This window comes from Microbacterium sp. 2216-1 (assembly GCF_046507855.1).
Taxonomy (GTDB): domain Bacteria; phylum Actinomycetota; class Actinomycetes; order Actinomycetales; family Microbacteriaceae; genus Microbacterium; species Microbacterium esteraromaticum_C.
Map to the genome: position 1 here is coordinate 391,373 of NZ_JBKFTM010000002.1, position 55,570 is coordinate 446,942.

The window sequence follows — 55,570 nt, forward strand, 5'->3', positions numbered from 1 at the left end:
CGAGCTCCTGTTTGCCTCACCCGGATCATGAAAGCAGTGACATGTTCGGCTACGTGATCCGCCGCCTGTTCCAGGTCATTCCGGTCTTTTTCGGAACGACGTTCCTGATCTTCGTTGTCGTGTTCGCGTTGCCCGGTGACCCCATCGCCGCACTCGGCGGCGGGGTGCACCACATCTCTGAATCTGCGCAGAACGCTTTGCGCGAGCGCTACAACCTCAATGACCCGCTGCCCGTGCAGTACGCGAAGTACATGCTGAACCTCCTTCAGGGGAACATGGGGACGGACTTTCTCGGGCGCGATGTCTCGGACATCATCGCTCGCAACTGGCCTACGAGCATCATGCTCGGCGTGACCGCCTGGGTGCTGCAGATCATCGTTGGCATTCCGCTCGGGATCTGGGCGGCGCTGAACCGCGGTGGATGGCAGGACAAGCTGGTCGGCGTCCTGACGACGCTCGCCTTCGCGGTGCCGTTGTTCGTCGTTGCCTACGTGTCACAGATCCTGTTCGGTGTCGAGCTCGGATGGTTCCCGGTTGCCGGCGCCAGCGCCGGATGGCCCGTCGCGTTCATCCTGCCTGCGGCAGTGCTCGCCCTGCTCGGTCTCGCCGCCGTCGCCCGCCTCACCAGGACAAGCTTGATCGAGAACCTCTCCACCGACTACGTGCGAACCGCGATCGCTAAAGGGATGCCGCGCAGGCGGGTCATCGTGCACCACGCGCTGCGCAACTCGCTCATCCCCGTGATCACCTTTCTGGGGATCGAGTTCGGCGCGTTGCTCGGCGGCGCCGTGATCATCGAGGGCATTTTCAATCTCCCCGGTCTGGGCAACGAGGTCTTCAAGGCCATTGGACAGCAGAACGGACCTGCAGTCGTGGGCATATCGACGCTGCTCGTGCTGGTGTTCCTTGTTGTCAACCTGATCGTCGACATCACCTACGCATATCTCGACCCAAGGATTCGACGTGCTTGAGACCAACGTCACCACCGTGCATGACTCATCTCCGTCGCCGGCCTCCCCGAAGCGGACGAATGAGACGAAACGGCTCTCCGCCGTGCGCAGAGCCTGGCGGGCGCTGCTGATTCCCCGGTTCGCAATTCCCGGTTCGGTCATCGGTCTGCTGGTCGTGATCTCGCTGTTCCCTGCCCCGTTCGCAGGGTTGTTCGGGCACGGCGACCCCCGGCAGTGCGACCTGACACGAAGCGGAGCTGAACCCGAGCCGGGACACCCCTTTGGGTTCGATGTGCAGGGCTGCGATCTCTATGCCAACGTGATCTACGGTGCCAACCCCTCTATCACCATCGGCATCGTGGTCACGGTGTCGGCCATGGCCATCGCCGTGGTTCTCGGACTGCTCTCTGGGTTCTACGGCGGCTGGTTCGACAACGTGCTGGGACGCATCACCGACGTCTTCTACGGCTTCCCGTTTATGGTCGCCGCGATCGTCATTCTGACGGCGATCGGCACGCGGAACGTGGCGACCGTGTGCATCACACTGGCGATCTTCTCATGGCCGACGATGACCCGTTTGATGCGTTCGAGCGTGATGAGCGCGAAGAACATGGAGTATGTCCGCGCGGCTCGTGCCCTCGGCGCATCCAGCGGCCGGCTGATGCTGCGTCACATCCTGCCGAACTCGATCGCACCGGTGATCGTGCTGAGCAGCCTCAGCATCGGAGGGATCATCGCCGGAGAAGCCGGACTCACTTATCTCGGGGTGGGTCTGCAGCCCCCGGCGATCTCCTGGGGACTGCAGCTGAACACCGCGCAGAACTACTTCAACTCGCATCCGCATCTCCTTCTCTTCCCGTCTCTGTTCCTGAGCGTCACTGTCCTGGCGTTCGTGCTGCTCGGCGATGCCGTGCGCGATGCACTCGACCCGAAAGTGCGCTAATGATGAACCCCAGCAACGCCAGCCCGACCGAGCCGCTGCTCGCGGTCGAGAATCTGCGCGTCGATTTTGTCAAGTCGAAGGAGCGTCCAGTTCACGCAGTGCACTCGATGAGCTTCAGCGTGCAGCCGGGGGAGTGCGTCGTGATACTCGGGGAATCCGGTTCGGGCAAGTCGGTGACGGCGCAGGCCCTGCTCGGCTTGCATCCCACCGATACGACGGATGTGAGTGCGGAGTTGATGCGCTTCAGCGGTGAATCGCTCATCGGTTCAGACAGCACGCTGAAGAGCATCCGCGGGCAGCGGATGAGCATGGTTTTCCAGGATGCGCTGTCGGCATTGAACCCGGTGCAGCGGGTCGGGCGGCAGATCGCTGAGATGTTCACCGTGCACCGCAAGATGGGAAGCCGGGAGGCCGAAAGAAGAGCCGTCGAGCTGATGAAGGCGGTGCAGATTCCGGACGCGGAGCGTCGTGCACGCGACTATCCGCACGAAATGTCGGGCGGCATGCGCCAGCGCATCGTCATCGCCATGGCCCTTGCGCTTGACCCCCAGCTGCTCATCGCCGACGAGCCGACGACTGCGCTCGATGTGACCGTGCAGGCACAGATTCTGACGCTTCTCACGGAGTTGCGGCGAGAGAAGGGCATGGCACTACTACTGATCACCCATGATGTCGGAGTCGCAGCTGAGATCGCCGACCGAATCATCGTGATGTACGCAGGTGTCTTGCTCGAGCAGGGCACGGCGGAGCAGATTCTGCTCGACCCGCTGCACCCGTACACCAGCGGGTTGCTCGAGTCGGTGCCGCGCCCCGATCAGGATGTGCTGCCCACGCCGATCGGCGGTGGACTTCCCGATCCGTGCGATGAGCTCACCGGGTGTCCGTTCGCTCCTCGGTGTCCGCTCGCCGAACAGAGATGCCGCACGACGGTTCCCGAGCTGAGGCATGCGGAAGACGGTCGTACCGTCGCATGTCACCTCGTCGGGTCCGCGCAGCAGACCAAGGAGGTCAGTCATGCCTGAGCCGCTCATTGTCGCCCGTAGCCTGACCAAACACTATCCGGTTCGCCGAACAGGACTACGCGGGCCACGAGCAACGGTCAAAGCCGTCGACGGCATTGACCTCGACCTCGCTGCTAGCGAGTGCCTTGCGCTGGTCGGAGAATCCGGATGTGGCAAGAGCACGCTCGCGTCGTTGATCACTCGCCTGGAAGACCCAAGTGGAGGGAGCATCAAGGTCGACGGAGAGCCCATTGCTGGCGGTCGACGGGATGCGCTGCAGTTTCGTCGCGATGTGCAGATCGTGTTGCAAGATCCGTTCTCCTCACTCAACCCCCGACTCACGATTGAGTCGGTGCTACGGGAGCCGTTTGAGATCCATCGGGCGCTCGTGCCCCGGTCACGGTGGCGTGAGCGCAGTATTGAGCTGCTCGAGATGGTGGGCTTGACCGAAGAGCACCTCGACCGCTACCCCCACGAGTTCTCCGGCGGTCAGCGGCAGCGCATCAGCATCGCCCGTGCTCTCGCCGTCGAACCGAGGGTGCTGGTGCTCGACGAGCCACTGTCGGCACTTGATGTGTCGGTGCAGGCGCAGATCGTGGCGTTGTTGAAGGAACTGCAATCAACGCTGGGGCTGGCTTACCTGTTCATCTCGCACGATCTAGCCGTCGTCCGCAGTATGGCCGACCGAGTCGCGGTGATGTACCTCGGTCGGATCGTCGAACAGGGGGCTACGCGTGATGTCTACGAGAACCCCCAGCATCCCTACACACAGGCACTGCTCTCGTCATCGCCGATTCCCGATCCCCGCATGCGTGACCAACCAGGGCGGATCGTATTGCACGGCGACGCGCCGAGCCCGATCGACCCGCCCAGTGGCTGCACGTTCCGCACCCGGTGCTGGCGTGCAGTCAGCGCTTGCGCGGGGAGCCCGCCCGAACTGTCGGGCGAGGACCAACTCGTCGCCTGCTTCCGGCCCGGGCCCGAGACCGGCACTCGGATTGTCGAGGCCATGAGCAGCCCCTGATTTGCCTAGGAACATCCGCGGGCGCCCGGATGAGTTCCTCCAGATGATTCGCCGTGCACCAGCGCAACTCTGCGTGTTCTGACGCGACTGGTGTGCCGCTCGCAAGCTCGGCGAAGTACGTGTCGAGGGTCACTCGGGCAAACGGATACGAGTGGATCGTCGTATCGAAATGAGAGTCGACGCGGACGTCCATGTTGAGTTCCTCGCGGATTTCACGAGCAAGCGCGGTGGCTGGCGCTTCACCCGTTTCGACTTTGCCCCCAGGGAACTCCCACATCCCGGCCAGCTGTCGACCGACGCCGCGCTGTGCAGCCAAGACGAGGCCGTCACGAACGATGATTGCGCCGACGACATGAACCATGTGGGTCAGCTTCTCACGGGCACGAGATCGCCGGTTGCATCCGCGTTCTTGAGCACTGAGCCCATAGGATCAGAAACTGACGGCGTCTGCGGTTCGGACGCCCGATCGCGGCAACGCATAGAAGGGGAGCGCGCCGATGCCACTACCGCTCATACCGCTGGCAGTCGTCGGCGTTGTCGCCGCTGCCGGTGCGATTGCCACCGCCGTTGGTGTGAGAGCGGCCGCATCGCCCGCGGACAAGTCGGTGGCAGTGCTCGGCGCCAAGGGCGTTGGAAAGACGACTCTCTTGGAGGGCTTGTGTGATCGGCGTGCCGGGGCAGGTGCCGAAGACAACGACAATCCCGCGAAAGAGTTCACCTTTGATGCCAATGGGACGGCAACGAAGTTTGCGATCGTGGACGACGTGTCGGGCGACCCGCAGGCCAAGTATGCCGCGTGGAAAGACGCCTACCACCAGTCCGATCTGGTTCTGTATCTCTTCCGGGCTGACCTCATCGAAGTGCGCGACGCTGCTCACATCGACCTTGTGCGCAATCACCTTGCACTGCTGAAGCAGTGGTCGGATGCGATGGGCAAGAAAGCTCCGAGACTCGTGCTTGTCGGAACTTGGGCTGATCGCAGCCCTGCCTTTCTAGAAGACGCGGAGCGGTATGCGAAGCGTGTTCGTGCGTCTGACCCGATCAAGCTCGGGCGCAAGAAATTCAAGACGTCAGTGACGGTAGTGACGGGCAGCCTCGGCAGCGAACACGTCGAGAAGCTGCTGACAGATCTTGAACAAGCAGTTGTCGGTTCCCGAAAGGCAAGCGAGCAGCAATGACGAGCTCCGAGATCACAGCGTTTCGCCCGCGTTCCGTTCTGGTCGCGACGGACGCGACATACCGGAAGATGGCCGATACGAGAGATTCGATCGCGCTTCTGGAAGACACAGAGGCCATGATCGTGCCGTTTTCAGAGGAGCCTCAAGCGAACGAAGCGAGGGTGCTGGCGGTGCGGGAGCTTCTGCGCCGCGATGGAAAGCTCGCGTCGGGCGTGCTGTTGATCAAGAACCCGTACGACGCCGATGGCTATGAGCTGGCAGAGCACGCCGTTGAGACGTTTGCCAGCGAGAAGTATCACCACCTCGCGAACGTCGCGCGCATCCTCGGGGCAACAGAGGTGCAGTTCGTCGAAGCCAAGATCGAACGGGCTGAGTCCAATACGCAGGGCGGGGTAAAGGTCAAGCTCCCGATCGGCGGTGGAGATGCGAGTGCAGGGCGTGACGTGTCGAAGAAGCTGGAACAGCGGCTCGCGGGTCAGATGACCTTTCCGGGTGCTGAGTCTGCTCCGGAGGTGGCCGCCGCGTACGTAGAGAAGCACAACCTAGGCAACGACCACCAGCTGATCGCGTTGGTTGAGATGCGTTCAGGGCTGAATCAGATCAATCGATACAAGATGACGCTCAGCGGAACTCGCGAAGCCGAAGCTAACCTCAAGAGCGCGCTGCGCATTGCGGCCGCAGGCACTGGCGAGGTTGCCAAGATCGGCGCGAACTTTGCGCGCACGACGGGTGCGATCAACAGCGTCGAGATTACGACGGAGATCACTTTCTAGTCGGACTGTCAAAGGCGCACTTCGGTCGCACGTGGCTGGACTCCGTGTGCGCTTGCGTGAGTCAGCGTGTTGCGATGAGTTGGTGTGCGCGTTGATGCGAGATGCCGAGGATTGCGCCGATGTCGCGCACCGGAACGTTCACCGCGGCGAGATCGCGTGCAAGCTCCGTTGACTGGGTAGACGCAGCCCGCTCTAGTTCAGCCGCGCGATTGCGTTCGTCGACGATGGTGGCGACCCGGTCTTCGATGTTGCGCAATCCGCCGATGGGTCCGAAGTGGAGCGTGACAGATACGTTCTCGATCGCGATGTCTTGAGAGGCGGCGATGTACTCGCGTGCCATATCGGTAGCTTCGCTGAGTCGGCGGGCTTGAGTCAGGCCGTCGATGGCAGGGATGCTGACCATCCACCATTTGCCATCGCGAATCACGGTCGCTTCGTAGGTAGTCATTGCTCGTCCTGGTGCAGAGCCTTCAGTAGATTTCGATATACGCCGGGGCTGATCGTGGTGTGGCCGTCGGGGAGCGTGAACGTTGTGCCGTTCGGCCCTTGCCACGTGGTGTGGCTTCCCGCAGTTCGTAGCGGTCGCCAGTTGCGGCGCTTGAGTAGCTTGATCACCTTGCGTGTCGGTTGTTCAGAAACCAAAGTCTACCTCGCTAGACGTTTTCTCGGAAGGGGTCGGCGAACAGGATTCGCCGACCCCTCGTCACGTCACATGCCGCGACAATGTGTGCACAGCCGCCAGTTATTGGTTCCCGACCGGCGGTTGCGCTCGGGGATCTGCCGCCCGCTGGGGCAGTCGCTGTGCACGTGGTGCACGTCAGGGTCGCTGGCGTTGATCGAGTGGTAGGCGGGTACTCGCATGGTGGACTCCTTCGTCGCAGTCGTTCTGTGCCTTCTGCACAAGGCTGAGCGTAGGAGAGGCCGCCGACATGAGCGGTCGTGGGAGACACTCGTGCTCACTTGGTAAGGCAGTTGTCCGGGATGCGAGAGCATAGACCCATGTCTGTCTCATTCACGTCGATGTCGGATGCTGCTTCGTCAGATGGCGCCGAGGCCACGGGACTGTTGCGTCGGTCGCTGAGGCCGACAAATCCGCAGGTGACGCTGTGGCATCTGCTGGATGACATGTATTTCTCGGCGACGAACGAGCGAGATAAGGGCTCAAAGTTCGAGCGGTTCCTTAAGAGCTACCTGCAGACCGAGCCGAAGTATGTGGACTTGTTCTCGGATGTGTGGATGTGGCAAGAGTGGCCGGGGCGTGCGGGCCGACCCGATACGGGCATCGATCTGGTGGCGCAGGATCGCTACACGGGTGAGCTCACCGCTATCCAGGCGAAGTTCTACGACCCGGCCCGGTCGTTGCCGAAGCAAGAGATCGATTCGTTCTTCACTGAGCTCGGTAAGGATCCGTTCACCAGCGGGATGATCGTCACGACGGCGCGAAACTGGTCGAAGCACGCTGAGGCGGCGCTGAACGACCAGTCAAAGCCCGTGCAGCGCGTCGACTTGAACAATCTTGCCGACTCGCGGATCGACTGGTCGCTGTTTGACCCGCGCACCCCCGAGGTTCTCTACAAGGGCGCAGGCAAGGCTCCACGTAAGTACCAGCGCGAGGCGATCGACGATGTGATCGCCGGGTTCGAGACGCACGGCCGCGGCAAGCTGATCATGGCGTGCGGCACGGGCAAGACCTTCACGTCCCTCAAGCTCGTTGAAGAGTACGTCCCCGTCGGAGGCTCGGTTCTGTTCCTGGTGCCATCGATCGCGCTGCTGCAGCAGACGTTGAACGAATGGACGGCACAGGCCGATGTCCCAATCCGGCCGTTCGCCGTGTGTTCGGATTCGTCGGTGGGGCGCAAGGAGAATGAGGACGTCTCCGCCCACGACCTTGGGTTTCCCGCGACGACCGACCCGGCGAAGCTGTTCCATCGTTTCCAGATCTCCACCGGTGCGGAGACGGTCTCGGTAGTGTTCTCCACTTACCAGTCGATCGATGTGATCCATCAGGCGCAGCAGCTCGGCCTCCCCGAGTTTGACCTGGTCGTCTGTGACGAAGCACACCGCACTACCGGCATCTCCCAGCCCGGCAGTGATGACAGCGCGTTCGTGCGCGTGCACAACACCGAGTTCCTCGCGGCGAAGAAGCGACTGTACATGACGGCTACCCCGCGAGTGTATGTCGAAGACTCGAAGGCGAAGGCCGCGAAAGACGGTATCGTCACCTACTCGATGGATGACGAGCACACGTTCGGTCCCGAGTTCCATCACCTGGGGTTCGGGCGGGCGGTCGAGATGGGGCACCTCTCTGATTACAAGGTGCTCATCCTCGCCGTCGACGAAGAATCGGTCGCGACCAGCTTCCAAGACCTCCTCGCCCGCGAGGGTGACATGAACCTCGATGACGTCGCTCGGATCGTCGGATGCTGGAACGGTCTCTCCAAGCGCGGTGTCAACGGCGAACGCCTCTCGATCACGGATGACGCACCGATGCAGCGGGCGGTCGCGTTCGCGAGGAACATTAAGGAGTCCAAGGCGATCGCGAATCAGATGAACGTCATCGGCCGCGAGTTGCTCATGAACGCTCGCGACGGCGATTCGGCCCTCGAGTTGCAGGCGAAGCACGTCGACGGCACGTTCAACGTTCTGGAACGCTCCGCCCGGCTGGACTGGTTGCAGGGCGGAGAGGCAGCTGATGAGTGCCGCATCCTCACGAATGCGAAGTGCCTCACCGAGGGTGTGGATGTTCCGAGCCTCGACGCGGTGCTGTTTCTGAACCCACGCAACTCGCAGGTGGATGTGGTTCAGGCCGTCGGGCGGGTGATGCGCCGCGCCGAGGGCAAGGAGTACGGGTACATCATCCTGCCCATCGCGGTGCCCGCGTCGCAGGATCCCGAGACGGCACTGAACGACAATAAGAAGTACAAAGTCGTCTGGGACGTGTTGCAGGCACTGCGCGCGCACGATGACCGCTTCGAGGCGATGATCAACAAGATCGACCTCGACAAGAAGGCCAACAACCGTATCGACGTGATCGGCATCGGCGGAGGCGGTAACGACCGCGACGCCGGCACGGCATCATCGGATGCTGACGCGAACGCTGCCCTGTTCTCGATGGCGAACGCCGCCGAGTGGCAGGATGCGATCTTTGCCCGCATGGTGAAGAAGGTCGGCGACCGTCGGTACTGGGAAGACTGGGCCAGCGACGTCAAAGACATCGCCGACCGTCAGGTCACCCGCATCCAGACGATTCTCGATACCGTGCCCGACGCGCAGACCGAGTTCACCCGCTTCCACGAAGCCCTGCAGGCGAACCTGAACGACGGCATCACCAGCCGCGACGCCGTCGACATGCTCGTGCAGCACCTCATCACGAAGCCCGTGTTCGATGCACTGTTCGAGGACTATGCGTTCAGCGAGCACAATCCGGTCTCCCAGGTGATGGACCGCATGCTCAGCGTGCTCGACGGCTACCACCTGGACTCCGAGACGGCGCACCTGGAGAACTTCTACCGTTCCGTACGGGTGCGCGCTGAAGGTATCACCAGTGCGGCGGGCAAGCAGAAGATCATCACCGAACTCTATGAGCGGTTCTTCAAGCTCGCCTTTCCCCGTGTCGCCGAGAGCCTCGGCATCGTCTACACCCCGATGGAAGTCGTTGACTTCATCCTCCGCGCCGTCAACGACGCGCTCGGTGAGCACTTCGGTGCGAGCATCAGCGACGAGGGTGTGCACGTGCTTGACCCGTTCACCGGTACCGGCACGTTCATCGTGCGGCTGCTGCAGTCCGGGCTGATCGACCAGGCGGATCTGCTGCGCAAGTACACGCAGGAGCTGCACGCGAACGAAATCCTGCTCATGGCGTACTACATCGCCGCGATCAACATCGAAGCGACCTTCCACGCCCTCCAGCAAGACCAGGCACGTGAGCGCGGCGACGACGTGGATGCTGTCGGCTACGAGCCGTTCGGGGGGATCGTGCTCACCGATACGTTCCAGATGACCGAAGACGGCGACGCGCTCGACGAGCGCATGTTCACCTCGAACAGCGATCGCGTCGTCGAACAGAACGCCCTCGACATCCGCGTGATCGTCGGCAACCCGCCGTACTCGGTCGGGCAGACCAGCGGCAACGACAACAACGCCAACCTGAAGTATCCGACGCTAGATCGCACAATCGAAGAGACCTACGCGGAGCGGTCACTCGCGTCATTGAAGCGCAATCTCTACGACTCCTACGTCAGGGCTATTCGCTGGGCTTCCAACCGCGTGCTGAGATCCGACCAGGGCGGCATCATCTGTTACGTCTCCAACGGCGGCTACATCGATTCGAATTCGGCGGATGGGCTTCGCAAAACCCTCAGCCGCGAGTTCCACGACATCTACGTCTACAACCTCCGGGGCAACGCCCGTTCGGCCGGCGAGATGCGTCGCAAGGAGAAGGACAACATCTTCGGCGAGGGGTCGAAGACCACCGTCGCGATCCTGCTGCTCATCAAGCGTCCCGGCGCTGTCGCCGATAGCACTCTGCACTATAAGGACATCGGTGACTACCTCACTCGCGACGAGAAGCTCATCACTGTTGATGGAGCACGCCTCCGCACGCTCGATTGGCAGACGATCACCCCGAACGTCGAGGGTGACTGGATCAACCAGCGTGATCCAAACTATGACGCCTATCCGCCCATCGGGAGTCGCGACAAGACTGATGAGAAGCTATTCGACCGCTTCGGCACAGGGGTTGCCACAAGCAGGGATGCTTGGGTGTACGGGGCGGATTCAAGCGAAGTTGCCGCTCGAGCCGATGGACTCATTGGAGTTTTCAACGCTGAACAACGAGCCTGGGTCAATTCCGATAGCGCTGAGCCGCTTGAACGGATGATCACGAGTGACAAGCGCAAGATCAGCTGGTCAGTTGGCCTCAAGAACAGACTCTTGCAGGGGCAGGCGATTGATCCCAGCTCGGGGAGCATCCGGATCGCTGACTATCGCCCTTTCAATCGCCAACACTTGTTCGTGCACTCTCAAATCCTCGAACGGCCCGCAGCGATCGAGCGTTACTTTCCAGAAAGGGCCGGCCTCACTCTCTCGATCTACCTCACTTCCCCCTCTACGCACTTTCCTGACTTTGCTGCGTTGATGAATCGCAACATACCCGACCTTCATCTGCTTGACTCCGGACAGGTATTCGCCCGCTATTCGTACACTCAGCCGGATGCCAATCAGCTCCTCGCTGATCCGGAACGCATCGACAACATCACCGACTGGGCACTCGGCGAGTACCAGCACGAGTACGGTGTTCAGGTCACCAAAGATGGCATCTTCTTCTATGTCTACGGGCTGCTGCACTCACCCGAGTACCGTGAACGCTACGCTGCCGACCTGAAGAAGCAGCTGCCCCGCATCCCGATGGTGCCGGGCCGTGAACGCTTCGAGGCGTTCGCCAACGCCGGGCGGAAGCTGTCGGACATGCACATCGGATACGAAACGGTGGAACCGTATCCGCTCACCGAGACCATCCACATGGGTGCTCCGGAGGATGCGTACGACCGGTTCACAGTGCAGAAGATGAAGTACGCAGGCAAGGCCGGCGCGTGGGACAAGACCCGCATCACTTACAACACGTTCATCGATATCGACGGCATCCCCGAAGATGCCCAGCGCTACATGCTCGGTAGCCGGTCGGCGCTCGACTGGATCATCGAGCGCTACCAGGTCAAGACCGACAAGGCTTCCGGTATCGTCAACGACCCCAACGACTGGTCACGCGAACACAATGAGCCGCGCTACATCATCGACCTCATCGGCCGCATCGTGACGGTCAGCCTCGACACGATGAAGATCGTCGACGCCCTGCCCGACCTCGGAATCTGAGACCGCGCTGTCCCTGAAGGCAAGGAGACACGACATGTCTGAAGCAGAATCACTCGTTCCTATCTGGCCCATGCTCGTCGTGCCGACGCTGCAGGTACTCTCGGACGGTCAGAGCCGCCACCGCCGCGAGGTCTTCGATGCCGTTGCCGACTACGCGAACGTGGGAGACGAGGCTCGCGCCGAGACTCTGAAGTCCGGTGGCACCCGGTTCGAGCAGCGCATGGGCTGGGCGCTGAGCAATCTGAGCAAGGCGCAGTGGGTGGATCGTCCCGAACGCGGACGCTACGTGATCAACGACGCTGGACGCACTGCCCTCGCGCAGTACCCGACCGGGTTCGACTATGCGTTGGCGAAGAGGGTATTCGCTCCGTTCTGGCCCGAGAAGACAGCATCCAACTCACCTTCCTCGACCAGTGACCGTCCGACGGACGAGCTTGCTGACCCCATCGAGGTCATCGAGGATGCGATCTCCCGCATCGAGACCACGGTTGGCGAAGATCTGCTCGAGCGGCTGCGCAACAGCCATCCTGATTTCTTCGAGCAAGCCGTGGTCGACCTGCTGCTGAAGATGGGGTACGGCGGGGCTGCCCAGCGCGGGCGGCGCATCGGCGGGAGCAACGACGAGGGCGTCGACGGATTGATCAACCAAGACGCGCTGGGTCTCGATCAGGTGTACATCCAGGCCAAGCGCTACAAAGAAGGCAACAACGTCGGGCGCGAGGCGATACAGGCGTTCGTCGGAGCGCTGCATGGCTTCGGGGCATCTCGGGGTGTGTTCCTCACGACCAGCGCTTTCACCAGTGGTGCCAGCGAGTACGCGAACAAAGTGCCGTCGCGGATCATCCTGATCGACGGCTCCCGGCTCGTCGAGCTCATGATCGCGTATCGCGTCGGTGTGCAGGAGGAGAAGTACTTCAGCGCGGTCGAGGTCGACGAGGACTACTTCAACTGAGTTGCCGATGAGTCGGGTCGTCCGTACTCGCTAGCTCCGGCGCCTCACCTCACTCAGGCTTGATGCCAGACGTGACAGAGCGGTCTTGATCACTTCGGCCTCGTTGGCATCTAGTTTCGAGAACCACAGGCTTTCACGCGCGTTGTAGTCGCGGTATACCTCGGCCATGAGAGCGGCGCCCTCAGGTGTCGCTTCGATCAGGATGCTGCGCCCATCATTCTCGGAAGGCGTGCGGCTGACCAATCCTTCAGCTTCTAAGCGCTTCAATAGCGCGGAGACGGCGGCGCGGCTCATGCCCGCAAGCTCGGCGACGCGCAACATGGTCATCCGCCCCGCAGTGACGAGAACTATTAGCACGCGCAGGCCGGCTGGAGTCAGCCGTTGCTCGAGTTCGCCCCGGATGTCGTAGACGATCAGCTCGAAGGCGCGGTGCAACGTCATGAAGAACGTCGCAGCCTCGAGATCGAGCCACGGCATCTTGCCGTTCGCCTCATGGCTGAAGCGTTCGACAAATGACCAGTACGTCACGTCGTCGAACGCCATGCCGATGTGAGACGCAGCTTCGTTCTCGGGGTTGCTTTCGTCCACAGGTGGTGCCTCCAACGCAACTGTGAGCCAGGTCGTCCTTGGAGCTTAGCGTGGACCGGCTCAAGATAGTCAATATGTTGACTATCTTGTGAAGCGACGATAGCGTGCTGAACAACCCCCTCCAACGAAAGGAGAAGCAATGAAGCTTCGTACTCCCAGGGCAGTCGCATTGGCAGCGTCGCTCGCGCTCGCCGCGTCACTCGCTGCTTGCTCGTCCGCAACTCAATCTGGATCGTCTGACGTCTCAAGTGCACCCGGTGAGATCGACCTCGCCGGCGCGCTGAGCACGCCTGGCGTTCTCGTTGCCGCAGACAGCGGTAGCGTAAAACCTCTCAAGTACACAGACACTGGTAGCCCCGAGATGAAGGGGCTCATCGTCGACCTGACGAAGGAGTACGCCGAACGGCTGGGTCTCGAAGCCCAGTTCGAGAAGGTCTCCTCGGACGCCGTGATTCCTGGCGTGCTCGCTCAGCGCTACGACGTTGCGCTCGCTGCTGGCGACTTCGCCGAGCGGCGTAAGACGCTCGACTTCGTAGACCTTGTCGAAGGCGGCGTCGTCCTCATCGTGCAGAAAGGCAACCCGGCTGACATTGCAGGCAGGGACGACCTTTGTGGTGCCCGCCTTGCGATCGTCAAAGGCAGTATCCAACAGGGCTATGCCGATGAAGAGCAGCAGAAGTGCCTCGATGCGGGCCTGCCCGCCATTGACATCCAAGGCTACGCTGACGGCCCGACGGCAACTCTCGCTTTGCAGAGCGACCGCGTAGACGTCGAATGGTCCGATCTGGCGGTTGCCAATGAGCTTGTCGCCGACCAGCCGGACCAGTTCGAGCTTGCCGGCGAACCGGAGCACCTCGCCCCGTACGGCGTCGGCATCCCGAAGGCGAACACCGAACTGCGCGACGCCATCTTCGAGGTGCTCACGGCAATGAAGGACGATGGCACCTACGACCGCATCCTTGCGGAGTGGGGTCAGGAAAGCCTTGGGCTGGAAAAGATCGAGATCAATGGCTCAAAGTTCTGAGACTGCGCTGCGGTCGGCGCAGAGCATGGAGCAGACCGACTCAGTTGCGCCAACTTATCGATTCGCCAAGCCACGACGTACCTCGTGGTGGGTCTCCGCCGTCGTCGTTGCCGTCATGGTCTTGGGACTGATCGACTTCTTCATCCGAGGGCAGAACTGGCAGTGGGATGTGGTCTGGGAATACCTGCTCCACCCAGACATCCTGGCCGGACTGCGCAACACCATCGTGCTGACCGTCATCTGTGCGCTCAGCGGCCTGGTGATGGGAGGACTTGTTGCTTACTTGAGGATGTCCGTGAACCCTGTCTTCCAAGCGGTCGGTGCAGTGTACATCTGGTTCATCCGGGCGATTCCAGCGCTGGTGCTGCTGCTGTTCATCTTTTTCCTCTCAGCGTTGTTGCCGCAGATTCCAATCGGGCTACCGTTCCTGCCTCCATTGGCGTCATTTCCTACGAATCAGTTGATCTCGCAATCGACGGCAGCCATTCTGGGGCTCACGCTAATCCAGGGGGCATACATCGGCGAGATCTACCGCGGAGGCATTCTGTCGGTGCCGCGCGGGCAGCTCGAGGCAGCCCGTTCGATGGGGATGACCAGCTGGCAGTCGATGCGTCGGATCATCGCTCCCCAGTCGATTCGCGTGATTATCCCCTCGCTCGGCAACGAGATGATCACGCTCTTCAAGAACACATCACTGGTGTTCGTGATCGGGTACACCGAGTTGCTTACCACCGTGCAGCTGATCTACGGAGTTACGTATCAGACCATTCCCCTGCTCGTCGTTGCCTGCATCTGGTATCTGGTGCTGACCAGTCTCGCGATGGTTGGACAGCGACAACTGGAGCGCAAGTACGGAAAGGGATTCCGAGGTGTCACTGACTGAATCGAATGACCGCCCTCTGATCCGCGCGCGTGATGTCGAGAAGATCTTCGGTGACAACCATGTGCTTAGAGGTATTGATCTCGACCTGCATCACGGCGAGGTGATATCGCTACTCGGCCCATCGGGCTCAGGCAAGAGTACGTTTCTGCGTTGCATCAACATGCTTGAGACGATCGACTCGGGGGCGGTTCACTACCAAGACGAGTTGCTTGGATTCAATCTTCGGGCAGGTGTCTATCACCCGCTACCGGAGAAGAAGCGCGCGCGGCAACGTGAGCACTTCGGAATGGTGTTCCAGCAGTTCAACCTTTTCCCGCACATGACCGCTCTTGAGAACATCTGTGAGGGTCTGCGCGTGGTGCACCGGCAGTCCAGGTCGCAGGCTGAAGAGCGGGCGCGATACTTGCTCGACCGCGTGGGCCTCGCAGACAAGGCTGACCAGTACCCCGGCATGCTGTCGGGCGGTCAGCAACAGCGCGTCGCCATCGCCCGCGCACTTGCACCCCACCCGAGTGTGATGCTCTTCGATGAACCTACGTCCGCCCTCGATCCAGAACTTGTTGGCGAGGTCTTGGATGTCATCCGTGAACTCGTCGGCGAAGGCATGACCATGCTCATCGTCACTCATGAGTTGAACTTTGCGCGTGAGGTCAGCGACAGAGTGGCGCTGCTCGATGAAGGCCGCATCGTTGAGTTCGGCGCTCCGGCCGATGTGCTTACCAACCCCCAATCGACGCGTGCACGCGCGTTCGTCAACGCAATGAAAAGGAAGTAAAAGATGCGCAACATCGGAAAGAGTGACATTGCAGTCAGCGAGCTTTCCCTCGGCTCATGGCACACGTATTCGCGGCTGTCATTCGAAGCCAACGTCAACTTGATCAACCACGCCTACGAGCGCGGCATCCGGTTCTTCGACGTCGCGTACTACCGCGACAAGCCGCACACCGAAGTTCTCTTCGGACGGATGCTTCAGGAGGCGAGCTTCTCGCGGGATGACATTGTTATCGCCGAGAAGGTTTGGTACTTCGACTACCCCGAGCGCTCGTTGACGGCGCAGCTCGATGCGTCCATGCGACGACTTGCCGTGGAACGAGTCGACGTCATCATCGTCGAGCATCCGCGTGCTGAGATGAGCGTTGAGCGGCTTGCCCGGGACGCGGCGGAGCTCGTGACATCCGGGCGGGCCCGCGTCTGGGGTGGCCTCAACTGGCGGCCGGAACTGATTCGTCAGGCGCACGATTTCTGCGTTGCAGAGGGCTTGCCTACCCCGGAGCTGGTGCAACTGAAGTACTCGGTCGTGCGCCAGAATGTCGTCGACGGGCCTGACTATCAGGCGGTGCTCGCGGATACCGGCATGTCGGTGCACGCCTCGGACTCGCTCGAAGGCGGGATTCTCACGGGCAACCTCTCCCCGTCTCGACACATCGGGCTTGACATCGGTGGCATCCGCGATGACATTAAGGCGCGCGTTCCCGCAATCGAGAAGGCCGCCGCATCTCTCGGCGTCACCGCTGCGGAGTTCAGCATCGCTTTTGCTGTTGGCAGCCCGAACGTGTGTTCTCTGCTGTTCGGCGCGACGCGTCCCGAGCAGATTGACTCGAATCTCCGAGGACTGGAGCTCGCTCGCACTCGTGGTGAGGAAGTGCGTGCGCTCGCACGTGAGCTGGGCGTGGACAAGCACGAGATCGATCCGCCCTACGGGCATGACGTGCCTTTGACGGCCGACTTCGTCGCCTGATGGTGATAGCAGGGGCGGCGCTCATAGATGCGCCGCCCCTGCGTCATGAGCCCGTTTCCTCCACTTCGGTGATGCACAACGTCTCAGGCACCGGCTCCCGCAGGGCGCTCCGGCTGCGCCGGCCCATCAACAGCGGATGCCTGTGCCGGAACCCCCGGCCACTCCGTGCGGTCGGCGAGAAAGCCGTTGCCCGCCCACTGCGCCGGTGCCACAGCGGTGTTCCACGTCGACTTGCTCAGCCCGATGACGCCGAACCATGCCGTCGGGATCAACCAGAGTGCGACCAGCGCCGGCTCCTTGCCCGTTTTGAGTCCGACGCGGTACGCGGCCACACCGCCGCCCACGAACAGCGCCAGCGAGAAGATGAACCCGATGCCCACCCAACTCAGCACCACGGCCCCGGCGAAGCAGTACAGCACCAGCCACGGGCTGAGGTCGCCGAGCTTGAAGAAGACCATGAAGTTGTAGACGGGCACCCACGCCCGCCACGTGCCCTGCACGCCCGCCTTGGCGAACACCTTCGACATGAAGAAAGCCGTGACCACGTAGACAACCACGCCGACGACAACCATTCCGACCATCGCGGCCAAGTACGCCGCGAGAATTCCCGTATAGGTATCCATCTGCTTCCCCTCTCAGAATGCGCATCACCCGCAGACAGATGTGCGTCATGTCGACACCCAACCATCGGCCGCTCACAGACGACTCACAACGTGGGCGACCATCGGCCAGGCAGAACGATGTGAGCGGTCTGTGAGCGCCGGATGCTGAGATCGAACAACCGGACGCCACCGGGGATGACTGGGGAGAAGATGATGGCAAGATCCATGCGGGTTCGACTCGTGACCGGCGCGCTTGCGATGGGGGTCGCAGCGACGCTGACCGGTTGCTTCGGCAACCCGATCGACGCGCTCGTCGACCAGGCGGCGCATGGCGGCGCCGAACAGGTCGCCGAGGACCTCATCGAGGGCATGAGCGGCGGTGGGGCATCCGTCGACTTCGGAAGCCTGCCTGAGGGGTTCCCCTCCGAGATCACGCTCGTGTCAGAGAACATCATCCAATCGATGACCATGGATGAGGGCATGGTCGTCGTTGTCACCGACCCGCGCAGCAAGGACGAACTGGTCGCCCAGGTGAAGTCCGACTTCGCCGGCTGGGAGCAGCAGGGCACGGCTGACATGGGCGAGATGGCCGGCTTCAACTTCCGCAAGGGAGACTCACTGACCGTCAACGTGTCGATCATCGCGCCGTCCGAGGGTGAAGAGGCGACAGTCGGCTACACCGTCATTCCGGGGGAGTAGCCTCCGTCGCGTCGACGGCCCACAGTGCGGCCGTGCCCGGCTCTGCCGGTGCACGGCCGCACGCCAGCATCGCCCGCGTGTCTGCCGCGGTCGTTGCGAGACCGAGCGCGTCGGCTTCGGTGGCGATCGTCCCGAGCGCCACAGAATCATCGGATGCTACCGCCACGGCGTGACGCAACAGCAAAGCCAGCAGGCCTCCACCGCCGATCGCGTGCGCCTCTTCCAGCACCCGGACGGCATCAGTCACCAGCGCTGCCTCTGCCCGAACAGCCCCAGCCCGAACAGCACAGTGCGCGAGGATCCCCGCGAAGAAGGTGTGCTGTGCCGCCAGCATCCCCTGGGCCGCGTCGAGGAGTAGGCGCGCGGCGTCGTCGCGCCGACCGGCGCACTTCGCCTCCCATGCCGCCGACCAGGCCCGCAACATTGCCACCTTCGGATCGCCCTCGGCCGCTGGCGGGATGGCCTCGACGTCGGCCGCGCCGTGGGGCTGCCCGATCACGCGCGCGGTGGTGTCGACCAGGGTCAGCGCAGCCGGCAGCAGCCCGCTGATGTCACGCCAACGCAGATGGGCGACGGCCGAAACGGCGACCTCGTGCGCGTGCGCGACATCGCCCGACAGCAGATCCGTGAACGCCAGGGCGTACTCCCACGCGCCGAGTGCGGCAGGACGATCCGTATGCGCTTCGCTGATCGCCGCCAGCAGGCGCCGCCGCGCGGCCCGCACATCACCCGAGTTCGACAGCGCCATGATCTCGGCCAGCTCGATCAGCTCGGCGCCCGACGGCACGGCCGCGATGATATCGGCCGGGGCCCCGCGCAACCGCCGTAGCGTGCGCACGGCACCCTCGTGCGGACCGGTGACCGTGCCCGACAGCGCCGCGGTGATGAGGCTGACCACCGCCACTGCGTCACGGGTGTCGCCCGGGGCATCCGCGATCGCCCGGGTGTGCCCCGCGACCGTCGACCAGCGCAGGGCATCGCGTTGCAGGTGGGCGGCCTCGACGGGGTCATCGATCGTGCGCAGCGCGCGCTCGATGACGTCGAGCGCGGCACCCGCGTCGTAGTGGCGCAGGCCCAGATGGCGGGCATGAGCCAGCGCGGCCGCCGCCCGCTCGCTCGGAGTGCTCGCTGCCGCCGCCGCGTTCTCGAAGTGGGTCGCAGCGCCGTCGGGATCACCCAGAACGGATGCTGCCGAGCCAGCCAGCCGGTGCGCCGTCGCGTTATCCGGGTCGAGCTCGATGACCGCCGTGGCGGCACGCAACGCGAGCCGTTCATCGAACGCCGCCAGGGCGTGCGCGGCGAGCTCGACCGTAGCCGGCACCTCGATCTGTTCACCCAGCTCGAGCGCGAGGATGTGCGCACGACGCCGCGCCGCCGGCGACGTCCGAGCCGCATCGCCGCGCAGCACGGTGAGCACATCGAGTGACAGATCACGCCACAGGGCGTCCGAGCACCGACCGCGCAGATAGACGAGATCGAGCGGATGCGACAGCACGAGCCACCCGGGCGCCGAGTATCCCACCACATCGGCGCGTGCCAGCATCCGACGCTCTGCCGTGCTGAGCGCGCCGGCGGGGTATTCGCCGGCGATGCCGACCATCGTCGCCGCGTCGATGAGCGCATCGTCGAGCCCGGTGAAGCGTTCGCCGACGAGCTGTGTGAGCCGCGCGCTCGATGCCGGTGCCGCCTGCAGCTCCCACCCGTGCGGTGTGCGCAACAGACGCTCTTGCTCGACCGACGCGGTGAGAATCTCGCGCAGATGCAGCGGGTTGCCGCCCGACAGCGGAACGATCTGCTGGCGCGCCGACGGGGTCAGCGTGCCGCCGATCGTGTGCAGCACGAGCTCGTCGGCATCCGAATCCGAGAGGGGCACGACGCCGATCTCGGCGAGCTCGCCGCTGTCGTAGAGCGCCTCGATCTCAGCGGGCACGGCGGTGAGGTCGGTCGCAGTGAGCACGACCGGCACCGACGCATTGCGAATGAGCTGTCCGAGCACGAACAACGATGCCTCATCCAGCTGTTCGACGTTGTCGATCAGCAGCGCCGCCGTCGTGCGGTGACGCGTGAAGTGGTCGACCAGCGCGGTCGGGGTCAGCGTCTGCTCGGGCACGACCACCGCGAAGACACCGAGCGGAACCGACCGGCTCAGCGGCGTCGCCGTCAGCAGGGTGATGGCATCGCGCACGCTGGCGTATCGGCTACGGATCGCGCGCAGCAGGTGCGTCTTGCCGATGCCGGACGGGCCCGTCAGCAGCGTCGCATGCCCCTCGCGCAATGCCGCGGCGAGCAGGTGCGGCTCGTTCGAGGTGAGGTGGCGCACCGAAGTGTCCGGCGCCGGTGGGTTCCGGTTGCCGCCGGCATCGGTCATCATCGACAGGCGCAACAAGCTCTCGGGCGGCTGCTCGCGCAGGATCGCCAGATGCAGGCGACTGAGCTCGGTGCTCGGTTCGGCGCCGAGCAGATCGGCGAACATCGACCGTGCCCGCTGAAAGACCTCGAGCGCCTCTTTGGCGCGCCCGTCGCAGTACAGTGCCGAGATCAACTGGCCCCAGTGGCGCTCTGAGAGCGGGTCCTGCTCGACAAGAGCATGCAACTCTGACGTGACCGCCGCGCTGCGCCCCAGGGCGAGGTCGAGGTCGATGCGGTCGGCCAACGCCGCCGATCGCACCTTCTCAAGCCGCACCGACTCGGCCCGCAGAGCCGTCAGATCCCACAGGCCCGAGTAGGCCTCTCCTTGCCAGAGCTCCAGCCCGCCGGCGATCAGATCCGCGGCACGTGACAGGTCGCCATCGGCGATCGAGGAGTCGCCCTGTCGCACCAGATCCTCGAAGCGCGCAGCATCCGTCCGCACCCCGGCAGGGTCGATGCGGTACCCGCCGTGCGAGAAGACGATCGGCACCGGAATCGCCGAACGCAGTCGCGACACGTGCGCCTGCAGTGCGTGCCCCGGATCGCGCGGAGCCTGATCGCCCCACAGTTCATCGATGAGCCGATCGGTCGTCACCGTGCGCCCCTGCGAGACGACGAGGCGGGCGAGCAGGCCGCGCTGTCGGGCGCCCCCGAGCCGGTGCTCCCGCCCGTTGCTGCTGGCTCTCACGGTGCCCAGCACCGACACGTCGAGCACGTTGCATCCTCCCTCATCGGCAGATCAGGTCACCATAGCAGTGCGTGAAAAACGGCTCGTGGCCGGTTGCGGCGGGGCTGCCCGCGGCCGTCGTGAATGGCTACCCTGACTCACATGACCGCCATCGTCCCCTCATACACCGCCGCGCAGGTGCGGGCCGCCGAAGCGCCCCTGCTGGCTGCAGGAGTGTCGCTAATGCGCCGGGCCGCGGCCGCGCTCGCCGCGGTGATCGCCGAGGGGCATCCGCGACGGATGCTGGTGCTCGCCGGCGCCGGAGACAACGGCGGTGATGCGCTGTTCGCCGCCGCGGTCCTCGCTGGGCAGGGCGTGGACGTCGACATCCTGTGCACCGCTGACCGGGTGCACGACGAGGCCCTCGACACGGCGACTCGTGCCGGGGCAAGGGCCATCGCTCTCGGCGACCTCGACCCGGATGCCTACGATGTGATCGTCGACGGCATCCTCGGCATCGGCGCCCGTGGGGCACTGCGCGCGGCCGCCCGCGACGTCGTGAAGCGACTACAACGGGCATCCGCGCTGGTCGTCGCCGTCGATCTGCCCAGCGGAATCGACCCCGATTCGGGAGAGAACGACGGCGTCGTGCTCACCGCAGCGACGACCGTCACCTTCGGCGCGGTCAAAGCCGGCCTCACCTCGGATGCTGGCGCTCAGCACTCCGGACGCATCGTGCTCGTCGACCTCGGGCTCGACCTCTCCACCGCTGAGGCCACGGGAACAGCATCCGTTTCAGAAGTGCGCGACGGAACGCGCTGACGGCAGCGTTTCCGTAGATTCGCGCCAGCGTTTCCGTTGTTTCAGTTCAGCGTTTCCGTCGCTATGGGCGTGATGCCGGGGTGGAGCTGCAGCCCGTAGAACGTTCGTTTGACCAAGTCGCTCGTGGCTCTAAGCCAGATGCCATTCGTCGATCAACAGGCCCGTCAGGTCGCGTTGCCGCGTAGCCACGATCTCTGGCGTCCACTCGCTGTAGCTCAGCACCTGCGTGGTCAATGCGAACACTGCTGATCCGGATCCGCCCTTGAAGTAGCGGTCCTTCTTGCGTGCAAACTCGAAGTTGCGCGCTTGCGAGTTCTTCCGGTGATTCAACAGCAGCAGGTTGCCGAGTTTGTGAACCCATTCTTCACGCGTCGCATCGTCGAAGTCGTCGAGCCAGTGGCTTCCCGACGCAGGGTTCTGCGGAAGCACATGTTCGATGCTGATAACGCTGTGGTCGTAGGTGGCGCCGGCACCGTGGGCGAGCAACTCGTCAAGGCGCAACAGCACGTATCGGGCGCGACGTGTCTGCATGCGGTACACGTCGCCTTCGATCGCAACGCGTGCTTCGGTCTTCTCGTGCTCACTGAGCTCGAGCGACGGGGAAGCGAGGCCCCGTCCCGCTTTCAGATCGCGCAGGATCTCAAGATAGCGGGCGATGCGCGGTGTGGTGTACTCGCCCCGAAGAAGTGAGATCGCCGCCACACGTTCGAGTCTCCGCAGGAACTCTGCGAGGAAGTCCGGGTCATCGGAGTGGTGCTTGATCGCCCAGACCGCCGAAGGTCGCCAATCCTTGTTGTCGATACGGACGAGGCGCTTCAACCAGTCATTGACAGTGCGCCACTCGGGGCCGGGGCCGAAATCTTGAGCCGCAGTGCGCGTGAATGCTGCGGCGTACGGAAGCAGCACGTCGTCGATGAACTCGCCTGCACGGGCGTTGTCGACATAGTTGTCGAGTACCTGCTCAGGGAACTCCTTCAGCAACTCCTTGCGCGCGCGTTCACCGCTGAAGATCGTACGGATATCGCGGAACAGGTCGGTGAAATCGTCGGAGCCCAGCGACTCTTCGGCGTCCTCCCACTGGCGTGCGAAGTCAGAATCCTCGTCCAGTGAACCGATGACCTTTGACTTGAAGATATCCGTGGGGGCGAGGTCCAGCCCGCGCGCGTTCATCACGCTGAAGATGCGATACGCGCTGTTCAGGTCCGGGGTGGTGACGACCACGAGGAATGTGCGGGAGCTGGCGAGCTGCGACAGGGCATCGAGTTGAGCGGTCTCCCTGTGGCGAAGACGTTCATACAGCGCCTTCGCGTTGTCGCGAATTGCGCGCTGGGACTCTGACGGCACCAGGTTGTCGGTGAGCGCGAACAACTCGTGCATCCGGCCGGTTTCCTGCACGTACTTCCGGAAGAATGCGGCATCTTGTTTGCGGAGATCGAGGCGGGGCCGTGCGGGAATTCCCGCCAGGGCGCTGCCTGGCTCCATCACAAGCGTCGCGAGTTCGTGCGCGATCGGGCCCGCGCTGAGCTCGCGCAAGACGCTGAACAGGAGCGTGAGGGTCGTCAGGCGCTGCTGCCCGTCAATGACGTCGAACGCGCGCTCGGACTGCTGGACGAGAACCAGTGAGCCGAGGAAGTAGGGCTCGTCTTGGTCGCGGTTCGCGCTCTCCTCCAGATCCTCCAAGAGCTGAAGCGCCTGTTCAGTTCCCCAGCGGTACGGACGCTGATAGTCGGGGATGGAGAAAGCGAAATCGCTTGAGAAGACCTTTCGCAGCGGTTGCTCGTGTGCTGTGAGCTTGTTCGCGTCCACCAGACTCCTTCGATTCTCGGCTGTTCCCAACTAAGAGCGTATCGGCCGCGCGCACAGCGACACCCACCCCCGCTAGCATCCTGGTCATGACCCGGATGATCCCTGCCCGCCCCCGCGGCGGTGCGAACGTTTCTGAGAAGCGCATCTTCGACGCGTTCGCCGGTGCGCACGACGCCGACGACTGGATCGTGCTGCACAGCCTCGAAATCCGCCGCCACCTCACCCGCATGCAGGGCGAGGCCGACTTCATCGTGCTGGTGCCGGGGCGCGGGATCGTGATGATCGAGGCGAAGAGCCCCGAGTACGTCGAGTACAAAGACGGCGAGTGGCGGCTCGATCGCGTACCGAATCCGGGCAAGAGCCCGTTCGACCAGCTCGACGGCAGCATCCGCAGTCTGCGCGGATATCTGAAGCACCGCGAGATCCTCACCGGCGACGAACCAATCATGCGCCTGGTCTGGTTCACCTCACTGGAGCGCTTCCAATTCAACAACGCCACACCCGGAGACATGCAGTTCTTCGAGTGGGAACTGGCGTGGCGGCCCGATCTGCAGCATCCGATCAAGACGATCCTCCACGCGCTAGACGAGCACGACGCGTGGTACCGAGCCGTCGATGACGTCGCGCACGATCCGGCGTCGATGACCGCCGAGCACACCGAGGCGATCGCCGCCGCGCTACTCGGTGACTTTGCGGGCGGGCGTTCCCCCGCCGACCGCAAACTCGAACGCCTCGACGAAGAACGCGGGCTGCTCAAGAAGCAGGCTCGCGTGCTCGACCTGATCGAACGCAACGACCGCATCTACTTCGACGGGCCCGCCGGCACCGGCAAGAGCTACCTGCTCGCGCAGCTCGCCAAGCGCTGGTACGGCGACCACCGCACGCTCGTCACCTGCTGGAACCTGCTCATGGCCGACGAGCTGCGCGACATGCTGCGCGGCAAGCCCGGCCTGGTCGTCGACGATCTCAACGCACTCATGCTTCGCCTCGCCGGCCTCGACCAGAACCCCGCCGACGCCAACCAGGTCTGGTACACCGAAGAGCTGCCGGCGAGGGCGCTCGCCGCCGTGCGCGCCGACCCGTCGATCGGCAGCTACGACGCGATCTGCGTCGATGAGTTCCAAGACATCGCCGGGTTCCCCGCCGTGCTCGACCTGCTCTTCGCACTCACCGCGTCGGGCGCGGTCGAGGGCACCAAGCTGGCCTTCGCCGGCGACGCCCGCCAGCAGATCCTGCGCCGTGCGGACGCCCACGTCGACCCCTACGCGGTGGCGCGCGAGCGCGTGCCCGGGCTGGTGCACGTCGCCCTGCGCCGCGGGCTGCGCCAGGTCAGCGGGCTGACGGCATCCGCCGAAGCGTTGCTGTCGCGCAGCTTCGGCTACCGCGGCCACCGCGTGACCTCGACCATCGACGGCCCGCTGGTGGTGAAGCCCGTGGCATCCGAGACTGAGGCGTCGCGCGCGCTCGCCGAGGCGCTGCGCGAGTTGCTCGAGCATCATCAGCCCCACGACATCGTCATCCTCAGCCCGTTCGGCGCGCGCAACTCGCTGGCCGGGCGGCTGCTCGCCGCCGAGCACTTCTCGAAGGAGGAGCGGTGGTTGCGTGATCGGTTGCGGGTGGCGGATGCCGGTGTGCCCGACCTGGGACGCGTGGATGCTGTGCAGACCGCGACCACGGTGCAGGTCGACGCGCCCGCAACCCCCGCGGTACCTGCCGCGCCCCTGCCGAAGGTGCCGCACGGTCGCGTGCGCTGGGGGTCGATCTTCAAGTACAAGGGGCTCGACGCCGAGGCCGTCATCCTCACCGATATCGGCGACGACGGCCTGACGTTTGTCACCGGCGAAGGCCTCGACTGGTTCGACCTGCTCTACGTCGGCCTCACCCGCGCACGATACCGCTGCGTGGTTGTGCCGAACTGACCAGCCGCTCCACCGCGCTCTGCAGGAACGCCTGCGGCGCGAAGCCCGTCAACGCCGCGCGGATGTCGTCCCACGCCTGCGGTAACTCCGCGCCGCGGTGCTTTCCGCCGTACAGCGCCGCCACCGCTGCCGTACGACTGCGCCCCTCAGCGCAGTGCAGGAAGACACGTTTGCCTTCGGCGCGCAGCGCGGCGACAGCGTCCGCGGCCTCAGCGAGCACGATGTCGAGGTTCGGGTTGCGGCCGGGCTGATCGATCAACCATACCTGCACGCCCTCGCAGTGCGCGGGCACCTGCGCGGTTCCGACCCGGCACAGCGAGACGACCGCATCGACCTCTGCGGGCAGGCGGTCAAGAGCGGCGAGCGACCCGATCCACACGCCGTCATCATGTGGGTGGCGGGCCAGAAAGTCGCTGCGCGGATAGGTGGGTTGACGCGCCGCGGTCGGCCAGCCTTCGGCATCCGACGCCCCGTTCCGCGTCGCGAGCGCTGCCTGCCGCACCAGATCGGATGCCCGATACCCGGGCCACCCGTGCAACCGGCGCTGCCAGTCCAATGGCACCGCCGAACCACCCCAGACGGCGCCTGCGAGCGCCCCGGCGATCGCGGCGACCGTATCGGTGTCGTTGCCTCCGCGGATGGCGCGTTCGACGGCATCCACCAGCGACGTCGCGCCGGCGACGGCCGTGAGAGCCGCCTGGAAAGCACGCACCACCCACCCGTTCTGGGCGCTGAAGTCACGCGGGTGCGCGCCGGGCATGAGCGACTCGTCGACCAGCGCTGCCCAACGGTCGCGTCGCGGCGCCGCCAGGTGCACCAGCTGGGCGCGCACGTCGAGTTCGCCGGTGAGGATCGCGTGTCGGATGGTGAGGCACCACAGTGCGCACGCGTCGGCGTTGTCGTCCTCCCAATGCGTCAGGCGGGCGATCGCGCCGGCGGCCCCGACCAATTCGGCCGGTGGTCGGGTCAGGTAGCCGAGCGCGACGGGACCTGTGCGCATCAGTGACCCGTTGCCGGCGCTGCGCCCGTGCTGCTCGTGGCGGGTGCGCGAGGCGCGCAGCGCCGCATCCGCCGTCACATCCCCTCGGATGCCGGTGAACACCGACCGTGTCTGCGCGCCGACATCCTTCGCCTTGCGCGACCACTCGATCCACCGCGCGACGATCTCGGATTGCGTCGCCGAGTCGCCGAGGTCGTTCCCGGCGGCGAGGGCGTCGAGCAGCGGGATCGCCATGCTCGTGTCGTCCGTCCACTCGCCGGCCGCATGCCCGAAGACACCCTCACCGAACTGCGGAACCATCGTGTCGGGATGCTGCGGACCGAACTCGTACTGCGAGCCCAGGGCGTCGCCCGCGGCGGAAGCGACGACCGCGCCGATCGCGCGGTCGAGCTGGATGCTGTCAAGGCTCATGATGGATCCTTCGGTTCAGAGGAACGATGCTTTGGTGCCGACGGGCAAGCCGGGGTAGACGGTCTTCGCGTAGAGGAACTCCCAGGTATCGTCGGGAGACCCGGGGGCGGGGCAGATGTACACCGCGTGGGCGGCGGTCTCTGCCGGTTGCGAGAGGGGGATGCTCAGGCGCGCGCCCTTGACGGCGTGGCCGGGATTGGGAACGTCGCCGTATCGGGCGCCGTCGAGCGGCCCGCCCGAGAGGCAACAGCGGATGCTGCCAGTGATCTTTCTCTCAGCCATCGAACACCCCTTTAAATCAGTTCTGCGCTAATTGCGTGATGTCAGTATGCGCCCACCTTCCGACATTGCGCAAGTGTGCGTAAAATAATCGCGTGGCTTCGCTCGACTCCTTCCCCCGACCGTCCGTGGCCGTCGACGCGGCTGTGCTGACCGTCACCGATTCCGGTGAGCTGGCCGTGCTGCTGCTACCACCCGCGGGAGACGTGCCGTCGCGACTGCCGGGGACCTTTCTGCACGAGGGGGAGGAGTTGGCGGATGCTGTCCTGCGCGCACTGCGTGAGAAGGCGGGCATCCGCGGGCTCGCGCCCAGGCAACTGCACGTCTTCGACGCGGTCGATCGGGATGACCGCGGCCGCGTGCTGAGCGTGGCGCACGTCGACGTCGTACGAGCCGCGACGCTGCCGCCGGACGCACTTGTCGTTCCCGTGTCCGCGCTACCGGCGCTTGCCTTCGACCATGCGCAGATCGTCGCCTTCGCGGTCGCCGATGTGCGCGCTCAATACCGCGAGAAACCCGACCCCGGTGCGCTGCTCGAAGAACCATTTACGCTCAGTCGTCTGCGCGCCGTGCACGCGGCGGTGTTGGGCGAGAATCTGCTGCCCGACACGTTCCGCCGGTCGATGCTGCCGCACCTCACCCCGACCGGCGAACTCGAGCGAGCCGGGCGCGGCCGCCCGGCGGAGCTGTATCGGCGGGGGTAGGCGCGCGCCCAGGATGCCTGGAAGCTTGCGTTTGTGGTGCCTATCGGAGTGCGCCAGCGTCGCAGCGGACAGGGCTTCCCCTCCGCGGGTTGAGGCCCTGTCCGCTGCCGCCGTCGATCAGAGCGCCGCGTACGCCTCGTACTTCGTGTCAGCAGGCAGCGGGTCGAAGAACGTGACTTCGAACTGTGCCGCGCCGCCAGCCGGCAGGCGATCGATGTAGCCGGTCTCGCCGCCGATGATCTTTCCCGAGCCGTCTCTCGCGACCACGACGATCTGCACGAACTCCTGATCGTCGCTGAAGGAGCTTGTCACCTTGCCCCGTACCTCTGTGGAGTACGAGTCGGTCGTTGGCGCAACTTCTGCGATCGTGAACGTTCCGGTCTCAGACGCGGGAGACCGTGTGGAGTCCGTCGCGCCCGGGCCGCGCAACTCGATCTCAGCGATCTGGCCGTCCCCGACAGAGAAGAGGGTGCCTGCCACGGCCGACTTGCCGGAGAGGATCGTGCGGTACTCGCTCGACGAATCGAGGATCGTGCCGTCGGCATCCACCGCCTCGATGGTCAAGCCCGTGCTCGGAAAAATGTAGTCAGCGTTGGGGTTCTCGAAGATCGAGACGTACCACCATGTACTGGAGTCGTAGGTGCTCTTGCCGAAAGCTGTCTCGAGGAGGACCATCTCCTGGCGGGAGTCAGCAGGCTCTGCTGCGGGCTCTTCGCTGTCATCCGCGGCCTGCTCTTCGCTCGCCTGGGAAACGGCAGTCTCCGGTGCGAAGGCGTCGTCGAACGCGTCATCGAACGCTGTCGACACGACCGCGAAGAACACGAAGAATCCGACAACCGTACCGACGATCGAGACGATGAGTCCGACGACGCCCATCCACTTGCGCTTTCCCTTCAGGACGAGCGAGACCACGCTGAGGACGAACGCTATCGGCAACAGAACCCAGCCGACGATCAGGGCTCCTGGGATGCAGGCGAAGATGAATCCGACGAACGCGACAATCATTGCGATGAGTGCGAGGACGTTGTTCTTCGAAGGGCCTTCCGCGGGTGATCCCCCGGGTGGGGGCGGGACGGTTCCGCCGAGCGGTCCGCCCGCCTCAGGTGGAATGGCGCCCACCGTGGGTGCAGTCGGGGCGAGAGGCGCACCACCGGCGGGCGGAGGAACGCCGTACGGCGTCGAGGAGGGAGGCGTCGGCTGGCCAGACGCAGGAGAGTTCGGAACGGACATGGGTATCCCCTTGTGAAGAGGTGCGTGGAGCACCGGCCTGCCCCACGGCGAACGCCGCAGGGGACGGTCTGCGTGTACGCCGACACCGCCCCGTTCAGGGCGTGAAATGCGTTTCCCCAGGAGGTGCACGTCGTACGCGTGGACCGATTGACCGTCACTGTAGGAGCATGCTCCGACATTGCCGTCGTGGGGATCTATCCGGGGCGTTCACTCCAGAGGGAGCAGTTCGACAGCGCAGTGATTCGCCGCGGCTTTCGCCAGTCGCCGGTCGTAGGTGAGCAGTGGGCATCCGAAGGCCTCGGCGAGAGCGACATAGCTTGCGTCATAGGCCGAGAAGTTGCGGCGGAGGGCGAGCGCCCGAGGGGCGAGGCGACAGGGAGCGGCAAAACCCACCGTTTGTGGAGAACCCGATGAACCTATGAATTGTGCAGAGGGCTCGGCGGACCGCTCCTGTCCCACCTACACCAGTACCGCTTTCTTCTCCCGTCGCATGCCGTGCAGCAGCGGTTCGGTGTATCCGCTCGGCTGACTGGCGCCTTCCAGAATCAGTCGCCGTGCGGCGGCGTACGCGATCCTCGGTCCGGCACCAGAGAGGGGCTCGTATGCGGCATCCGATGCGTTCTGCCCGTCGACGACGGGTGCGAGGCGCTGCAGGGCGGCGTCGACGTCGGCCTCGGTGATCACGTCGTGCTGCAGCCAGTTCGCCAGCAGCTGGCTCGAGATGCGCAGCGTCGCGCGGTCTTCCATGAGGGCGACGCCGTGGATGTCTGGCACCTTCGAGCATCCGACGCCCTGATCGATCCACCGCACCACGTACCCCAAGATCGACTGCACGTTGTTGTCGAGCTCGGTCGCGACGACGTCGGCCGTCAGATCGCCCGCGTCGGCGAGCGGCGGCTGCAGCAGCACATCCAGCGATGACGGCTCATATGCCGGCAGCGTCTGACGCACCGCGAACGGGTCGACCTGGTGATAGTGCAGAGCGTGCAGTGTCGCCGCCGTCGGCGACGGCACCCACGCCGTCGACGCCCCCGAACGCACGTGACCGATCTTCTGCTCGAGCATGTCGTGCATCAGATCGGGCATCGCCCACATACCCTTGCCGATCTGCGCCCGCCCGCCCAGACCCGACGCCAGCCCGATCGCGACATTGCGGTCTTCGTAGGTCTGCATGAACGGCTGCGCCTTGATGCCCGACTTCGGCAGGAACGGCCCGGCGTGCAGCGACGTGTGGATCTCATCGCCCGTGCGATCGAGGAACCCGGTGTTGATGAACACCACCCGATCGGATGCTGCCGCGATGCACGCCGCCAGATTCGCCGACGTGCGCCGCTCCTCATCCATGATCCCGACCTTCAGCGTGCGCTCCGGCAACCCCAGCAGCGCCTCGACCCGCCCGAACAGCTCGACGGCGAACGCCACCTCGTCGGGGCCGTGCATCTTCGGCTTGACGATGTACATCGACCCGGTGCGCGAGTTCGCACCGCGCCGAGCGCCCGTCAGGTCGGGCAGCGCACCCAGCGCGGTCATGATCGCATCGAGGATGCCCTCGAAAACCTCACCACCGTCGGCATCGAGCACAGCATCGGTGCGCATCAGATGCCCAACGTTGCGCACGAACAGCACCGACCGACCCGGCAGCACCAACTCACCGCCCGACGGCGTCGTGTACCGGCGGTCATCGTTCAGCCGGCGCGTGAACGACTGCCCGCCCTTGCGCACCGTCTCGGTCAGCGTGCCATCCATCAACCCGCGCCAGTTGCGGTACCCGAGCGCCTTGTCGTCGGCGTCGACGGCGGCGACCGAGTCTTCCAGGTCCAAGATCGTCGTGATCGCCGACTCCAGCACGACGTCTTGCACGCCCGCAGCATCCGTCCGCCCGATCGCGCCGTCGCGATCGATGACGATCTCGACGTGCAGTCCGTGATGGCGCAGCAGCACCGACGTCGGAGCATCGGCCGGCCCCGCGAAACCGACGAACGTCGCCGGGTCGCTCAGACGTCGGATGCCCGATGCCGTCGCCACGGCCAGGCCTTCGGCATCCACCCGGTAGCCGGTGGCATCCGCGTGCGAACCCTCGGTGAGCGGCGCAGCCTGGTCGAGCAGCGCGCGACCCCGCGCGATCACCTCTGCGCCGCGAGCGGCGTTGTACTCGCGGCCCGGGGCGAGCTCGACGGTCTGCTCGATCGCATCGGTGCCGTAGAGCGCGTCGTACAGCGACCCCCACCGGGCGTTCGCGGCGTTGAGCGCGAAGCGCGCGTTCAGCAGCGGCACTACGAGCTGCGGGCCGGCCATCGTCGCGATCTCGGGATCGACGTTCTCGGTCGTGATCCGGAACGGTGCCGGCTCGGGAACGAGGTAGCCGATCTCGGTGAGCAGCGCCCGGTACTGCGTCGGGTCGGGGCGCCCGGGGGATGCCCGGTGGAACGCGTCGATGCGCTGCTGCAGGTCATCGCGAATGCGCAGCAGCTCGGCATTGCGCGGCGCGAGGTCGTGGACGATCTCGGCGACGCCGCTCCAGAAGGCGCTCGCATCGAGCCCGGCATCGGCCAGGGCGGTCTCGGCGAACTCGGCGATCGGATCGGCGACCGACAGGCCGGCACGGTCGAGGTACGTGGTCACAGTCCTTGTCCTTCCCTGCGGGCGCCCGGACGGCGCTGACTCCCACGGTAGGCAGGATGCTCGATTTCGGAGCGCCGATTTCATATCGTGGAACGCGTGACAGCATCCGACAGCTCTCCCGCACCCGGCGGCGTGCAGTCCGTCGCCCGCACCTTCGCCCTGCTCGAAGCCCTCGCCGACGCCGGGGGAGAAGAGGCGCTCGCCGCGCTCGCCGCCGCCACCGGCCTCGCCGTGCCGACCGCGCACCGCCTGCTCAAGACACTGCACGGCCTCGGCTACGTGCGCCAGCTCGAAGACCGCCGCTACGCCCTCGGCGCCGGGCTCATCGCCCTCGGGCAGCAGGCCGTGCCGCCGCTGGCCGATGCCGCACTACCCGCACTTCGGCAGCTCGAAGACGCCTTTCACGAGACCGCCAACCTCGCCGTGCTCGACGGTGACCTCGTGCTGTACGCCGGACAGGTGGCCTCGCGTCAGCGCATGCGCATGTTCACCGAGGTGGGCCGGCGCGTGCTGCCGCACTCGACCGGCGTCGGAAAGGCGATGCTCTCGACCATGCCCGAATCGCACGTCCGTGCCCTCATCGCCCGCACCGGGCTGCCGCGCTTCACCCCGCAGACCCTCACCGACCCGGATGCCTTCATCGCCGACCTGCGCCGATCGCGCAGCCGCGGGTTCGCCGCCGACGACAGCGAACAAGAGGTGGGCGTGCGCTGCATCGCCGTCGCCGTGCCCGGACTGGGTCAGCCCGCCGCGATCTCGGTATCGGGTCCCGCCGCCCGCATCACGGATGCCCGAGTGCCCGACGTTGTCGACGCGCTGACGCAGGCGGCCGAGCAGCTGGCAGCTGCCGGCCGCTGAGCCGCGCGCCACCTGCGGTGCTCGATACACTTCCTTCGACCCCGACTCGAAGGATGCCCCGATGCCGCGTTTCGACCTGCCGCCCGAGCAGCTGCGCACCTACTCGCCCGACGTGACCGAACCGGCCGACTTCGACGAGTTCTGGCAGCGCACCCTCGCCGAGTCGCGCGCCGTCGCGACCCCGCCCGTGCTGCGCCGGGTCGACTCTCCTCTGCGCACCGTCGAGGTCTACGACGTCACCTTCAGCGGCTACGCCGGTGACCCCGTGCACGCCTGGCTCGTGCTGCCCGCGCACATCGACGGCCCGCTGCCGGGCATCGTCGAGTACGTCGGGTACGGCGGCGGTCGCGGTGTCGCCCACGAGCAACTGCACTGGGCATCGTCCGGATACGCGTACCTGCGCATGGACACCCGTGGCCAGGGCAGCGTCTGGGGCAACGGCGGCTCGACCGCCGACCCGCACGGCACCGGTTCGTCGTCGCCCGGGTTCATGACCCGTGGCATCCTCGACCCGCACGACTACTACTACCGCCGCGTGTTCACCGATGGCGTGCTCGCCGTCGACACGCTGCGCTCGCTCGACCGCGTCGACGCCAGCCGTGTCGCCGTCGTCGGCTCGAGCCAGGGCGGGGGCATCTCGATCGCCGTCGCCGGCCTCACCGAGGGGCTGATCGCCGTGATGCCCGAAGTGCCGTTCCTGTGCCACTTCGAACGCGCCATCGGCATGACCGACCGCGACCCCTACCAAGAGGTCGTCCGCTACCTGTCGGTGCACCGCGACGCCGTCGAGCCGGTCTTCCGCACCCTGTCGTACTTCGACGGCGTCACCTTCGCGCGCCGGGCGACGGCCCCGGCGCTGTTCTCGGTCGCGCTGATGGATGCCACCTGCCCGCCCTCCACGGTGTACGCGGCCAAGAATGCCTGGGCGGCCGACGCCGAGATCATCGAGTACCCGTTCAATGACCACGAGGGCGGCCTCGGCGTGCACTGGGTGCCGCAGGCGCAGTTCCTCGCCGCGCACGTGGGGGAGCCCGTCTCCGCCGGGTAAACGCCCTCCCGAACGGCGAAGGGCGGAGCGAAAAGATAAGAGCGATGTTCATTCTCATTGCGTAAGTGCATGCTCATGCGTGGCGGGCTGCGCTTTTTGCTCCCAGATTTTGGGAGCAAGCCCATGCGGGCGCATACTCGTGACACCCCATCAGCCTGTTCTTGGGAATCACAATGACGTCCTTCGCACCCGCCCCGAGCGACACGACCATCGCCATCATCGGCGCCGGTCGCCTCGGCACCACACTGGCTCGTGCGCTCCGCGCCGCCCGCTTCCGCGTCTTCGGCCCCCTCGGGCCGGGCACCCCGCCCCGCGCCGACATCGCCCTCCTCTGCGTCCCCGACGCCGCCATCAGCGAGACCGCGCGCGCAACCAGGCCGTTCGCCCGCCTCATCGGTCACGCCTCGGGTGCGACACCCCTCGACGACGTCGACTTCAGCATCCACCCGCTCCAGACCTTCATCGGCACCGAGCCGCCCGAGATCTTCCACGGCATCACCGCGGCCATCGCCGGACGCACCCCCGACGCGCTCGCCGCAGCCGACAGCATCGCGCGCGCCCTCGGAGCCCGCCCGATCGCGATCGACGACGTGCACCGCGCCGAGTACCACGCCGCGGCCTCGTTCGCGTCGAACTTCGTGCTCACCGTGCTCGACGCCGCCGAGCAACTCGCAGAGCGGGCGAACATCCCGCCCGCCGACGCGCGCGAGCTGCTGGCACCACTCATTCGGCAGAGCGTCGACAACTGGGTCGCCACCGGGGCGGGCCCCGTGCTCACCGGCCCCATCGCCCGCGGAGATGAGGCCACCGTCGCCCGCCAGCGCCAGGTTGCCGAGGCAGCCGGACTCGACGAGCTCTTCGACGCACTTGCCGATCACACCCGCGCACTCACCGACAGACCCGCCGCATGAAGATCGTCCGCACGATCGCCGAGGTGCGCGCCGCCGTGCGCGACATCCGCAGTCGTGGCGGGCGCATCGGCCTCGTGCCGACCATGGGCGCCTTCCATGACGGGCACCTCTCGCTGATGCGTCACTCCAGGCAGCACAACGACCTCGTCGTCGTCTCGCTGTTCGTCAACCCCACCCAGTTCGGCCCCGCCGAAGACCTCAGCCGCTACCCGCGCGACGAGCACCGCGACGCCGCCCTTGCCGAGCAGGCCGGCGCCGACGTGCTCTTCGCCCCCGATGTGGCCGAGATCTACCCCGATGGCTTCGCGACGAGCATCCACGTCTCGGGGCTCACCGACGTGCTCGACGGCGCCGCCCGCGGTGCGCACCACTTCGACGGCGTCGCCACGGTCGTCACCAAGCTGCTCGGCATCGTGCGGCCCGACACCGCGTACTTCGGGCAGAAGGACGCCCAGCAGGTGCTCGTCGTCCGCCGCGTCGCGCGCGACCTCGACCTCGACGTGCGCATCGAGGCGCTGCCCACCGTGCGTGAACCCGACGGGCTCGCCATGAGCTCGCGCAACATCTACCTCGATGCGGATGCCCGCCGCCGGGCCGCCGCGCTGAACCGGGCGCTCACGGTGGCATCCGACCTGCACCGCTCGGGCGAACGCGACGCGGCCACCCTCGTGGCCGCCGCTCGACGGGTGCTCGATGCCGCAGGGATCATCCCCGAGTACCTCGAACTGCGCGACGCGACTGACCTGCGCGCGCTCACCCGTGTCGACGACGACGCCCTGCTCGCGGTCGCCGCGCGCGTCGGCGACGCCCGCCTGATCGACAACCACCTTCTCACCGCCTCGCCGAAGAAGCCGTCATGAGCTCCCACGCCGCCCCGCGCCGACGCGTCACCCTCGCAGACCTCGCCGCCAAGAAACGCGCCGGCGAACCGATCGTGATGGTCACCGCGTACGACCACCCCGGCGCGCAGATCGCCGAGGCGGCGGGCGTCGACCTCGTCCTCGTCGGCGACTCGGCCGCGATGACCGTACTCGGCTACGACAGCACCGTGCCGGTCACCGTCGACGAGATGCTCGTGCTCACCAGGGCTGTGCGCCGCGGACTCGACGCGCCCCTGCTGGTCGGGGATCTGCCGTTCGGCTCGTATGAGGCATCCGACGCCCTCGCGCTCGCCACCGCCCAGCGCTTCGTGAAAGAGGCCGGTGTCGACCTGGTCAAGATCGAACGCGGCGGCACGAGTGTCGCCCGGGCCCGCGCCCTCGTCGACGCGGGCATCCCCGTCGTCGGCCACGTCGGACTCACCCCGCAGAGCGTCGCCGCCCTCGGCGGCTACCGCGCGCAGGGACGCACCGCCGAGGCGGCGATCGCCGTGATCGACGACGCCATCGCACTGCAGAACGCCGGATGCTCGCTACTGGTCGTCGAAGCCGTTCCCGCGCCCGTCACGGCGGCGATCGTCGACCGCGTCGACTTCCCGGTGATCGGCATCGGCGCCGGTGCCAGCGCCGTCGGGCAGGTGCTGGTGTTCCACGACCTGCTCGGCATCTACGACGGCCCCGCCGCCCGGTTCGTCAAGCGCTACGCCCACTTGCGCGACGCCGCGATCGACGGCGTCGCTGCCTACGCGCGCGAGGTGCGGTCGGGTGCCTACCCCGCGCCCGAGCACGGGTACACGATGGCGGATGCTGAAGAGCAGCGCCTGCGCGAACTGCTCGATCGGCGCTGACGGCGGGTGATCACGCAGCCGAGCCCGCGGCACCCGACTCGGCCGTGATGCGCGCCGCCATTGCCCGCCGCCATCTGCCCGCCGTACGTTTGGCGGGAGTGTGAACGTCTGGCGGGCGACACGCCGCGTATACCGCTGGCATCCGTACAATTCCCCGCCAAACGTACGTGACTCCAACTCGGCACGGGTGTCACCCACCCGAACCGGCGGCACCCGACTCGGCCGCGGCCGTGATGCGCGCCGCCATGCCGGCGAAGATGAACCCGTGGAACGGCAGCACGGCCAGCCAGTACAGCCGTCCGGTGAGCCCGCGAGGAAAGAACACGGCCCGCTGCTCATAGCGCGTGCCCGTGGCATCCGGCACAGCTCTCAGCTCGAGCCACGCGGCGCCGGGCACTCTCATCTCGGCCCGCAACCGCAGCAGGCCGCCCGCTTCTGCATCAGCGGTCGGCTCGCGAACCGCCTCGACCCGCCAGAAGTCCACGGCGTCTCCGGGGCGCACGCGGGTGCGGCTGCGCCGCCCGCGTCGCAGTCCGACACCGCCGATCACGCGGTCCATGATGCCGCGCAGCGCCCACAGGAACCGTGATGAGTACCAGCCGTTCTGCCCGCCGATGCCCACGATCACCCGCCAGACTTCTGCCACGGGCGCGCTCGTGTGCACGGTGCGCTCATCGGTGAACACGGTCCGCCCCGCCCAATCCGGGTCGCTCGGCAACGGGTCGCTCGGGGCGCCCGACACCTCGGCATCCTGCCAGCTCGTCTCGACGCCATCCGCGTCGACCCGGCCGAGCGCCAGCGACACCGCCCGCCGGTAGGGCATCAGCCCGCCTTCGGGGCCGGGGATCAGGTCGTCGATCGCCCGGTTCTTCATCACGCACTCGTTCTGCAGCGACTCCACGAGCGGGCGCGCGATCGCCCGCGGCACCGGCGTCACCAGGTTGACCCACAGCGACGCCAGGCGAGGAGTCAGCACCGGCAGAGCCGCGATCGCCCGCTGCGGCAACCCCGCTTCGAGCGCGTACCCGTTCATCATCTGCCCGTAGCGCAGCACATCGGGGCCGCCGATGTCGACCGCGGCGTTCACCGTGGCATCCACCCGCGCCGCGCCCAGCAGGTAGTGCAGCACGTCGCGGATCGCGATCGGCTGAATGCGGTTGCGCACCCACTTGGGGGCGGGCATGTACGGCAGCACCTCGGTGAGGTGGCGGATCATCTCGAACGACGCCGATCCCGAGCCGATCACCACGCCGGCCTGCAGCACCAGCGTGGGCACTCCCGAGGCGAGCAGGATCTCACCCACCTGCACGCGCGAGCGCAGATGCGGCGACAGCTCGGCGCCGTCCGGGTGCAGGCCACCCAGATAGACGATCCGACGCACCCCGGATGCTGCGGCGGCATCCGCTACGGCGTGCGCGGCCTCGGCATCGCGGGCGTCGAAGTCCTTGCCGCCGCCCATGGAGTGCACCAGGTAGTAGACGACGTCCACATCGTGCATGGCTCGGGCGACGGCATCCGCGTTCTGCGCCTCTCCCTCGACGATCTCGACGTCGTCGCCCCACGCGAACGAGCGTGCGCGGGCCGCATCGCGCGCAAGCACGCGCACGCGGTAGCCGGCGTTCAGAAGGCGGGGGGTGAGGCGCCCACCGATGTACCCGGTCGCGCCGAGGACGAGCGCGCGCGGTGCGGTGCCGTCATCGCGGAGCGCCGCGCGCAGTTCGCGTTCGCGGCCGGTCGGTGCGGTCAGGTCGCTCATGCACACAGGGTAGGTCGAGTGAGCCGCACGGCAAAAGGCCGACCCACCCTTGCCGAACGATTCATAGCGACATATCGTTAACCATCGTCCAATTCGAGGAGGACATCATGAGCAACGCATTCCCCAGCGGCGGCTTCGGCTTCGGAGCCAGCAACGGCGCAGGAAACCCGCTCGCGGGTGTGTGGGAGGCGATGGACCAGCTGCGCAGCACCTTCGAGCAGCGTCCCGGCACCTCGCGCATGGCCCGCGGCGACGTACGTGCGGCCGTCATCTCGCTGCTCGCCGAGAAGCCGATGCACGGCTACCAGATCATCAGCGAGATCGGCGAGCGTTCGGGCGGCGCCTGGAAGCCGAGCGCCGGATCGGTCTACCCGACGCTGCAGCTCCTCGCCGATGAGGGCCTGATCACCGCCGAGGAGCAGGGTGGCCGCAAGACCTACTCGCTCACCGAAGCGGGTATCGCCGAGTCGGAAGAGGCCGCCGCCAAGCCCGCCCCGTGGGAGAACGCCGGCAACCGCGCGCCCGGACACCTCGCGCTGCTCCCCAAGGCCGGCATGGAGCTCGCCAGCGCCACCGCGCAGCTCGCCCGCACCGGAACCCCCGAACAGGTCGACGAGGGCGTCGCCGTGCTCGAAGACGCGCGCCGCAAGCTGTACGCGATTCTCGCCGAAGGGTGACGATCGACGAGGGGGCATCGATGGCGGATGCCCGAGACTCGCGCGTCGCCGAACCGCGCGCCGGCAGGGATGCCGCGGGACGCGCCCGCTACCGGCGCATCCTGCGCTTCGCGGCGCGCGCGTTCGTGCAGATCTGGTGGTTCGAACTCGTGCTGCCCCGGGTGGGGATGGCGCATGTCGCCGAACGCACGCGCGACGATCGGATGCTGGCGCTCGCCCGCCGGTTCCGCGCGCTCGCCGTCGCGCTGGGCGGGCTGATGATCAAGATCGGCCAGTTCATGTCGTCGCGGCTCGACGTGCTGCCGCCCGAGATCACGGCCGAACTCGCCGCATTGCAGGACGAGGTGCCCGCGGTGCCGTTCGAGCAGATCCGCGTGGTGGCCGACACTGAACTCGGCATGCCGCTCGAGCGGGCGTTCGCCTCGTTCGATCGGATGCCCGTGGCTGCGGCATCCCTGGGTCAGGCGCACCGCGCCACCCTGCTGCCGGCGGATGCGGCCGAGACCGGTCTGGACGCGGTGATCGTCAAGGTGCAGCGTCCCGGCATCGACCGGATCGTCGAGGTCGACCTCGCGGCGCTGCGGCGGGTCGCCCGCTGGGCCCAGCGGGTGCGTATGGTCTCGGACCGCGTCGATGCGCCCGCGCTCGTCGAGGAGTTCGCGCAGACCTGCCACGAAGAGATCGACTACCTGCACGAGGCCGTCAGCGCTGAGCGCTTCGCGCAGGACTTCATCGATGATGACCGCGTCGGTGCGCCCGCGATCGTCTGGGAGCGCAGTACGCGTCGGGTGCTCACCCTCGAAGACGTCACGGCCATCAAGATCAACGACACGGTGGCGCTGCGCGCCGCCGGCATCGACCCGGCCGACGTCGCTCAGGTGTTCGCCGGGGTCATGCTCGATCAGGTCTTCACCCACTCGTTCGTGCATGCCGACCCGCACCCCGGCAACATCTTCGTCACCCCGCTCGACGGCAGTGCGCGGGGCTGGCGGCTGACGTTCATCGACTTCGGCATGATGGCCGAGGTGCCCGACGATCTGCGCGCCGGGCTGCGCACACTGGTGATCGCGGTCGCCGCCCGCGACAGCCGCGGACTCGTGCGCGCCGCGCAGCAGATCGGCGTGCTGCTGCCGTCGGCCGACACGGTTCAGCTCGAACGTGCTCTCACCGTGCTGTTCGCCCGCTTCGGAGGGATGGGCTTCAGTGAGCTGCGCGACGTCGACCCCGAAGAGCTGCGGCAGTTCGGCATGGAGTTCGGTGACACCGTGCGCAGCCTGCCCGTGCAACTGCCCGAGAAGCTGCTGCTGCTCATGCGCGCCGTCTCGCTGACCTCGGGCATGTGCAGCGCGCTGGATGCGTCGTTCAACATCTGGGAGCCCGTCGAGCCGTACGCCACCAAGCTGCTGCGCGACGAGAGCGGAAACCTGGTGCAGGATCTCGTCGCGCAGTCGACCTCGAACATGGGTGCGCTGTGGCGCATGCCCGCACGCGTGGACGGACTCATCGACCGCTTCGACGCCGGCACCCTCACCTTCGACATCTCCAGCCTGGAACACCGACTCGACCGGATCATCCGCGTGGCGGTGCGGGCCGTGTCGGCGGTGCTGTTCGGTGGACTGCTGATCGGTGGCGCGCTTCTGCTCGGCCCGGTCACCTGGCTCGGGGTCACGCTCATGAGCGTTTCGGTGCTGCCGCTCCTGCACGCGGTGTTCGGGCGGCGGTAGGTTCTGCGGGTCGGGATGGGGCAGCCCGGGGCGCGTCAGGGCAGGGCGCGTCAGCCCTCGATACGCGACTGCGCGCTCAGCCGGTGCCACCCGCGGTTGTGGTAGACCAGCGCGTCTCCCGGAGCACCGGGATCGACGTCGCGTTCGATGTGCGACTCGAGCGCGTGAGCGGCGATGACGGTCGAGGTTCCGGCATCCATGCGGTTGATGACGGCGCACCGCACCCACGCGCGGACGTCGGCGTACACCGGCTCGCCGGTGCTCAGGCGAGACCAGCGGTGTGTCTGAGCGAAGCGATCGATGCCACCGGTCGCGCCGAGCTTGGCGAGGTTGAGATCCTGCGCGTCCAGCAGGTGCACGACCACGCTCTCCGCGCGTGAGAGAACGTCGGATGCTGACGACAGGGCCGAGACCGAGAAGATCAGCAGCGGCGGCTCGGCGCTGACCGACACGACCGACGTGGCGGTCAGCGCGACCGGCCCGTCTCCGGCATCCGCGGTGATGACCGCGACGCCACCGGGGTGTCCGCGGAACAGTGCCTTGAACTCGTCAGCCGAGAGCGAGGCCGAGAAGCCGTGCGCCGACTCCTCGGCCCACGCCGCGGCGGGATACGCGTGGAACACGGTCAGACCCCTCGGCCCGCGAGTTCTTCGCGAACGATGCTCGCGCCCGCGCTGAGCGCGCTGAGCTTCGCCAGCGCGACATCGCGACGCAACGGAGCCATTCCGCAGTTCGTGCTCGCGACGAGCTTGTCGGCATCGACGAACGCGAGCGCCTTTCGCAGCGTGTCGGCGACCTCTTCGGGGGTCTCGACCTGCTCGGTCGCGACGTCGATCGCGCCGAGCATGACCTTCTTGCCACGCAGCAGTTCGATCAGATCGGTCGGCACGCGAGAGTGATGCGACTCCAGCGAGATGGTGTCGATGCTCGACTGCTGCAGCAACGGGAACGACTCCTCGTACTGCCGCCACTCCGACCCGAGCGTCGTCTTCCACTCGTTGTTGGCCGTGATGCCGTAGCCGTAGCAGATGTGCACGACCGTCTCGGCACGCAGTCCTTCGACCGCGCGCTCCAGTGCTGCGACACCCCAGTCCTTGACCTCATCGAAGAAGACATTGAAAGCGGGCTCATCGAACTGGATGACGTCGACGCCGGCGGCTTCAAGCTCTCTGGCCTCTTGGTTGAGGATCGTCGCGAACTCCCACGCCAGCTTCTCGCGGCTGCGGTAGTGCGCGTCGTGCAGGGTGTCGACCATCGTCATCGGGCCGGGCAGAGCCCACTTGATCGGGCGGTCGGTCGCCGCGCGCAAGAACTTCGCGTCGTCGACGAACACGGGGCGCTCGCGCGTGACCGCCCCGACGACGGTCGGCACGCTCGCGTCATAGCGGTCGCGGATGCGGACGGTCTCACGCTGCTCGAAATCGACGCCGCTGAGGTGCTCGATGAACGTCGTGACGAAGTGCTGGCGGGTCTGCTCGCCGTCGCTCACGATGTCGATACCGCGCGCCGTCTGCTCCTGCACGGCCGAGCGCAGAGCATCCTGCTTGCCCTCGGCCAACTCGGTGCCCTGCAGCTTCCACGGCGACCAGAGGGTTTCGGGCTGCGCGAGCCACGACGGTTTCGGCAGGCTGCCGACGGTGGAGGTCGGCAGGAGCGTGTGCGCGCTCGACGCCTCGTGACCGGTCATGCGGCGGGGGTGAGGTAGTCGGCGGCCCACCGCTCAAGGACGTCCTTGTGCGGGGTGATGAAGTGCTCTTCGGTGTACTTGCCCTGGGTGACAGCGAGCTGGCTGCGCTCGACCCGGTCGTACGCGATCCGCGTCTGCGAGTAGTCCTGCTGCTGCAGGCTCGGGCGGTACACAGCCGGAGCGGCCGCGTTGGCGTTGTAGATCTCGGGGCGGTAGATCTTCTGGAACGTCTCCATGGTGCTGATCGTGCCGATCAGCTCCAGGTCGGTGTAGTCGCCCAGCAGGTCGCCACGGAAGTAGAAGGCGAGCGGTGCGACGCTGCCACGGGGCATGAAGTACCGCACCCGCAGCCCCATCTTGCCGAAGTAGTCATCGGTGAGCGACGAGTCGTCCTGCTCGTACTCGACGCCGAGAACGGGGTGGTGGTTGCCGGTGCGGCGGTACGTGCGGCTCGTCGAGACGCTGATGCAGATCACGGGCAGCTTCTCGAAGCGCTCCCGGTAGGCGTCGGATGCCAGGAAGTGCGCGAACAGCTTGCCGTGGAGGTCTCCGAAGTCGGCGGGGATGCCGGCGTCGGCGGACTTGATCGCGGGCAGCAGCACGCTGAAGTCGAAGTCGCGCACGTAGGACGAGAAGTTGTTGCCGACGATGCCGTGGTGGCGGGCGCCGGTGTGCCGGTCGACGATCCAGATGTCGAGCACCTCGAGCAGCGGGAACTCCCGGTCTTCGTCTGCTGCGGTGAACTCCAGCTGTGCCGAGACGATGTCGAGCTCGAGTGCGTAGCGGTCGCCGTCCGGGTTGTCCCAGCCGGCGAGGTCGTTGAAACGACGGTCGATCATGGTCAGCGCATTGCGCAGGTTCTCCTGACGGTGCTCGCCCCGGGCCAGGTTGGCGAAGTTCGTCGTCGCGCGCGAGCTCTGCGAGGGGGAGTAGTCCTCGTCGAAGCGAGTGGTGGTGATGCTGAAAGCGAAGTCGTCCGCCATGAGGGGCCAATCCGGTGTCGAGGGGGCCTGGTGCGGCCTCCGGGAGAAGATTGATCCATCGTGCGTGAGGCACTCGGATATCGGGTAACTCGACTTGGGTATGGGTTGCCATAGAGTTTGCCTATGGCACAAGGATCGAGCGGTCTCACGCTGCAACAGCTGCGCTATTTCATCGACGTCGCAGCGGAGGGATCGATCTCTGCCGCGGCCGATCTTCTCTTCGTCGCGCAGCCCACGATGTCGGCGGCGATGAAGGAAATCGAGGCGCGCGTGGGCCGTGCGCTTCTCGTCCGCTCCGCGCGTGGCGTGACTTTAACCCCTGATGGTGCGGAGTTTCTGGGCTACGCGCGGCAGGTCGTCGAGCAGGTGGCGCTCCTGGAGCAGCGCTACCTCGGTAGGGCGCCGTCCCGGCGACTGCTCGGCGTCTCGACCCAGCACTACTCGTTCGCCGTCGATGCGTTCGTGCGGATGGTGAAGGCCAGCGGCGCGGCCGAGTATGAGTTCTCACTGCGCGAAACGCGCACGTGGGACATCATCGAAGATGTCCGCACATTACGCAGCGAGATCGGCATCCTGTACCGAAACGAGTTCAACCGCCGCGTCATCGACAAGCTGCTGCGCGACTCGGGGCTCGTGTTCCACCCGCTCTTCCTCGCCGAGCCGCACATCTTCATCTCGCGGGGAAACCCTCTGGCCGCGCAAGAGCGGGTCACGCTCGACGACCTCGCCGAGCTCCCCCGACTCACGTTCGATCAGGGCGTGAACAACTCGTTCTACTTCGCCGAAGAGATCCTCTCGACGCTGTCGAGCAAGCAGGAGATCCGCGTGTCCGACCGGGCGACGATCTTCAACCTGATGATCGGTCTCGGCGGGTACACCATCTCGACGGGCATCATCAGCGACGAGCTCGACCCCGCGATCGTCGCCATCCCGCTCGACGTCGACGAACGCATCGAGATCGGTTGGATCGACCATGCTGCGATCCCGCTCACCGAACTGGCGCAGCGCTACCTCGCCGAAGTGCGAGCGGTCGTCGCCGGGTTCGGTGTCGAGGTGCTCGGGTGAGGCAGTTCACGAATCCAGGACACCTTCACGTTCTCAGGAAGATCAGGGCGCCAGCATCCTGAGAAATGCACTGCGTCCTGAGAAGTTGTGGGGGCCTACCTCTTGACACGCTCCTCCTCGAGGCATAACGTACAACCAAATGGTTGCACAACGAGAACTCAGTGAGGCGGAGGTCGACCGTGTCTTTCATGCACTGGCGGCGTCGACGCGGCGCGACATCCTGCGCCGCACCGTCGAACGCGAGCAGTCGGTCTCGGCGCTCGCCGGCGACTACGACATGTCTTTCGCAGCCGTGCAGAAGCACGTCTCGGTGCTCGAAGCCGCGGGCCTCATCATCAAGCGTGCCGAGGGACGCGAGCGCCTCGTGCGCGCCAACCCCGAGATGATCGCGAAGGCGCGGGCTCTGCTGGCCCGCTACGAAGAACTCTGGCGGGCGCGCATCGCCAGACTCGACGACCTGTTCGCGGCCGAGCACCCGCCTGCGTCGCGCGGCCGATCGCCGCAAGATCCCACCGAGCAAGACCCTTCCCTATAAGGAGAGTGAAATGCCTGTCATCGATATCGCCACCGACACAGAGAACCTGACGATGACCGTCACCGCCGAGTTCGCCGCGCCGATCGAGCGCGTGTGGGACGCCTACAGCGACCCGCGCCAGCTCGAGCGGTTCTGGGGTCCTCCCGGGTGGCCGGCCCGCTTCTACACCTGGGACCACACGGTCGGCGGGCGCGCCGACTACGGCATGACCGGCCCGCGCGGTGAGAGCTCACGCGCCTACTGGGAGTTCCTCGCCATCGAGGCGCCGCACCGGTTCGAGGTGCTCGACGGTTTCAGCGACGACAACGGCGATCCCAACCCCGACTTCCCCTCGATGCGCATGGAGTTCGCGTTCGAATCGGTCGGCGAAGCGACGCGCATGGTCACCACCTCTTACTTCGACTCGCTCGAAGCACTCGAGCAGATCGTCGAGATGGGCGCCATCGAGGGCACGCGCCTGGCCATGTCGCAGATCGACGCGGTGCTGCAAGACCTGCGCGAGTACGCCCAGGGCAAAGGCACGCGCGTCGAGCTGCTCGACGACACCCACGTGCGCATCACCCGCCTGGTCGACGGGCCGCGTGAACTGGTCTGGCGTGCGCACACCGAACCCGAGCTGATCCGCAAGTGGATGCTCGGGCCCGACGGGTGGGAGATGACCGAGTGCGTGGTGGGCAACGCCCCCGGCGAGAGCTACCGCAACTCGTGGGCCCCCGTCGGCGACACCGAGGGTGAGCCCTTCGGATTCGAGGGCGAGACGCTGCTGGTCGAGGCGCCGCGCCGCTCGGTCACCACCGAGCGGATGCAGGGCATGCCAGCCCCTGAGATGCTCAACGATCTGAACCTCTACGAAGAGGACGGCGCGACGCTGATCACGGTGCTCATCGAGTATCCCGACAAGGACACCCGCGACATGATCCTCGGCACCGGTATGGCCGACGGCATGGAGGAGTCGTTCGCGCGTCTTGAGCGTGAGGTGCTCGCGGCCTGACGTTCACAACTCCGGAGAAACCGGCCGGTTCCACCCGGAACTGGCCGGTTTCTTGTGTGCATCTCCGAGATTTCCGGAGTTGCGAACGGGGCACCTAGGGTGGACGGATGATCGATTGGACCTCCTGGACCGGAACCGGCGTCGCCATCGGTATCGCCCTCGTCGTCGCCTTCGCCATCGTGCTGGGTCTGCGGCTCGTGGCACGGCTGCTGAGCCGCCGGGTGCCGTGGATGCGCGACCTCGATCACCGGGTGCGCCGCGCCTGGGTGACGTTCTGCGTCGTCCTGGCCATCTGGATCGCCGGCGCCGTGACCGCACCGGGCCGTCAGGAATGGTGGGGGTCGGCCTCGCATGTGATGTTCATCGCCGCGATGGTCACGGCCGGATGGCTGCTGGCCGCGCTGGTCTCGTTCGGCTTCGAAGGCCTGATCGCCCGCGAGCAGGTCAGCTTCTCGGGCGCCGACCTGCGCCGCCGCCGCACTCAGCTGATCGTTCTGCACCGGCTGACCCTCGTCGTCATCGGCGTGATCGCCGTCGGCGCGGTGCTCTTCTCCTTCCCGGCGCTGCGCGTGGTCGGCACCAGCCTGCTGGCATCCGCGGGTATCGTCAGCGTCATCGCGGGCCTCGCGGCGCAGTCGATCTTCGGCAACCTCATCGCGGGCATCCAGATCGCCTTCACCGACACGATCCGCGTCGGCGACGTCGTGGTCGTCGAGGGCGAGTGGGGCACGATCGGTGAGATCAACCTGTCGTACGTCGTCGTCTACATCTGGGATGAGCGGCGCCTGGTCGTGCCGTGCAGCTACTTCACGACTAAGCCGATCGAGACGTGGACCCGCAAGTCGGATGCCATCCTCGGCACGGTGTTCCTCGATCTCGACTGGCGTGTGCCGATCGATGACGTGCGCGCGAAGTTCGAGCAGATCATCGAGTCGCTGCCGGAGTGGGATCGTCGCTCGTCGAGCTGCTGGGTCACCGACTCGCAGGGCGGCCACGTGACCGTGCGACTGGTGATGTCGGCGAAGAACTCCGACGACCAGTGGGTGCTGCGCTGCCAGGTGCGCGAGCAGATGGTGACCTGGCTGCAGCAGGAGCACCCCGAGGCGCTGCCGCGCACACGCGTGTCGGTCGAGAGCTGACCGCGCCTCTCAGATCAGGCGCCGCAGGGCCTCTTCGAGCGAGATGCCCTGCGCGTCGGCACGGTCGCGCAGCCGGGCGTGCTCGGCGGCGGTCAGTGAGACGGTGAGCTGCGTGGGAGCGGATGCCTCGGGCTCGTCGAAACCCGAGAACAGGTCGGTCGTCTCAGCCCACAGCGGCGCCGAGAACTGCGGTGCGGGTGGCAGCGGCGCGACAGGCTGGGGTGCCGGCGCTTCGGGTTCCGCGCCGGCGAAGCCGGGCCCCGTGCGCGGTTCCTCGCCCTTCTGATAGGCCCGTGCCGCCGCGTTGGCGCGCTCGTCGGCGGCCTCGTTGAGCGGATGCCCGGCGTGCCCCTTCACCCAGGTGAACGTCACGTCGCGCCCGCGCATGGCCTCGTCAATGCCCTCGAGCAGATCGCGGTTCAGCACCGCGCCGCCATCGGACTTGCGCCAGCCGCGGCGCTTCCACCCGGGCATCCACTTGGTGACCGAGTCGATCACGTAGCGGCTGTCGCACTCGATCACGAGGGCTTCATCGGTGCCGGCGGTTGCGCGCAGCAGTTCGAGCACGGCGCGCAGTTCGCCCTGGTTATTCGTGCCGTGCGCCGATCCGCCCGCCGCCCATCGTGCGTCGTCGATGTACCAGGCCCAGCCGTTCGGGCCGGGGTTGCCGAGTGCGGAGCCGTCTGCCGCGGCGGTGATCGTCATCCTTCAACCGTAGGGCGTGCGCGGCGGGCATCCGCACTTGGTACCGTCGGGGGATGTCCGGATTCGCGCTGAAGGCCGTGGTGATCGTGATCGTGATCGCCTTGATCGGGGTGATCGCGGCGCGGGCGTTCCGGCGCGTGCGGCCGTCGAAGCCGGCCGCGGCCGCCCCGCCGGCGAAGACCGGAACGCTGGCTCAGCGGATGCCCGTGCTGTTGCTGCCGCTCGCCGGAGCGGTGCTGGTCGTCGCGGGCTTCTTTCTGGGGCTGATCTCGTTCACCTCGCGGTACACAGCCGACCTGCTGCCACTGCGGATCGCGGCGGTCGTGCTGTTCGTCGCCGGTATCGGTGTGCTGCTCGTCGGGCCGCTCAGACGGCGCGGAAGGTGAAGAACGCCTCGATGCCGCCGTGGTTGACCACGCCCTCGCCGGTTCCCCACATGCGTGACGAGGTGGTGGCGCCGCTCTCGACGAACGCGTAGCCGGTGTGCTCCAGCCGCCACCCGACGCGCTCGACCTCGCTGAGGAAGTAGCCGACGTGGTCGTCGCGCTGCATGCGGTTGTCGGCCGAACCCCACGACGAGGCCTGACCGGTCAGATGGGCGATGTCGACCTGCAGGTGCAGTAGGGCGTCGCCGCGGGTGCGGGCATCGTGGGCGAGACGGAGCAGGCGCGTGGCCTCGTCGGCAGAGGGCATGCCCACGATCCTACGGGCCGACAGCGCCGGTCTATGCGGGCAGGTGCACGTCGAATCGGCATCCGATGTCTTCGTTGCGGGCCGTGATGCGCCCGTTGTGCGCTTCGACGATGCCTTGGGCGATCGCGAGGCCCAGACCCGCCCCGGTGTGTCCGCTGCCGGGCGGTCGTGGCGTGCGCGCGTGCGTGCCGCGCCAGCCCGGATCGAAGACGCGATGCAGGTCTTCGTCGGCGATGCCGGCGCCCGAATCGTGCACCGAGAGGGTGACTGCATCAGACTCGCGGGCCGTGCTGATGCGGATCACCCCGCCCTGCGGGGTGTGCTCGATCGCGTTCATCAACAGGTTCGAGACCACCCGAGACAGTTCGGCGGGGTCGCCGACGACGACATGATCAGAGCTGGTGCTCTCGACCAGCTCGATGCGTTTGGCGTGCGCGACCGGTCCGAGCTCGGCGGCGATATCGCTGACGATGTCGCGCAACGACAGCGGTTCCAGCGTCAGCACGAGCGTGCCCGACGAGATCTTCGACAGCTCGAACAGGTTGTCGACCAGCGAGGTCAGGTGGTCGACCTGCAGGCGCATCTGGCGGTGGAAGCGCGCGGGGTCGTCGGCGAGGCCGTCTTCGAGCGCCTCGGTCATGGCGCGCAGGCCGCTGAGTGGAGAGCGCAGGTCGTGCGAGATCCAGGTCATCAGTTCGCGGCGCGACTCGTCGATCGCCTGCACTTGAGCGCGGGCCTCGGCGAGTCGGGCGCTGGTGGCGGCCAGTTCGTCGGCCACCTGCTGCAGTTCACCGCCCGCAGCCAGCGCCGCCCCGCTGGTGACCAGTTCGCCGTCGCCGACCGAATGCGTCAGGGTCTGCAGGGTGTGTGCGGCGCGCGAGAGGCGCAGGCCGAGTACCAGGGCGATGGCGACCGCCATCAGTGTCGAGACCACCGTCACCACGACGACGACGAGAAAGTCGTGGGCCGAGATGTACATGGCCTGGGCGACGGCCAGCACGCCCGCCGCAAGCGTGAGGGCCTCGGCGAGAACCACGACGCACAGCTGCACGATCAGCCCGCGTCGACGCGCGAGGTGGAGGGCTCCCAAGCCGAGCGCTCCGACGAGCAGTGCGGCCCCGAGAGCGAGGCCGATGATGGCGAGAAGGTCGGGTAGTGGCATCAGGTCTCCTCGATGTCCAGACGGTAGCCGACGCCCCAGACCGTGACCAACAGCGTCGGATGCGCCGGGTCGGCCTCGATCTTCTCGCGCAGCCGGCGAGTGGTGACGGTCACCGTCGAGAGGTCACCGAACTCCCAGCCCCACACGCTGCGCAGCAGCGTCTGACGGTCGAACGTCTGCCGGGGATGCTTGAGCAGAAAGGCGAGCAGGTCGAACTCGCGCGCCGAGAGCACCAGTTCGGTGCCGTCGCGGCTGACGCGTCGGGCCGAGGCGTCGAGGTGGAAGGGGCCGATGTCGAAGGGCGCCTCAGGGGTGTGCGGGGCGAGACTGCGCCGCAGCACCGATTGCACGCGCAACACCAGTTCACGGGGTGAGAACGGTTTGGTGAGATAGTCGTCGGCGCCGGCTTCGAGTCCGGCGATGCGGTCTTCGGTCGATCCCAGTGCGGTGAGCATGATGATCGGCACCGCAGAGGTGGCGCGGATGCGCCGGCACACCTCGGCGCCGTCGATGCCCGGTAGCATCCGATCGAGCACGATCAGGTCGGGTGGGGTGCGCTCGACGGCCGCGAGTGCCGAGAAGCTGTCGGATGCCACATCGGCGAGCAGTCCGGCGGTGCGCAGGTAGGTCACGGCCACTTCGGCGACGGTGGCGTCGTCCTCCACGACGAGAACGCGCCGGTCGGTGAGATCGACGCCCTGTTCACCATTGGACGGGAGGGACATGCCCTCAGAGTAGGCCGCCGAGGGCGCCGGGGGAGGGCATCCGCGCCCCGCGCAGCGACCCTTCTTCACTTCGTAAGGAATGGAGCAACCACGCCGGGGTGCAACTTTCTACGGTCAGAACATGGAAATCGCCGTCGATGTCGTGCTCCCGTGTCTCGATGAGGCCGAGGCGCTGCCAGGTGTGCTGGCGGGACTTCCCGCCGGGTGGCGCGCCATCGTCGTCGACAACGGTTCGACCGACGGGTCGGCCGCGGTGGCGGAGCAGCACGGTGCGACGGTCGTGCATGCGGCGCAACGGGGGTACGGCGCGGCCGTGCATGCCGGACTGATGGCGGCCACCGCGCCGATCGTGGCATTCAGCGATGCCGATGGCTCGTTCGACCTGGCACAACTGGCGGCTGTGGTGGGACCGGTGCGGTCGGGGGATTCTGACCTGGTGTTCGCGCGGCGGGTTCCGGCGCGGCCGGGGGCGTGGCCGCCCCACGCGCGGTTCGCGAATGCGGCGCTGCTGTGGTGGGTGCGGCGACGGATGGGCGTCGACGTGCATGACCTGGGGCCGATGCGGGCCGGGCGCCGGACCGACCTGATCGGACTCGATCTGCGTGATCGGCGTAGCGGGTATCCGCTCGAGCTGCTGTTGCGGGCGCAACGCGCGGGCTGGCGCATCGATGAGGTGCCGGTGCCGTACCTGCCGCGGGTGGGGCGTTCGAAGGTGACGGGCACGGTGCGCGGCACGGTTCAGGCCGTGCGCGATATGACGACGATGCTGCGGAGGTACGCATGACCACTCTGATCGTGATGGCGAAGGAGTGCGTGCCCGGGCGGGTGAAGACGCGTCTGCACCCTCCGTTGAGTCTGGCGGATGCTGCGCGGCTCGCGCAGGCGTGTCTGGACGATACAGTCGCCCGCACGCGTGTGGTGGGTGAGCGCCGGGTGCTGTGCCTGCAGGGCAGTTTGCCCCCGATCGCGGGATTCGCTCAGGTGCCGCAGGTGCCGGGCGATCTTGACGAGCGGATCGGAGCCGTGCTCGATCAGGTGCGTGGGCCGGTGCTGTTGATTGGCATGGACACCCCGCAGGTCGATCCGGTGTTGCTGCAGCGCCTGGCCGCGGAGTGGCCGCGCGACGTGGATGCCTGGTTCGGGCCCGCCGCGGATGGGGGCTTCTGGTTGCTGGGGCTGTCGGAACTGCCCGGCAGGAGCCGGGGGGATCTGGTGCGCGGCGTGCCGATGTCGCGTAGCGATACGGGGCGCAACACGCGTGATCGGCTGGTGCGGGCGGGACTGCGGGTGCGTGATGTGCCCGAGCTGAGCGACATTGATGACATTGCGTCGCTGCGGGTGGTCGCGCGCGACGTCGATCCGGCGGGCCGCGTCGCTTCGGTGCTGCGGGAGTTGCGTCGGGATGGCGCGCTCGACGGTGTCGTGGTGCCGCGCGGGGGTCTCGTCGCGCGACGTGGGGCGGAGGTCGCGTGATGCGCCGCGTGGTCGCTCCGGTCGATGAGCAGACGGTGGTCGACGCCCACTATGGCGCCGGGGGAGACGCCCCGTACGAGCTCGCGTTGCGAGGTGGGGGAGGGATGCTGCAGATCATTGAGCACGGTGCCGCGGACGGTGGGCGCCCGGTCGAGCTCGGGCGGTTTCTCTCGGCGGCCGACCATGCGGATGGCGCGGTGATCGCGCGGGCGCACGGAACGGTGCTCGATGTCGGGTGCGGGCCGGGACGGATGATGCGCGCGTCGATCGTCGCGGGACACTTGAGTCTGGGTCTTGATGTGTCGGCGGCGGCCGTCGAACACGCGACAGCGCAGGGGTTGCCCGCACTGCGGCGCTCGGTGTTCGACCCCGTTCCCCGCGAGGGCGAGTGGGACACCGTGCTGCTGATCGACGGCAACCTCGGAATCGGCGGCGATCCCGTGGCATTGCTCGCCCGCTGCGCCGAACTACTCGCTCCGGGTGGCTCGGTGCTGGCCGAACTGCACGCCGATAGCCGCCGCGACCGGGGGTTCGCGGCGCGGCTGGTCGACACCGACGGCAGAACCAGCGCGCCGTTCCGCTGGCACGAGGTCGGGCGTCGTCCACTGCCCGGCTACGCCCGGCGTGCCGGCCTGCGTTGCGTCGAGGTGTGGGCGGATGCCGGACGCGTGTTCGCGCACCTGCGGAGGTGAGGGTTCGGCGGTGCAACTACAGGAGAACGCTCAGCACCGCGAGGGCGGCACTGATGATGATGGCCCCGACCCCTACCCGTCGTCGGTGACGTGCGGGAATCAGCACAGCGGCCAACGTCACGATAAAGCTGAACGCGAGCACGAACGGTGCCATCACCGCAATGGCATACAGTGCGTGCGACCCGGGCGCGACCACACCGAGCACTGTCCAGAGTGAGGCACCGCCGAGTAGCACGATCGCTGCGGCGAAGAGCGGGGCGACGATACGTGGCTGGCGGAATGCGTGCTGCACGGCGATCGCCGTGCCTCCCACGGTTCCTGCCGTCAGAGCCCAGACAGCGGTGAGTTGAAGTGCGCTTAGCGGATCGGTCGGGGCCTGCGAAGCGAGGGAGAACAGTGCCGGAGGTACAAGGCCCAGCGCGGCCGAGAACCCTGCGGCCGTGGGGAACCGTGTTCGGAATCGTCGCCAGCGATCGGCGACAGACGTGCGCCAGGAGGTCACTTCGCTACGTCCTCTCCGGTGCGAGGTGGAAAGGGGATGCCATCGTCTGAGCCTCGCAGGTGCGTGTTGCTTTCTTTAGCAGGTCGACGGTGATCTTCCCGATGTGAGTGGACCTTCGACCAAAGAAACACGCTTTGTGCTTTGAGGGTGACACAACTTGTGATAGAAATGTGGCACAACTCGTCTAGGGGGAGCAATGCCAACATCACGCAGTCTTGCCACCGGTGTTACTGAGACGCTGGGCGCCGCGTTCTCGACGCCGTTCGTCTCGCTGTTTGTCGCCCTGCTGGTGAGTGTGGGCTTGCTGGCAATCGTCGCGCGGATGCGGCCCCTCGAAGCAGTCGCCGGGGATGTTGCCACCCGACGATACGCGCCAGAGCGAAGCGCGCTTGGAATCACGGCGGCTGCAGTCATCGCCTTGTTCGCGCTTGAGAACGTTGTGCGCGGGTACGTCGTGGACCTCGCCGACGTGGTGTCGTGGTGGCGCTACGCGCTTCCCTTGGCTGGTGCATCGCTCGGGCTCTTCGTCGTCGTCATGAACGTTCTCGTACGGGGGACGACCCAGCCAAGAGCACCAGGCGCAAGCGTTGCGCGTCGCACCTGGACGACGTTCGGCCCGCGGTGGGGGATCGCCGCAACGTGTATCTCGTTCGTGGCGCTACTGGTCACAACGGTCTGTGCAGGTGTGGTGTCCTCGCCAGATACGCGCGGACGGTACATCTGGCTCGCGATCCCGGTTCCGAATGAGGCCGACGTCGACCCGGTCCGTGTGTGGTTCTATGGCTGGGCGTATGGGCTGCCCGTGCTTGTCTGCCTTGGCGCGCTCTCAGTGGTGACGTGGTCGGTGCTTCACTTCAACGCGTCGCGCCCGTACATCTGCTCAGAGACTGTGACCGATGAGAAGCGGTTCCGTCGCGAGATCGCTGCCAGTACAGTTCGCGTTGCCTGCGCTACGACGCTGATCGCTCTCGCTGGCGCATGGCAGTTCATTGCCCAGGCCGGCACTGTTTCTCAGTTGACTATCGCAGCTGAGGATCACGGTCAGCCGTTTGAAGTCACCTGGCGGTACGCAGAGTTCGCGATCGCTGCCGGCTGGCTCGCGCCTGTACTCGAGATCGCGGGCTTCGTGCTTTTGTTCTTCGTCATGGCAGGCGCCACTCGTCGCACCGGGAGACACGCAATCCGACGTCGGGCCGATGCCGGTGCTCACGAGACGGCGATGCGATGATGGCAAGCCACCCACAGGCATCCGCCGACGAGGGGAGCCCGACGCTCGACATCTACCGTCGGTTTCGAGGCATGATCGCTTCGGGGCAGCTCGGTGCAGACGAGCGGCTGCCGACGGTGAGACAGACGGCTCGCGACTTCGGGGTCGCGCAGGGGACCGCCGCGAAGGCGTACCGGATGCTCGAACAGGAAGGCCTGGTCGTCACCCGTACTGCCGCCGGAACGCGTGTCGCCGCGACAGCAGCAACGTTGCCTCACCGTGTTGTTGGTCCGATCCGTGAACTTGTCGATGCGGCAGAATCAGCGGGCGTGCAGCTCAGCGACGTCATCGATGTGCTGCGGGTGACCTGGCAGAGCCGCGTCGGCGCCGCAGACGACTCCGGGCGCGAGGAAGAGGGCGGTCGCGTCGCCGAGAAGGGCGCGTCGGGCCAGAGGAACGGGTAGCCCGCGTTCTCCGCCCATGCTCACCGAGAAGGTTCGAGCCGCCGCTGTGGCTGGTGATGATCGAGGCTGTCACCGACTCTCTGGTGTCGGGTGTGCCCCGGCCAGAGCGCTGCTGCGGCGAGCCCGAGGAGCGGCCGTTGTACAAGTGGCCCGCGCAACCCTCGCGGACAGAGGTTGCTAGAGACAGATCGGCACGCTCTTTAGGGCAGAAACTGACCGCATTGGCCCCTAGGGGCGAGTCACAACGAACATGCGGAGGACAGATTGACTATTCAGCCGAGCTACCAGGCCGAGGGATACACAACTGTTGCGCCATGGGTGGTGACTGACGACACCGGCGCCTTGCTCGACTTCATCGCTGAGGCGTTCGGTGGGGTAGAGGTTGCGCGCGTCGTGACAGAAGACGGTGCGATCGGACACGGTGAGATCCGTGTCGGCGACACCGTCGTGCTCGCGTTCGATCGTCAGCCCGATTGGCCCCCGCTGCCTGCGCTGCTACGTGTGTGGGTGCCAGACCCCGATCATGCTGTCGAGCGTGCGGTGCGGGCCGGCGCCACGATCGTCACGCCGCTCAGCGACAACGCGTTCGGTCAAAGGGGTGCCCGGATCCGCGATCCCTTCGGCAACATCTGGTGGGTAGAGACACAGGTCGAACTTGTCGCGGAGGACGAGATGTGGGCACGGCTGCAGCAAACCCCGTACGCAGAAGACATGAAGGTCGCGCAAGAAACCCTCGATGCCGCACTCAGCGG

55 protein-coding genes (1 of these 55 only partly in view) are annotated in these 55,570 nt (G+C 66.3%); 34 read left to right on the top strand and 21 right to left on the bottom strand.

Annotated elements, in window-relative coordinates; genetic code table 11:
- Positions 1 to 41 precede the first annotated feature (41 nt).
- The 4 genes from ACLD0U_RS09700 to ACLD0U_RS09715 are packed head-to-tail and all read left to right on the top strand — an operon-like array spanning position 42 to position 3,918.
- Positions 42 to 971 (top strand): ABC transporter permease, encoded by a 930-nt coding sequence (locus ACLD0U_RS09700; protein WP_410340494.1) that lies wholly within the window; start codon positions 42 to 44, stop codon positions 969 to 971.
- Positions 964 to 1,893, top strand: coding sequence for an ABC transporter permease (locus ACLD0U_RS09705; protein WP_410340495.1), 930 nt, complete (start codon positions 964 to 966; stop codon positions 1,891 to 1,893). Before ACLD0U_RS09700 ends, ACLD0U_RS09705 begins: the two co-directional genes overlap by 8 nt.
- Positions 1,893 to 2,915 (top strand): ABC transporter ATP-binding protein, encoded by a 1,023-nt coding sequence (locus tag ACLD0U_RS09710; protein WP_410340496.1) that lies wholly within the window; start codon positions 1,893 to 1,895, stop codon positions 2,913 to 2,915. Before ACLD0U_RS09705 ends, ACLD0U_RS09710 begins: the two co-directional genes overlap by 1 nt.
- Positions 2,908 to 3,918: an ABC transporter ATP-binding protein gene (locus ACLD0U_RS09715; RefSeq protein WP_410340497.1), complete on the top strand. Its 1,011-nt coding sequence runs from the start codon at positions 2,908 to 2,910 to the stop codon at positions 3,916 to 3,918. The genes ACLD0U_RS09710 and ACLD0U_RS09715 overlap by 8 nt, the downstream gene beginning before the upstream one ends.
- On the opposite strand, the gene ACLD0U_RS09720 is transcribed toward ACLD0U_RS09715, so the two are convergent.
- The gene (locus tag ACLD0U_RS09720; protein ID WP_410340498.1) at positions 3,803 to 4,279 is read right to left on the bottom strand and encodes a (deoxy)nucleoside triphosphate pyrophosphohydrolase; all 477 of its coding nucleotides are present in this window, start codon (positions 4,277 to 4,279) and stop codon (positions 3,803 to 3,805) included. The genes ACLD0U_RS09715 and ACLD0U_RS09720 overlap by 116 nt on opposite strands.
- A 136-nt stretch (positions 4,280 to 4,415) precedes the next feature.
- Between ACLD0U_RS09720 and ACLD0U_RS09725 the strand changes: the two genes are divergently transcribed.
- Together ACLD0U_RS09725 and ACLD0U_RS09730 are read left to right on the top strand one after the other, a co-directional pair.
- Positions 4,416 to 5,096, top strand: a complete 681-nt coding sequence (locus ACLD0U_RS09725) for a GTPase domain-containing protein (protein WP_410340499.1) — start codon at positions 4,416 to 4,418, stop codon at positions 5,094 to 5,096.
- Entirely contained in the window at positions 5,093 to 5,869 is a 777-nt protein-coding gene (locus tag ACLD0U_RS09730; protein WP_179409408.1) for a hypothetical protein, read from the top strand. The genes ACLD0U_RS09725 and ACLD0U_RS09730 overlap by 4 nt, the downstream gene beginning before the upstream one ends.
- A 61-nt stretch (positions 5,870 to 5,930) precedes the next feature.
- On the opposite strand, the gene ACLD0U_RS09735 is transcribed toward ACLD0U_RS09730, so the two are convergent.
- Together ACLD0U_RS09735 and ACLD0U_RS09740 are read right to left on the bottom strand one after the other, a co-directional pair.
- Complete coding sequence (locus ACLD0U_RS09735) at positions 5,931 to 6,317, bottom strand: hypothetical protein (RefSeq protein ID WP_410340500.1); 387 nt, start codon at positions 6,315 to 6,317, stop codon at positions 5,931 to 5,933.
- A complete protein-coding gene (locus tag ACLD0U_RS09740) occupies positions 6,314 to 6,484 on the bottom strand; it encodes a type II toxin-antitoxin system HicA family toxin (RefSeq protein ID WP_410340546.1) in 171 nt (56 codons plus the stop codon). The genes ACLD0U_RS09735 and ACLD0U_RS09740 overlap by 4 nt, the downstream gene beginning before the upstream one ends.
- 384 nt (positions 6,485 to 6,868) lie before the next feature.
- Here ACLD0U_RS09740 and ACLD0U_RS09745 point away from each other — a divergent pair, with 384 nt between their 5' ends.
- Positions 6,869 to 11,740, top strand: coding sequence for a DEAD/DEAH box helicase (locus ACLD0U_RS09745; protein WP_410340501.1), 4,872 nt, complete (start codon positions 6,869 to 6,871; stop codon positions 11,738 to 11,740).
- 34 nt (positions 11,741 to 11,774) lie between these two features.
- Complete coding sequence (locus ACLD0U_RS09750) at positions 11,775 to 12,692, top strand: restriction endonuclease (protein ID WP_410340502.1); 918 nt, start codon at positions 11,775 to 11,777, stop codon at positions 12,690 to 12,692.
- A 30-nt stretch (positions 12,693 to 12,722) separates the two neighbouring features.
- Here ACLD0U_RS09750 and ACLD0U_RS09755 read toward each other — a convergent pair whose 3' ends face one another.
- Positions 12,723 to 13,280 carry a MarR family winged helix-turn-helix transcriptional regulator gene (locus ACLD0U_RS09755; protein ID WP_410340503.1) on the bottom strand — a complete coding sequence of 186 codons (558 nt, stop codon included), beginning with the start codon at positions 13,278 to 13,280 and terminating at the stop codon, positions 12,723 to 12,725.
- 139 nt (positions 13,281 to 13,419) lie between these two features.
- On the opposite strand from ACLD0U_RS09755, the gene ACLD0U_RS09760 reads away from it, so the two are divergent.
- The 4 genes from ACLD0U_RS09760 to ACLD0U_RS09775 are packed head-to-tail and all read left to right on the top strand — an operon-like array spanning position 13,420 to position 16,925.
- Entirely contained in the window at positions 13,420 to 14,304 is an 885-nt protein-coding gene (locus ACLD0U_RS09760; RefSeq protein ID WP_410340504.1) for an ABC transporter substrate-binding protein, read from the top strand.
- Positions 14,305 to 14,329: 25 nt separating this feature from the next.
- Positions 14,330 to 15,187, top strand: a complete 858-nt coding sequence (locus ACLD0U_RS09765) for an amino acid ABC transporter permease (RefSeq protein ID WP_179409402.1) — start codon at positions 14,330 to 14,332, stop codon at positions 15,185 to 15,187.
- Positions 15,180 to 15,962 (top strand): amino acid ABC transporter ATP-binding protein, encoded by a 783-nt coding sequence (locus tag ACLD0U_RS09770; RefSeq protein ID WP_410340547.1) that lies wholly within the window; start codon positions 15,180 to 15,182, stop codon positions 15,960 to 15,962. Before ACLD0U_RS09765 ends, ACLD0U_RS09770 begins: the two co-directional genes overlap by 8 nt.
- 3 nt (positions 15,963 to 15,965) lie before the next feature.
- Entirely contained in the window at positions 15,966 to 16,925 is a 960-nt protein-coding gene (locus tag ACLD0U_RS09775; protein WP_410340505.1) for an aldo/keto reductase, read from the top strand.
- Between the two features lie 83 nt (positions 16,926 to 17,008).
- Here the strand turns inward: ACLD0U_RS09775 and ACLD0U_RS09780 are convergent, their stop codons facing one another.
- Complete coding sequence (locus ACLD0U_RS09780; protein ID WP_410340506.1) at positions 17,009 to 17,548, bottom strand: large exoprotein; 540 nt, start codon at positions 17,546 to 17,548, stop codon at positions 17,009 to 17,011.
- Between the two features lie 204 nt (positions 17,549 to 17,752).
- On the opposite strand from ACLD0U_RS09780, the gene ACLD0U_RS09785 reads away from it, so the two are divergent.
- On the top strand, positions 17,753 to 18,226 hold the full coding sequence (locus tag ACLD0U_RS09785) for a hypothetical protein (protein ID WP_410340507.1): 474 nt from the start codon (positions 17,753 to 17,755) through the stop codon (positions 18,224 to 18,226).
- On the opposite strand, the gene ACLD0U_RS09790 is transcribed toward ACLD0U_RS09785, so the two are convergent.
- A complete protein-coding gene (locus ACLD0U_RS09790) occupies positions 18,210 to 21,350 on the bottom strand; it encodes a BTAD domain-containing putative transcriptional regulator (protein WP_410340508.1) in 3,141 nt (1,046 codons plus the stop codon). The genes ACLD0U_RS09785 and ACLD0U_RS09790 overlap by 17 nt on opposite strands.
- Positions 21,351 to 21,464: 114 nt before the next feature.
- On the opposite strand from ACLD0U_RS09790, the gene ACLD0U_RS09795 reads away from it, so the two are divergent.
- Entirely contained in the window at positions 21,465 to 22,124 is a 660-nt protein-coding gene (locus ACLD0U_RS09795; RefSeq protein WP_410340509.1) for an NAD(P)H-hydrate epimerase, read from the top strand.
- A 129-nt stretch (positions 22,125 to 22,253) separates the two neighbouring features.
- Here the strand turns inward: ACLD0U_RS09795 and ACLD0U_RS09800 are convergent, their stop codons facing one another.
- Positions 22,254 to 23,930, bottom strand: coding sequence for a DUF262 domain-containing protein (locus tag ACLD0U_RS09800; RefSeq protein WP_410340510.1), 1,677 nt, complete (start codon positions 23,928 to 23,930; stop codon positions 22,254 to 22,256).
- 86 nt (positions 23,931 to 24,016) lie between these two features.
- On the opposite strand from ACLD0U_RS09800, the gene ACLD0U_RS09805 reads away from it, so the two are divergent.
- On the top strand, positions 24,017 to 25,849 hold the full coding sequence (locus tag ACLD0U_RS09805) for an NERD domain-containing protein (RefSeq protein WP_410340511.1): 1,833 nt from the start codon (positions 24,017 to 24,019) through the stop codon (positions 25,847 to 25,849).
- On the opposite strand, the gene ACLD0U_RS09810 is transcribed toward ACLD0U_RS09805, so the two are convergent.
- Together ACLD0U_RS09810 and ACLD0U_RS09815 are read right to left on the bottom strand one after the other, a co-directional pair.
- On the bottom strand, positions 25,809 to 27,260 hold the full coding sequence (locus tag ACLD0U_RS09810) for an ADP-ribosylglycohydrolase family protein (protein WP_410340512.1): 1,452 nt from the start codon (positions 27,258 to 27,260) through the stop codon (positions 25,809 to 25,811). The genes ACLD0U_RS09805 and ACLD0U_RS09810 overlap by 41 nt on opposite strands.
- A gap of 15 nt (positions 27,261 to 27,275) precedes the next feature.
- Positions 27,276 to 27,542, bottom strand: a complete 267-nt coding sequence (locus ACLD0U_RS09815; protein ID WP_410340513.1) for a hypothetical protein — start codon at positions 27,540 to 27,542, stop codon at positions 27,276 to 27,278.
- 92 nt (positions 27,543 to 27,634) lie between these two features.
- Here ACLD0U_RS09815 and ACLD0U_RS09820 point away from each other — a divergent pair, with 92 nt between their 5' ends.
- Positions 27,635 to 28,243 carry an NUDIX hydrolase gene (locus tag ACLD0U_RS09820; RefSeq protein ID WP_410340514.1) on the top strand — a complete coding sequence of 203 codons (609 nt, stop codon included), beginning with the start codon at positions 27,635 to 27,637 and terminating at the stop codon, positions 28,241 to 28,243.
- Positions 28,244 to 28,360: 117 nt separating this feature from the next.
- Here the strand turns inward: ACLD0U_RS09820 and ACLD0U_RS09825 are convergent, their stop codons facing one another.
- The 3 genes from ACLD0U_RS09825 to ACLD0U_RS09835 form a co-directional block, all read right to left on the bottom strand.
- Positions 28,361 to 29,248: a hypothetical protein gene (locus tag ACLD0U_RS09825; protein ID WP_410340515.1), complete on the bottom strand. Its 888-nt coding sequence runs from the start codon at positions 29,246 to 29,248 to the stop codon at positions 28,361 to 28,363.
- Between the two features lie 432 nt (positions 29,249 to 29,680).
- Positions 29,681 to 29,932, bottom strand: coding sequence for a type II toxin-antitoxin system VapC family toxin (locus ACLD0U_RS09830; protein ID WP_410340516.1), 252 nt, complete (start codon positions 29,930 to 29,932; stop codon positions 29,681 to 29,683).
- Positions 29,933 to 32,095 (bottom strand): malate synthase G, encoded by a 2,163-nt coding sequence (locus ACLD0U_RS09835; protein WP_410340517.1) that lies wholly within the window; start codon positions 32,093 to 32,095, stop codon positions 29,933 to 29,935.
- 96 nt (positions 32,096 to 32,191) lie between these two features.
- Here ACLD0U_RS09835 and ACLD0U_RS09840 point away from each other — a divergent pair, with 96 nt between their 5' ends.
- The 5 genes from ACLD0U_RS09840 to panB all read left to right on the top strand — a co-directional run bounded on the left by ACLD0U_RS09840 (position 32,192) and on the right by panB (position 36,638).
- On the top strand, positions 32,192 to 32,953 hold the full coding sequence (locus ACLD0U_RS09840) for an IclR family transcriptional regulator (RefSeq protein ID WP_410340518.1): 762 nt from the start codon (positions 32,192 to 32,194) through the stop codon (positions 32,951 to 32,953).
- Positions 32,954 to 33,014: 61 nt separating this feature from the next.
- Complete coding sequence (locus ACLD0U_RS09845) at positions 33,015 to 34,001, top strand: acetylxylan esterase (RefSeq protein ID WP_410340519.1); 987 nt, start codon at positions 33,015 to 33,017, stop codon at positions 33,999 to 34,001.
- A 173-nt stretch (positions 34,002 to 34,174) separates the two neighbouring features.
- Positions 34,175 to 34,912 carry a DUF2520 domain-containing protein gene (locus ACLD0U_RS09850; RefSeq protein WP_410340520.1) on the top strand — a complete coding sequence of 246 codons (738 nt, stop codon included), beginning with the start codon at positions 34,175 to 34,177 and terminating at the stop codon, positions 34,910 to 34,912.
- A complete protein-coding gene (panC, locus tag ACLD0U_RS09855) occupies positions 34,909 to 35,772 on the top strand; it encodes a pantoate--beta-alanine ligase (protein ID WP_410340521.1) in 864 nt (287 codons plus the stop codon). Before ACLD0U_RS09850 ends, panC begins: the two co-directional genes overlap by 4 nt.
- Entirely contained in the window at positions 35,769 to 36,638 is an 870-nt protein-coding gene (gene panB / locus ACLD0U_RS09860) for a 3-methyl-2-oxobutanoate hydroxymethyltransferase (protein WP_410340522.1), read from the top strand. Before panC ends, panB begins: the two co-directional genes overlap by 4 nt.
- 190 nt (positions 36,639 to 36,828) lie before the next feature.
- Here the strand turns inward: panB and ACLD0U_RS09865 are convergent, their stop codons facing one another.
- On the bottom strand, positions 36,829 to 38,394 hold the full coding sequence (locus tag ACLD0U_RS09865) for an SDR family oxidoreductase (RefSeq protein WP_410340523.1): 1,566 nt from the start codon (positions 38,392 to 38,394) through the stop codon (positions 36,829 to 36,831).
- A gap of 107 nt (positions 38,395 to 38,501) precedes the next feature.
- Between ACLD0U_RS09865 and ACLD0U_RS09870 the strand changes: the two genes are divergently transcribed.
- Complete coding sequence (locus tag ACLD0U_RS09870; RefSeq protein ID WP_206822669.1) at positions 38,502 to 39,071, top strand: PadR family transcriptional regulator; 570 nt, start codon at positions 38,502 to 38,504, stop codon at positions 39,069 to 39,071.
- Between the two features lie 20 nt (positions 39,072 to 39,091).
- Positions 39,092 to 40,795 carry an ABC1 kinase family protein gene (locus ACLD0U_RS09875; protein WP_410340548.1) on the top strand — a complete coding sequence of 568 codons (1,704 nt, stop codon included), beginning with the start codon at positions 39,092 to 39,094 and terminating at the stop codon, positions 40,793 to 40,795.
- Between the two features lie 50 nt (positions 40,796 to 40,845).
- On the opposite strand, the gene ACLD0U_RS09880 is transcribed toward ACLD0U_RS09875, so the two are convergent.
- From ACLD0U_RS09880 to ACLD0U_RS09890, 3 genes are read right to left on the bottom strand one after another with little or no spacing between them, the layout of a single operon-like run.
- Positions 40,846 to 41,418: a flavin reductase family protein gene (locus ACLD0U_RS09880; protein WP_410340524.1), complete on the bottom strand. Its 573-nt coding sequence runs from the start codon at positions 41,416 to 41,418 to the stop codon at positions 40,846 to 40,848.
- A 2-nt stretch (positions 41,419 to 41,420) separates the two neighbouring features.
- The gene (locus ACLD0U_RS09885; RefSeq protein ID WP_410340525.1) at positions 41,421 to 42,482 is read right to left on the bottom strand and encodes a methionine synthase; all 1,062 of its coding nucleotides are present in this window, start codon (positions 42,480 to 42,482) and stop codon (positions 41,421 to 41,423) included.
- Positions 42,479 to 43,465 (bottom strand): DUF1852 domain-containing protein, encoded by a 987-nt coding sequence (locus ACLD0U_RS09890; protein ID WP_179409388.1) that lies wholly within the window; start codon positions 43,463 to 43,465, stop codon positions 42,479 to 42,481. The genes ACLD0U_RS09885 and ACLD0U_RS09890 overlap by 4 nt, the downstream gene beginning before the upstream one ends.
- A gap of 123 nt (positions 43,466 to 43,588) precedes the next feature.
- Between ACLD0U_RS09890 and ACLD0U_RS09895 the strand changes: the two genes are divergently transcribed.
- The 4 genes from ACLD0U_RS09895 to ACLD0U_RS09910 all read left to right on the top strand — a co-directional run bounded on the left by ACLD0U_RS09895 (position 43,589) and on the right by ACLD0U_RS09910 (position 47,195).
- The gene (locus ACLD0U_RS09895) at positions 43,589 to 44,530 is read left to right on the top strand and encodes a LysR family transcriptional regulator (RefSeq protein WP_410340526.1); all 942 of its coding nucleotides are present in this window, start codon (positions 43,589 to 43,591) and stop codon (positions 44,528 to 44,530) included.
- A gap of 139 nt (positions 44,531 to 44,669) precedes the next feature.
- Positions 44,670 to 45,065, top strand: coding sequence for an ArsR/SmtB family transcription factor (locus tag ACLD0U_RS09900; RefSeq protein WP_410340527.1), 396 nt, complete (start codon positions 44,670 to 44,672; stop codon positions 45,063 to 45,065).
- Between the two features lie 10 nt (positions 45,066 to 45,075).
- Positions 45,076 to 46,056, top strand: coding sequence for an SRPBCC family protein (locus ACLD0U_RS09905; RefSeq protein ID WP_410340528.1), 981 nt, complete (start codon positions 45,076 to 45,078; stop codon positions 46,054 to 46,056).
- 107 nt (positions 46,057 to 46,163) lie between these two features.
- Complete coding sequence (locus tag ACLD0U_RS09910; RefSeq protein ID WP_179409384.1) at positions 46,164 to 47,195, top strand: mechanosensitive ion channel family protein; 1,032 nt, start codon at positions 46,164 to 46,166, stop codon at positions 47,193 to 47,195.
- 9 nt (positions 47,196 to 47,204) lie between these two features.
- Here ACLD0U_RS09910 and ACLD0U_RS09915 read toward each other — a convergent pair whose 3' ends face one another.
- Positions 47,205 to 47,900: a ribonuclease H gene (locus ACLD0U_RS09915; RefSeq protein ID WP_410340529.1), complete on the bottom strand. Its 696-nt coding sequence runs from the start codon at positions 47,898 to 47,900 to the stop codon at positions 47,205 to 47,207.
- Positions 47,901 to 47,953: 53 nt separating this feature from the next.
- Between ACLD0U_RS09915 and ACLD0U_RS09920 the strand changes: the two genes are divergently transcribed.
- Positions 47,954 to 48,286, top strand: coding sequence for a hypothetical protein (locus ACLD0U_RS09920; protein WP_410340530.1), 333 nt, complete (start codon positions 47,954 to 47,956; stop codon positions 48,284 to 48,286).
- On the opposite strand, the gene ACLD0U_RS09925 is transcribed toward ACLD0U_RS09920, so the two are convergent.
- The 3 genes from ACLD0U_RS09925 to ACLD0U_RS09935 are packed head-to-tail and all read right to left on the bottom strand — an operon-like array spanning position 48,267 to position 50,480.
- Positions 48,267 to 48,593, bottom strand: coding sequence for a hypothetical protein (locus ACLD0U_RS09925; protein WP_206822685.1), 327 nt, complete (start codon positions 48,591 to 48,593; stop codon positions 48,267 to 48,269). The two genes, ACLD0U_RS09920 and ACLD0U_RS09925, sit on opposite strands and share 20 nt — an antisense overlap.
- 31 nt (positions 48,594 to 48,624) lie before the next feature.
- On the bottom strand, positions 48,625 to 49,755 hold the full coding sequence (locus ACLD0U_RS09930) for a sensor histidine kinase (protein WP_241263494.1): 1,131 nt from the start codon (positions 49,753 to 49,755) through the stop codon (positions 48,625 to 48,627).
- Positions 49,755 to 50,480: a response regulator transcription factor gene (locus tag ACLD0U_RS09935; RefSeq protein ID WP_179409380.1), complete on the bottom strand. Its 726-nt coding sequence runs from the start codon at positions 50,478 to 50,480 to the stop codon at positions 49,755 to 49,757. The genes ACLD0U_RS09930 and ACLD0U_RS09935 overlap by 1 nt, the downstream gene beginning before the upstream one ends.
- Before the next feature lie 121 nt (positions 50,481 to 50,601).
- Between ACLD0U_RS09935 and ACLD0U_RS09940 the strand changes: the two genes are divergently transcribed.
- From ACLD0U_RS09940 to ACLD0U_RS09950, 3 genes are read left to right on the top strand one after another with little or no spacing between them, the layout of a single operon-like run.
- A complete protein-coding gene (locus tag ACLD0U_RS09940) occupies positions 50,602 to 51,264 on the top strand; it encodes a glycosyltransferase family 2 protein (RefSeq protein WP_410340531.1) in 663 nt (220 codons plus the stop codon).
- Positions 51,261 to 51,953 (top strand): DUF2064 domain-containing protein, encoded by a 693-nt coding sequence (locus tag ACLD0U_RS09945; RefSeq protein WP_410340532.1) that lies wholly within the window; start codon positions 51,261 to 51,263, stop codon positions 51,951 to 51,953. Before ACLD0U_RS09940 ends, ACLD0U_RS09945 begins: the two co-directional genes overlap by 4 nt.
- A complete protein-coding gene (locus ACLD0U_RS09950; protein ID WP_410340533.1) occupies positions 51,953 to 52,645 on the top strand; it encodes a class I SAM-dependent methyltransferase in 693 nt (230 codons plus the stop codon). Before ACLD0U_RS09945 ends, ACLD0U_RS09950 begins: the two co-directional genes overlap by 1 nt.
- Positions 52,646 to 52,661: 16 nt before the next feature.
- Here ACLD0U_RS09950 and ACLD0U_RS09955 read toward each other — a convergent pair whose 3' ends face one another.
- Positions 52,662 to 52,958 carry a hypothetical protein gene (locus ACLD0U_RS09955; protein WP_410340534.1) on the bottom strand — a complete coding sequence of 99 codons (297 nt, stop codon included), beginning with the start codon at positions 52,956 to 52,958 and terminating at the stop codon, positions 52,662 to 52,664.
- Between the two features lie 490 nt (positions 52,959 to 53,448).
- Between ACLD0U_RS09955 and ACLD0U_RS09960 the strand changes: the two genes are divergently transcribed.
- From ACLD0U_RS09960 to ACLD0U_RS09970, 3 genes are all read left to right on the top strand, one after another.
- Complete coding sequence (locus ACLD0U_RS09960) at positions 53,449 to 54,375, top strand: hypothetical protein (RefSeq protein ID WP_410340535.1); 927 nt, start codon at positions 53,449 to 53,451, stop codon at positions 54,373 to 54,375.
- On the top strand, positions 54,375 to 54,818 hold the full coding sequence (locus ACLD0U_RS09965) for a GntR family transcriptional regulator (RefSeq protein ID WP_410340536.1): 444 nt from the start codon (positions 54,375 to 54,377) through the stop codon (positions 54,816 to 54,818). Before ACLD0U_RS09960 ends, ACLD0U_RS09965 begins: the two co-directional genes overlap by 1 nt.
- A gap of 321 nt (positions 54,819 to 55,139) precedes the next feature.
- Positions 55,140 to 55,570 carry the 5' portion of a VOC family protein gene (locus ACLD0U_RS09970; RefSeq protein ID WP_410340537.1) on the top strand. Its footprint extends 37 nt past the window's final position, so 431 of the gene's 468 nt are visible here — the first part of the coding sequence; its start codon is at positions 55,140 to 55,142; its stop codon lies beyond the right edge, outside the window.

Bases quoted from the DNA above. Each gene is read 5' to 3' on its own strand.
- ACLD0U_RS09785 (WP_410340507.1), top strand. From the start codon at position 17,753: ATGCGGGTTCGACTCGTGACCGGCGCGCTTGCGATGGGGGTCGCAGCG.
- ACLD0U_RS09720 (WP_410340498.1), bottom strand. From the start codon at position 4,279: ATGGTTCATGTCGTCGGCGCAATCATCGTTCGTGACGGCCTCGTCTTG.
- ACLD0U_RS09700 (WP_410340494.1), top strand. From the start codon at position 42: ATGTTCGGCTACGTGATCCGCCGCCTGTTCCAGGTCATTCCGGTCTTT.
- ACLD0U_RS09930 (WP_241263494.1), bottom strand. From the start codon at position 49,755: ATGCCACTACCCGACCTTCTCGCCATCATCGGCCTCGCTCTCGGGGCC.
- ACLD0U_RS09735 (WP_410340500.1), bottom strand. From the start codon at position 6,317: ATGACTACCTACGAAGCGACCGTGATTCGCGATGGCAAATGGTGGATG.
- ACLD0U_RS09950 (WP_410340533.1), top strand. From the start codon at position 51,953: ATGCGCCGCGTGGTCGCTCCGGTCGATGAGCAGACGGTGGTCGACGCC.
- ACLD0U_RS09890 (WP_179409388.1), bottom strand. From the start codon at position 43,465: ATGGCGGACGACTTCGCTTTCAGCATCACCACCACTCGCTTCGACGAG.
- ACLD0U_RS09780 (WP_410340506.1), bottom strand. From the start codon at position 17,548: ATGGATACCTATACGGGAATTCTCGCGGCGTACTTGGCCGCGATGGTC.
- ACLD0U_RS09710 (WP_410340496.1), top strand. From the start codon at position 1,893: ATGATGAACCCCAGCAACGCCAGCCCGACCGAGCCGCTGCTCGCGGTC.
- ACLD0U_RS09875 (WP_410340548.1), top strand. From the start codon at position 39,092: ATGGCGGATGCCCGAGACTCGCGCGTCGCCGAACCGCGCGCCGGCAGG.
- ACLD0U_RS09965 (WP_410340536.1), top strand. From the start codon at position 54,375: ATGGCAAGCCACCCACAGGCATCCGCCGACGAGGGGAGCCCGACGCTC.
- ACLD0U_RS09810 (WP_410340512.1), bottom strand. From the start codon at position 27,260: ATGAGCCTTGACAGCATCCAGCTCGACCGCGCGATCGGCGCGGTCGTC.
- ACLD0U_RS09760 (WP_410340504.1), top strand. From the start codon at position 13,420: ATGAAGCTTCGTACTCCCAGGGCAGTCGCATTGGCAGCGTCGCTCGCG.
- ACLD0U_RS09805 (WP_410340511.1), top strand. From the start codon at position 24,017: ATGACCCGGATGATCCCTGCCCGCCCCCGCGGCGGTGCGAACGTTTCT.
- ACLD0U_RS09775 (WP_410340505.1), top strand. From the start codon at position 15,966: ATGCGCAACATCGGAAAGAGTGACATTGCAGTCAGCGAGCTTTCCCTC.
- panC (WP_410340521.1), top strand. From the start codon at position 34,909: ATGAAGATCGTCCGCACGATCGCCGAGGTGCGCGCCGCCGTGCGCGAC.
- ACLD0U_RS09920 (WP_410340530.1), top strand. From the start codon at position 47,954: ATGTCCGGATTCGCGCTGAAGGCCGTGGTGATCGTGATCGTGATCGCC.
- ACLD0U_RS09865 (WP_410340523.1), bottom strand. From the start codon at position 38,394: ATGAGCGACCTGACCGCACCGACCGGCCGCGAACGCGAACTGCGCGCG.
- ACLD0U_RS09945 (WP_410340532.1), top strand. From the start codon at position 51,261: ATGACCACTCTGATCGTGATGGCGAAGGAGTGCGTGCCCGGGCGGGTG.
- ACLD0U_RS09725 (WP_410340499.1), top strand. From the start codon at position 4,416: ATGCCACTACCGCTCATACCGCTGGCAGTCGTCGGCGTTGTCGCCGCT.
- ACLD0U_RS09715 (WP_410340497.1), top strand. From the start codon at position 2,908: ATGCCTGAGCCGCTCATTGTCGCCCGTAGCCTGACCAAACACTATCCG.
- ACLD0U_RS09850 (WP_410340520.1), top strand. From the start codon at position 34,175: ATGACGTCCTTCGCACCCGCCCCGAGCGACACGACCATCGCCATCATC.
- ACLD0U_RS09905 (WP_410340528.1), top strand. From the start codon at position 45,076: ATGCCTGTCATCGATATCGCCACCGACACAGAGAACCTGACGATGACC.
- ACLD0U_RS09765 (WP_179409402.1), top strand. From the start codon at position 14,330: ATGGAGCAGACCGACTCAGTTGCGCCAACTTATCGATTCGCCAAGCCA.
- ACLD0U_RS09900 (WP_410340527.1), top strand. From the start codon at position 44,670: ATGGTTGCACAACGAGAACTCAGTGAGGCGGAGGTCGACCGTGTCTTT.
- ACLD0U_RS09845 (WP_410340519.1), top strand. From the start codon at position 33,015: ATGCCGCGTTTCGACCTGCCGCCCGAGCAGCTGCGCACCTACTCGCCC.
- ACLD0U_RS09885 (WP_410340525.1), bottom strand. From the start codon at position 42,482: ATGACCGGTCACGAGGCGTCGAGCGCGCACACGCTCCTGCCGACCTCC.
- ACLD0U_RS09940 (WP_410340531.1), top strand. From the start codon at position 50,602: ATGGAAATCGCCGTCGATGTCGTGCTCCCGTGTCTCGATGAGGCCGAG.
- ACLD0U_RS09730 (WP_179409408.1), top strand. From the start codon at position 5,093: ATGACGAGCTCCGAGATCACAGCGTTTCGCCCGCGTTCCGTTCTGGTC.
- ACLD0U_RS09910 (WP_179409384.1), top strand. From the start codon at position 46,164: ATGATCGATTGGACCTCCTGGACCGGAACCGGCGTCGCCATCGGTATC.
- ACLD0U_RS09925 (WP_206822685.1), bottom strand. From the start codon at position 48,593: ATGCCCTCTGCCGACGAGGCCACGCGCCTGCTCCGTCTCGCCCACGAT.
- ACLD0U_RS09895 (WP_410340526.1), top strand. From the start codon at position 43,589: ATGGCACAAGGATCGAGCGGTCTCACGCTGCAACAGCTGCGCTATTTC.
- ACLD0U_RS09935 (WP_179409380.1), bottom strand. From the start codon at position 50,480: ATGTCCCTCCCGTCCAATGGTGAACAGGGCGTCGATCTCACCGACCGG.
- panB (WP_410340522.1), top strand. From the start codon at position 35,769: ATGAGCTCCCACGCCGCCCCGCGCCGACGCGTCACCCTCGCAGACCTC.
- ACLD0U_RS09915 (WP_410340529.1), bottom strand. From the start codon at position 47,900: ATGACGATCACCGCCGCGGCAGACGGCTCCGCACTCGGCAACCCCGGC.
- ACLD0U_RS09815 (WP_410340513.1), bottom strand. From the start codon at position 27,542: ATGGCTGAGAGAAAGATCACTGGCAGCATCCGCTGTTGCCTCTCGGGC.
- ACLD0U_RS09870 (WP_206822669.1), top strand. From the start codon at position 38,502: ATGAGCAACGCATTCCCCAGCGGCGGCTTCGGCTTCGGAGCCAGCAAC.
- ACLD0U_RS09825 (WP_410340515.1), bottom strand. From the start codon at position 29,248: ATGATTGTCGCGTTCGTCGGATTCATCTTCGCCTGCATCCCAGGAGCC.
- ACLD0U_RS09745 (WP_410340501.1), top strand. From the start codon at position 6,869: ATGTCTGTCTCATTCACGTCGATGTCGGATGCTGCTTCGTCAGATGGC.
- ACLD0U_RS09750 (WP_410340502.1), top strand. From the start codon at position 11,775: ATGTCTGAAGCAGAATCACTCGTTCCTATCTGGCCCATGCTCGTCGTG.
- ACLD0U_RS09795 (WP_410340509.1), top strand. From the start codon at position 21,465: ATGACCGCCATCGTCCCCTCATACACCGCCGCGCAGGTGCGGGCCGCC.